Here is a 55,512-nt window from a genome sequence, read left to right as displayed (position 1 = left end):
GCCGGCCGCGTCGACACCGTCCTGCTCGCGATCGCCGACATGCAGGGCAGGTTGCAGGGCAAGAGGCTGTCGGCGCGCTATTTTCTCGACGAGGTGGTGGGGCACGGCTCCGAGGGCTGCAACTACCTGCTGGCCGTGGACGTGGACATGAACACCGTCTCCGGCTACGCGATGTCGTCCTGGGATCGCGGGTACGGCGACTTCGTGATGAAGCCGGACCTCGGGACGCTGCGCCGGGTGCCCTGGCAGGAGGGGACCGCGATGCTGATGGCGGACCTGGTTTGGGAGGGCGGCGGCGACGTGACCGCCTCGCCCCGCCAGATCCTGCGCAGGCAGCTCGCCCGCCTGGCCGAGCGCGGATTGACCGCGTACGTGGGCACCGAGCTGGAGTTCATCCTCTACGAGGACAGCTACGAGGACGCGTGGAAGCGCGGCTATCGCGACATGTCGCCCGCGAACCTCTACAACGTCGACTACTCCCTCCTCGGCACCGCCCGCGTCGAGCCGCTCCTGCGCCGCATCAGGCGCGGCATGGAGGGCGCCGGCATGTACGTCGAGTCCGCCAAGGGCGAGTGCAACCTGGGCCAGCACGAGATCGCCTTCCGCTACGACGAGGCGCTCAAGAGCTGCGACAACCACTCCATCTACAAGAACGGCGCCAAGGAGATCGCTGCCCAGGAAGGCAAGTCGATCACCTTCATGGCCAAGCCCAACCACCGCGAGGGCAACTCCTGTCACATCCACATCTCCCTCCGCAGCCAGGACGGAGATCCGGTGATGGCCGGCGAAGGGCCGCACGGGCTCTCGCCGCTCGGCGCCCGCTTCATCGCCGGACAGCTCGCCTGCCTGCGCGAGCTCACCATGCTGTACGCCCCCAACATCAACTCCTACAAGCGCTACGTCCCCGGCAGCTTCGCCCCCACGGCCGTCAAGTGGGGCGTCGACAACCGCACCTGCTCGCTCCGGCTCGTCGGCCACGGCCACTCGCTGCGCGTGGAGAACCGGGTGCCGGGCGGCGACGTCAACCCTTACCTGGCGGTGGCGGCGCTGGTCGCGGCCGGGCTGCACGGGATCGACAACGAGCTGCCGCTGGAGGAGGCGTACGAGGGCAACGCCTACGCCTCGGGCGCCGAGACGGTGCCGCACACGTTGCGCGACGCCCTCGCCCTGTTCGAGGGGTCGAAGCTGGCGTGTGAGTCGTTCGGCGAGGACGTGGTCGAGCACTACGCCAACAACGCGCGGGTGGAGCTGACCGCCTTCGACGCGGCGGTGACGGACTGGGAGCTGTTCCGTGGTTTCGAGCGGATGTGAAGGGACGCATGAAGATCGTTAATCCGGCGACGGAGGACGTGCTCGCCGAGGTCGAGTTCGCCGACGCGGCCGAGGTCGACCGGGCTGTGGAGCGTGCCAGGAAGGCGTACGCGGGGTGGCGGGACGTGGCGCCGGGCGACCGGGCGCGGCTGCTGCGGCGCTTCGCCGACCTGGTGGGCGAGCACGGCGAGGAGCTGGCGCGGCTGGAGCTGGCCAACGCCGGGCACCCGATCGGGAGCGCCCGCTGGGAGGCCGGCAGCGTACGCGACGTGCTGCACTTCTACGCCGCCGCCCCCGAGCGCAACCACGGCAAGCAGATTCCGGTGCCGGGCGGCGTGGACGTCACGTTCCAGGAGCCGCTGGGCGTCGTGGGCGTCATCGTGCCGTGGAACTTCCCCATGCTGATCATGTCCTGGGGCGTCGCCCCCGCGCTCGCGGCCGGCAACACGGTGATCGTGAAGCCGGCCGAATGGACTCCGCTGACCGCGCTGAGGCTGGCCGAGCTGGCCTTGGCGGCGGGCCTCCCCGAGGGGGTGCTCCAGGTTCTGCCTGGGGCAGGGGAGGTCGCGGGGGCCAGGCTGGTGGAGCACCCGGACGTGGCCAAGATCGTGTTCACCGGCTCGACCGAGGTGGGCAAGGAGATCGCCGCCAAGGCCGCCGCCCACGTGAAGCGGGTGACGCTGGAGCTGGGCGGCAAATCCGCGAATATCGTCTTCGCGGATGCGGACCTCGAAAAGGCGGCGAAAACCGCGCCTTATGCCGTCTTCGACAACGCGGGCCAGGACTGCTGCGCCCGGTCCAGGCTGCTCGTCCAGGCCGACGTGTACGACGCGTTCATGGCGCTGCTCACCCCGGCCGTACAGGGCGTCAAAGTCGGCGACCCGCTCGACGAGAGCACCGAGATGGGGCCGCTGATCAGCGCCGAGCATCTCGACCGGGTTCGCGGCTTCGTCGCGGACGGCACCCCCTACCTGCAGGGATCCTGCCCGCAGGGCAAGGGCTACTGGTTCCCGCCGACCGTGCTGACCCCGGACGTCACCGACCGGGCGTTCACCGAGGAGATCTTCGGGCCCGTCGTGTCGGTCGTGCCGTTCCGGGACGAGGCGGAGGCCGTACGGATCGCCAACGACACCCCCTACGGGCTGAGCGGCTCCATCTGGACCCGCGACGTGGGACGAGCGTTGCGCGTGGCCAGGGCGGTCGAAGCGGGCGCGCTGTCGGTGAACTCGCACTCGTCGGTCCGCTACTGGACCCCGTTCGGCGGCTTCAAGCAGTCCGGCCTCGGCAGGGAGCTCGGCCCGGACGCCCTGGCGGCGTTCACCGAGACCAAGAACGTCTTCATTTCGTGGGAGTGAACCCGACGCAGTGAGCGGAGTGGAGGCCCGACGAAGGAGGGACTCCGCGAAGCGAATGAGGAGCGGTGAACGACCAAATGAGCAGGGAGTGAACCCGGCGCAGTGAGCAAAGCGAATAATGAGCAGGGAGTGAGATCAGTGCAGCGGTTGCAGGATCGGGTGGCCGTCATCACCGGCGCGGGCAGCGGCATCGGGCTGGCCACGGCCCGCAGGTTCGCCGAGGAAGGCGCCAGGGTCGTCTGCGTGGACGTCGACGAGGAGGCGGGCAAGAAGGCCGCGGCCGAGGTCGGCGGCCTTTTCGTCAAGGCCGACGTGACCAGCGAGGACGACGTCGTGCGGATGTACGAGACGGCGCACGCGACGTACGGCAGCGTGGACATCGCCTTCAACAACGCCGGCATCTCGCCGCCCGACGACGACTCGATCCTGGAGACCGGCATCGACGCCTGGCGCCGCGTCCAGGAGGTCAACCTGACCAGCGTCTACCTGTGCTGCAAGCACGCGATCCCGTACATGCGGCGGCAGGGCAAGGGCTCGATCATCAACACCGCCTCGTTCGTGGCCGTCATGGGGTCGGCGACGTCGCAGATCTCCTACACCGCCTCCAAGGGCGGCGTGCTGGCGATGTCCCGCGAGCTCGGCGTGCAGTTCGCCAGGGAGGGCATCCGGGTCAACGCCCTGTGCCCCGGGCCGGTGAACACGCCGCTGCTGCAGGAGCTGTTCGCCAAGGACCCGGAGCGGGCGCAGCGGCGGCTGGTGCACGTTCCCGTGGGGCGCTTCGCCGAGGCCACGGAGATCGCGGCCGCGGTGGCGTTCCTGGCCAGCGACGACGCGTCGTTCATCACGGCCAGCGAGTTCCTGGTGGACGGCGGCATTTCCGGCGCCTACGTGACGCCGCTCTAGGAGGGGTCGTGCGTCCTGTCATCGGCATCACGTCCTACGTCGAGCCCGCGAAGTTCACGGTGTGGACCGACATGACCGTCGCGCTCCTGCCGTACATGTACGTGGAGCAGGTCGTACGCGCCGGCGGGCAGCCCGTCGTCCTGCCGCCGGCCGGCGATCCCGCGCAGGTCGTGAGCCGCCTGGACGGGCTGATCCTGGCCGGGGGCGGCGACATCGACCCGGCCAGGTACGGCACGACACCGGAGGAAAAGACCAGCTATATCCGCAAATTTCGGGACGAGGCGGAGTTCGCCGTGATCAGCGCCGCCCTCGACGCCGAGCTGCCGTTCCTGGGCATCTGCCGCGGCCTCCAGGTGCTGAACGTCACCCTCGGCGGCACCCTCCACCAGCACCTCCCCGACGTGGTCGGGCACACGGGCCACTCCCCCGCGCCCGGCCGTTTCGGCCCGCTGCCCATCACCCCCGCCCCCGGCACCCGGCTGGCCAAGGCCCTGGGCACGGAGCCGGTGACCGTCCCGCACTACCACCATCAGGCCATCGACCGCCTCGCCCCCGGCCTCACCGTCACCGCCACGGCCGAGGACGGCACGATCGAAGCGGTCGAGCTGGACTCGGGCCCGTTCACGGTCGCCGTGCAGTGGCATCCGGAGGCGGCCGACGACTGCGCGACCTTCGAGGCGCTGGTGGCGGCCTGCTGACCGGCTCAGTGCCGGTGCTCCTCAGCGCAGCCCCGTGAAGAACGCGCGGACGTCGGCGACGAACGCCTCCGGCTGTTCCAGGGCGGCGAACGTGCCGCCCTGGTCGTGCTCCACCCAGCCGACGATGTTGTTGTCGCGCTCGGCGAAGCGCCGGATCGGCCGCAGGATGTCCTTGGGGAAAACCGAGATCGACGTGGGCACCGTGGCCGGCTTGAGCTCCCACTCGACGCTGGTGTCCTGGTCGGTGTCCGGCGTCTCGACGAACGACCGGGCGGCCGAGCCGGCGGTGTTGGTCAGCCAGTAGAGCATGACCGTGGTCAGCAGCCGGTCGGTGTCGATGCCGGCGTCGCTCCACTCGTGGTAGACGCCGGCGAACCAGGCCAGCAGCGCGACCGGCGAATCGGCCATGCCGTAGGCGAAGGTCTGCGGCCGGGCCGACTGGATGAGCTTGTAGCCGTACTGCTCGGTCAGGTAGCGCTCGCGGAAGGCCAGGCGTTCCTGCTCCACCTCGCTCAGGTCGTCGAACTCGCCGGGCGCGCCGATGGGGAAGCAGATGATGCCGTTGCCGTGCATGCCGGCGACGCGTTCCGGAGCCAGCACGCCGACCTCTCGCGAGATCCAGGTGCCCCAGTCACCGCCCTGAACGCCGAAACGCTCGTAGCCGAGCCGGGTCATGAGCTCCAGCCAGGCTCTGGCGATGCGGGTGGAGCCCCATCCGATCTCATGGGTGGGACCGGACAGCCCATAGCCGGGCAGGGACGGGATGACCAGGTGGAAGTCCCGGCTGAGCGGCTCGATCACGTCGAGGTACTCCACGGGGGAGCGGGGCCAGCCGTGGGTGATCAGCAGGGGCAGGGCATCGGGGTTCGCGGACCGGATGTGGAGGAAGTGGACCCGCTGCCCGTCGATCTCGGTGACGAACTGGTCATGCCGGTTCAGCTCGGCCTGGGCGCCGGCCCAGTCATAGCCGGTACGCCAGTACGCGACCAGCTCCTTGAGGTGGCCGAGCGGAACGCCATATCCCCAGCCCAGACCGGGGACCTCGTCCGGCCAGCGCACCCGGTCGAGCCGCGCGTGCAGATCGTCCAGATCGGCTTGGGCGGTTTCGAGGCGGAAAGGCCGGATGTCGTGCAAGGTCACATGATCTCCTTCGAGCGTATCGTACGTCGTACCGTACAGCATACGGTTCGTGCCACGCAAGCCGGCCACTCGACATGCTGGTGAAAAGCCGCGGATGCCTTCTCGGGCACCCGCGGCCGTTACGCGACCGGCTTCAGCACGTCGTCGAAGAAGACGACGTCCTTGCCGTACTTCTCCTCGACCCTGCGGCGCAGGTCATCGCTCGTCAGCCAGGAGGTCACCTCCACCCGGTTCCGCGTCACGCTGGAAGACGCCGTGATGAGGCCGCCGCTGCCCATCTCGCCCTCCACCTGCCGCTGGATCTCGTGCAGCTCGGCCTGGCTGCGCTGCGCGCCGCTCACGCACAACGCGCCGCCCCACACCCCCCGGATCCACTTCTCACGACCCGCCAGGTCGCCGGTGAACTTGAGATTCAGGACCAGGCGCTTCGGATCGTTGCCCTGCTTCTCCGTCTCCCTGGGAGTCAGGAGCGGGTCCAGGTAGCTCTGGTCGAGCCACGCTCCCGCGAACTCCTCGGCCGTCCCGGCCAGCGACATCGCCTTCTCCAGGGTCTCCTGCGTCGCCCTGGCCGGATCGACGGGCCGCCAGCCGCCCGCGGGCTTGGGGCACGGGCTCGCGAACCCGCCCTCCCCCGCCGGATCCTCCCTGGCCCGCACCGGCTCTCCCGGCGGCTCCGTCAGGGTCAGCCGGGCGCCGTCCCAGGTGCCGACCACCCGGTACGAGCCCCACTTCACGCCGGCCAGCGACTCATGCTTCACCTTGCTCCAGTCCCAGCCCATGACGTCGGGACCACCGCACTGGGGCGGGTTCGACTCCGCGACCATCGTGCATAACTGGGGCCCGTGCCCGCCGCCTTCGAGCACCGTCAGACTGGCCTCGTAGCGAGGCGGTGGCGCGGGAGCCGCGGCCTCCTGGGCGCCGCAGGACGTGACTGTCAGGGCGGCCGCGAGGCCCAGAGCCGCCGTTCGCCGATTCATACCTCTATCGACGTCACCGTCCCCCGGACGGTTCAGGACAGACCGGTACGCGACAACACCCCCGTCACGGCACTAGGCTGACGGACATCACCGACGAAACCGTGCGGGAGAGCACCCTGACAGCCGGTCAGGGTCCCTGAAGGAGCAAGCCCTCCCCGCGAACCTCTCAAGGCAAAGGACCGCACGGACGAGGTGTCCTCTGGAAAGCAGGCCTGCTGGGGCCTCGCCGAAGGTGAAAGTCCGGTAAAACCCGGGCGAAGCTCTCAGGCATCAATGACAGAGGGGGAGGATGCTGGCATCCGATCCTGTCCTGAGGTGCGCAAAATGTCCCGACCGACACCGCTACGAGACGTTCACGAGAGCCTCGGCGCCACGCTCACCGACTTCGCGGGGTGGCTCATGCCCCTCCGGTACGGAAGCGAGTCCGCGGAGCACAACGCCGTTCGCGAGGCGGCCGGGCTGTTCGACCTCTCCCACATGGGCGAGATCTTCGTAACAGGGCCGCAGGCCGGGCAGGCGCTGGACTACGCGCTGGTCGGCCACCTGTCGGCGGTGGCGCCCGGGCGGGCCAGATACACCATGATCGTCAATGAGCGGGGCGGGGTGCTCGACGACCTCATCGTGTACCGGCTCGGCGACGAGGAATTCATGGTCGTGGCAAACGCCTCAAACTACGAAAAAGTCGCGAATGAGCTGACGATTCGCGCGAAGGCGTACGACGCGGTGGTCGAAGACCGCTCCGACCAGTACGCCCTGATCGCCGTACAGGGGCCCCGTTCCCAGGAGATCCTCGCCACGCTCACCGACGCCGACCTCGGCGGGCTCAAGTACTACGCGGGCCTGCCCGGCCTGGTGGACGGGCGGGAGGCGCTCATCGCCCGTACCGGCTACACCGGCGAGGACGGGTTCGAGCTCTTCGTCGCCAACCAGGACGCGGTGCCCCTCTGGCACGCGCTCATGGCCGCGGGCGAGCCGTACGGACTCAAGCCCGCGGGCCTGTCCAGCCGGGACACGCTCAGGCTGGAGGCGGGTATGCCGCTGTACGGCAACGAGCTCACCGCCGAGCTCACCCCGTTCGACGCGGGGCTCGGCAAAGTGGTGAAATTCGACAAGCCCGGCGACTTCGTCGGCAGGTCGGCGCTCGAGGCGGTCAAGGACGATCCGCCCCGGCGCCGCCTCGTCGGCCTGGTCGCACGGGGCCGCCGGGTGCCGCGACATGGTTACCCGGTCACCAAAGACGGCGTCGTCGTCGGCGAGGTCACCAGCGGTGCGCCTTCCCAGACTCTGGGCAAGCCCATCGCGATGGCCTACGTGGACACCGGGGCCGAAAAAAGCCTGGCCGTGGACATCCGGGGCAGCCAAGAACCTATGGACCTGGTCGAGCTGCCCTTTTACAGGAGGAAGAAGTGAGCAACATCCCTGACGACCTGAGCTACACCAAGGAGCACGAGTGGGTGGCCGGGGTCGACGACGGGCTGACCGTGACCGTCGGCATCACGGCCTATGCCGCCGACGCGCTTGGTGATGTCGTCTATGTGCAGCTCCCCGATGTCGGTTCGGTCGTCGAGGCCGGCGACTCGGTCGGGGAAGTGGAGTCGACCAAGTCCGTGAGCGAGATCTACACGCCGGTCGGCGGCGAGATCGTCGAGGTGAACCAGGCCGTCGCGGACGACCCGTCGCTCGCCAACAGCGACCCGTACGGCGAGGGCTGGATGTTCCGCGTCCGTATGGAGGGCGACCCGGAGGACCTGCTGTCCGCCGAGGAGTACACGGCGCTCACCTCGGGTGAGTCCTGATCTAATTTCGCCGGGGCCCTCACCGGGGCCCCGGCCCTGCCTGAAGGGCGCACATCAATGGCGATCAGCGTCTTCGACCTCTTCAAAATAGGCATCGGCCCCTCCAGCTCCCACACCGGCGGCCCGATGGCGGCCGCGCACAAGTTCGCCCGCGGCCTGCACGACGACGGCCTCCTGCCGCGCGTCGCCCGCGTCGAGGCGATCCTGTACGGTTCCCTGGGCCTGACTGGCAAGGGCCACGGCAGCGACAAGGCCGTCCTGCTGGGCCTTTCGGGCGAGAAGCCCGAGCTGGTGGACGTCGACACGATCGAGGACCGCCTGGCCGCCATGCGCGCCTCGGGCACGGTCAAGCTGTACGGCACGCGCGAGATCCCCTTCGTCGTGGGCGAGGACCTCGTCTTCGAACGCAAGATCTCGCTCCCCGAGCACCCGAACGGCATGCGCTTCACCGCGTACACCTCGGACGGCGAGAAGCTCAGAGAGAAGGTCTACTTCTCGGTCGGCGGCGGCTTCGTGGTGGACGAGCAGGCCACCGGTGCCGACCGCATCAAGCCGGACGACACCGTGCTCCCCTACCCCTTCACCACCGGGGAGGAGCTGCTCAAGCACTGCTCCAACACGGGCCTGTCGATCTCCGCCCTCATGCTGGAGAACGAGAAGGCCTTCGGGCGCACCGAGGAGGAGATCCGCGCGGGCATCCTCAACCTGTGGCGCGTCATGTCGGAGTGCGTGCGCCGCGGCATCGCCAAGGAAGGCGTACTGCCCGGTGGCCTCAAGGTCAAGCGCCGCGCCAACCAGCTCCACCGCCGCCTGCAGTCGGAGCCGGCGGAGAAGGACCCGCTGCAGGCCATGGACTGGGTGGCGCTGTTCGCGCTGGCGGTCAACGAGGAGAACGCCGCCGGCGGCCGCATCGTCACCGCCCCCACCAACGGCGCCGCCGGGATCATCCCGGCCGTTCTGACCTACTACACCCGCTTCGTCCCGCACGCCGACGACGAGGGCGTGGTCCGCTTCTTCCTGACCGCCGCCGCGATCGGCGTGCTGTTCAAGGAGAACGCCTCCATCTCGGGCGCCGAGGTCGGCTGCCAGGGCGAGGTCGGCTCGGCCTGCTCGATGGCCGCCGCCGGGCTCACGGAGGTCCTCGGCGGCACGCCGGAGCAGGTGGAGAACGCCGCCGAGATCGGCATCGAACACAATCTGGGCCTGACCTGCGATCCGATCGGCGGACTGGTCCAGATCCCGTGCATCGAGCGCAACGCCGTCGCCTCCAACAAGGCCATCACCGCGGCGCGGATCGCGCTGCGCGGCGACGGCCGCCACTACGTGGCCCTGGACAAGGCCATCAAGACCATGCGGGACACCGGCCGCGACATGCTCGACAAGTACAAGGAGACGTCGCGGGGCGGGCTGGCCGTCAACGTGATCGAGTGCTGAGAGTCGCGCTTGGGCCTGTTTGTGCAGGTACGGCGGGTAGAGCCGGCGGCGAATCTGCCTGAATTCGCGTCCCGGCCCGGGCGGCGCCTCTACGATCGGTCGCGAGCATGACAGGAGGCAGGCCGTGTTCCGCGAGCACAAGCCGAGTGTCCGGTGGGTCCTTCCAGAGGGTCGGTACAACCCCGTGGTCGGGGAGGGTGTGCGGTGGCTCGACTATGAGCGGGCCGCCGAAGTCGATGCCGCGCCCGTGAAGGACGCCGATTCTCCGGGGGGCTCGACCACCTTAGAGCAGACGGCGGCGATGGAGCCCGCGAGCGGGCAGGAGCCCGATGCGGCCGCGACCGGCGACGGGGTGCCGGACGAGGACTGCGCGGCCCTGCCCGACGATCCTTGGTCCGGCGTCCTCGACGGGCCGGCCGAGCCGGCCCCGGAGTGCGACTGGTTCGATGGGCCGCACCGGCCGCCCAGGCTCGCCGACTGCCGGCCGTACGGAGTGCCGGGCGGGCTCGCGCAGCCGGACCCGCAGGTGGAGCGGGACCTGGCCGCGGCACTGCCGCCGGGCGCCCGCTTCCCCGACCCGCGCGGCACCTGGGTACGGCTGATCAACGGCGGCGGTCCCGCCGACGACCCGTTCAGAACCTCCAACGCCGCCGACTGCGCGCTGGCCGTGCTGTCCACCTGGCACGGCGAGCCCGCGACAGCCGCACCCAGGCTGCCCGAGTACGACAGGGTCGGCCGGCCGCTGCTCACCGGCGAGCGGGGCAGCAGGGCGCGGATCGAGCGATGGGCCGGGCATCGCCTCCAGTACACCGGCCAAGGGCGGCACGCGTACCCGATGATCGCGCGGCGGCTGCTCAACGCCGGGCACGGGGCCGCCGCCGTCATCGTGGTGCGCTGGCCGGGCGGCGGCACCCACGCGTGGAACGCCGTCAACGCCGACGGCGAGGTGATCTGGATCGACGCGCAGCGGGGGCACATGTCCGTCGAGCCCCCGTACACGACGGTGACCGGGGTGTTCTGCATGATTCTCGACAGGAAAGGGCAGCCGCGATGAACCTGGGTCAGGCTCGGGCGCTGGCCGAGGAATACTTCAACGGGGTACGGCCGCCGGACGAGGCGTTGCCGGTGGGACTCTACGGCTTCCATGACGGATATGTCGCGTGGATCCCGGAGCTCGACCCCGACGACCCCGCCAGGTTGCCGGACACGGTCGGCGGCGGCTGCATCGTGATCGGCCGGGCCACGGGTGAGGTGGTGGCCCGGCCGCTTCTCGACCCCGAGACGGTCGCCGAGCTCTGGCCCGGCCGTACGCCCCGCTGAGGGCCGGCCCTCCGCGGGAGAGGGCCGGGCGCCGCCCCCATGAGACGCCCGACCCTCCGGATCGCGGGCTGCCAGGAGACGACGTGCCGGGCCGCCCGCGCGTGAAGGATAGGGTCCCCCTATCCTCCTTTTCCGGTTTTATTCGTCTAAGCGCTCTTCGCCCGGATCAGCCCGTCGCAAGGGAGCCGACGATCGAGGTCCGCGCGGCCCTGCGCGCCGGGAGCACGGCGGCCAGCACGCCCGCCAGCCCCGACAACACCACGAACAGCGCGATCTGCGGCACCGGCACCGAGAAGACGGCCCCGTCCAGCATCGCCATCACCGCGGCCCACCCGAACACGCCGCCGAGCCCGGCCCCGACCAGCGCCCCGATCAGCCCCAGCACCAGCGCCTCGATCGAGAGCATCCGGCGCAGCTGCGGCCGGGTCAGCCCCAGCGCCCGCAGCAGCGCCGACTCCCTCGTCCGCTCGTGCACCGACAGCGACAGCGTGTTCGCGATGCCCAGCAGCGAGATCAGGATCGCCAGCCCCAGCAGCCCGGTGACGATCATGAGCAGCATGTCCAGCGTCTCGTCGAACTGCCCGCGCACCTCGGTCGAGCTGGACAGCTGGACCATCGGATAGGCCGCGATGGCCGCCTCCACCACCGGGCGTGCCCGGTCGGCCGGCACGCCGTCCCGGATGTTGATCATCACCCTGGAGTCCGGCAGGCGCGGGAAGTACGTCTCGAACGGTTGCTCGGCGACGGTGAGCGGGGGCAGCCAGGAGTTCGTGCCGGACAGGACGGCGACCACCCGCAGCGCCACGGTCCCGGCCGCGCCCGTCTTCGCCCGCACGGTGTCGCCGACCTTGACGCCCAGTTCCCTGGCCGCGTAGTCGAGCAGCGCCACCTGACCTGCGGCGAGCCCTGACATCGACCCGGAGAGCACCTCGGAAGCGATCTTCCCGTTGAAGGTGCCGATGTCGTAGTTCCGGTCCGCCACCTTCGTCCGGATCTCCCGAGTCAGCAGCACCGCGGCCAGCTCCGGCTTTCCGCGCAGTTCCGCGGCGACCGACCGCGGGATGCCGGCCTCGTTTCCCTGGGCGGCCAGCATGTAGTCGACGGGGAACTGCTCATCGAGCTTGGCCTGAACGGTCGCCCTGGTGGAGGCGCTGAGCACCGAGATCAGCACCATCAGCGTCACCCCGATGGTGAGCGCCACCGTCGTGGTCGCGGCCCGCCCGGGGTTGCGCACGGAGTTGTCCAGGGCCAGGCGCCCGGGCACGCCGAACAGCCGGGCCGGGATCCAGCCGACGACCGCGCTCAGCGGCCTGACCAGCACCGGCCCGAGGATCAGCACGGCCAGGAAGGTCAGCGCGCCGCCGGCCATCACGACGAACAGCGTGGCCGGCTCGCCGGGCGTCATCCCCCACACGCCGAAGCCGGTCGTGCCCAGTCCGGCCAGCGTGAACAGCGCCGCCGAGCTCCAGCGCAACACCCCGGCACGGAACGTCTGCTCCTCCGCCTGCGTGCGCAGCGCCGCGACCGGCGGGACCCGGGTGGCCGACCGCGCCGGCAGCAGCGCAGCGCACACGGTGACCACCAGGCCCACGGCCAGACCGATCGCGATCGTGGCCGGCTCCAGCGCGACGGCCGTGCCGGTGGGCAGCGGGGCGTCGAACGCGCCGAGCACCGCCAGCGCGAGCGCGGCCAGGCCGTACCCGATGACCAGGCCGAGCGCGGAGGCGAGCAGGCCGACGGCGACCGACTCCACCACGATCGAGCCGAACACCTGCCCCCGTGTGGCGCCGATGCAGCGCAGCAGCGCCATCTCCCTGGTGCGCTGCGCGACGAGGATGTTGAAGGTGTTGTAGATGACCAGCGCGGCCACCATCATCGCCACGACGCCGAACATCAGCAGGCCCACGGTCAGCGTCTTCATCTCGACCCCGGCCGCTCTGGCCAGGTCCGCGGCCAGTTCGTCGCCGGTCTTGACCACGGCCGCGCCGCCGGCGGCCGCCGCCACGGCCTGCTTCAGCCCGGGAGCGGCGCCCGCGACGTCGATCTCCAGATAGCCCTTCGCGCCGGTCATCCGCTGCGCGGTGGCCGTGGTGAAGCCGAGCGCGCCGGTGAAGGAGAGCTCCTGGTCCACGCCGGGGTCGAGGAGCCCGACGAGCTTGAACCGGTGCGCGGCCTGCCGGCGGTCGAGCACGGTGATCGTGTCGCCGATCTGGAAGCCCTGGGCCTTGGCGGTGTTCTCGTCGAGGACGGCGGCCTCGTCGTCGGTGCCCGGACCGCTGCCGGCCACGATCGTGGTGCGGTCCAGCGGGCCGCGGACGATCGAGACGGCCGTGGTGGGCTGACTGCCGACGACCTTGCCGTTCTTGCCGAGCAGTGGCGCGGGTCCGCGGATCAGGCCCTGGGCCTCGGTCACGCCGGGGATGGCGCGTACGCGTTCGAGGACCTTCTCGGACAGGACGCCGTCGGGCTTCGCGGGCAGTACGGCCACGTCCACCTTGTCCGCGTCGGCCGTGACCCGCTGGGAGAACCCCGCCTGGATGGTGTCGTTCAGCACGAACGTGCCCGCGATGAACCCCACCCCCAGCATGATCGCCAGCGAGGTGAGCAGCAGCCGCAGCTTGTGCGCGCGCAGCCCGGCCAGTGCCGTCTTCAGCACCTCACGCCTCCAGCTTCACGAGCGTGTCCAGCACGGACTGCGGCGTCGGCGCGGCGAGCTCGGTGACCAGCTCGCCGTCGCGCAGGAACACCACGCGGTCGGCGTACGAGGCCGCGACCGGGTCGTGCGTGACCATGACGATGGTCTGGCCCAGATCGCGCACGGAGGTGCGCAGGAAGGACAGGATCTCGGCGCCGCTCCGCGAGTCCAGGTTCCCGGTCGGCTCGTCGGCGAAGATCACCTGGGGCTTGCTGATCAGCGCCCTTGCCACGGCCACGCGCTGCTGCTGGCCGCCGGACAGCTCGCTCGGGCGGTGCGCGAGCCGGTTCTTCAGCCCGACGGTCTCGATGACCCGGTCGAACAGCGGCTGGTCCGCCCGGCGGGCGGAGATCTCCAGCGGCAGGCGGATGTTCTGCTCGGCGGTCAGCGTGGGCAGCAGGTTGAACGCCTGGAAGACGAAGCCGATCCGCTCGCGGCGCAGCAGCGTGAGCTGCCTGTCGTTCAGCCCGGTCAGGTCCACGTCGCCGATGCGCACGGCCCCCGAGGTCGCGGTGTCGAGGCCGGCCAGGCAGTGCATCAGCGTGGACTTGCCGGAGCCCGACGGGCCCATGATGGCGGTGAACGCGCCGGTCGCGAAGGCCACGTTCACTTCGCGCAGGGCCTGCACGACGGCGTCGCCCTGGCCGTACACCTTGGTCAGATTCGTGGCCACCACGGCGGGCGGGGCCTGGGTGAGCGTCACATTCACTCCTTGTCGCGGATCTGGACAACGCGATCAACGCTAGGAGTGGAAATTTCCCGATCTATGGGTCCTGAGGAGGGACTTCAGGTCGGACCACAGACGACCCCGGTCAGACTTTCGGCCGATGGGACGGCACGACCAGCCCGACCTCGTACGCGTAGACCACCACCTGAGCCCGGTCCCGCAGCCCCAGCTTGGCCAGCACCCGCCCCAGATGAGTCTTCACCGTGGCCTCGGCGACCTCCAGGCCGTTCGCGATCTCCATGTTGGACAGGCCGCGGGCCACCATGAGCAGGACCTCCCGCTCGCGCGGCGTCAGGTCGGCCGCCGCCGTCGGCTCCCGCGACGGCAGCTGCGCGGCGAACTTGTCGAGCATCCGCCGCAACGTGCTGGGCGAGACCACGGCGTCGCCCGCGTGCACGTGCCTGATCGCGCTGAGCAGGTCGTCCGGCGGCACGTCCTTCAGCAGGAACCCGGCCGCGCCCGCCTTGACCGCCGCGAACGCGTACTCGTCCAGGTCGAACGTGGTCAGGATCAGCACCTTCGGGCCGTCGATCCGGCTGGTGGCCTCGACGCCGTCCATGTTCGGCATACGCACGTCCATGAGCACGACGTCCACCTCGGTGGTCTTCAGCAGCTCCAGGGCCGCGACCCCGTCGCCGGCCTCCGCCACCACCTGGATGTCCGGCTGGGCGCCGAGCACCATCCTGAAACCGGCACGCAACAGCTCCTGATCGTCGACCAGCATCACGCGTATCACCAGGCCACCTCCTCTACGCCGCCTTGACCATGGGCAACCTGGCCAGCACCTCGAAGCCGCCGCCGGGACGCGGGCCGGCCCAGATGGCGCCGCCGTACATGCCGGCCCGCTCGCGCATGCCGATCAGCCCGTGACCGTCGGGGCTCTTCGGCGCCGCCGCGCCCCTGCCGTCGTCGGTCACGCGCAGGACCAGCTCGGGGCCGCCGTACTCGATCTCCACGAGCGCCTGGACGCCGGGGCCGCCGTGCTTGAGGGCGTTGGTGAGAGCCTCCTGGACGATGCGGTAGACCGCGAGCTGCTGGCCTTCGGGCAGCTCGCCCGGCACCCCGCCGACCCGCAGCCGCGCGGGCACGCCCGAGCCGCGCACCAGCTCCTCCAGCTGGCCGAGCCCCGGCTGCGGGGTGTAGTCGGTGCCGCCGGTCTCGTTCTCCCGTAGCACGCCCACCAGCCTGCGCATCTCGGCGAGCGCGGCCCGGCCGGTCTTGGAGATGTTCTTGACGGCCAGCCGGGCCTGCTCGGGGTCGCTGTCCAGGGCGTAGCCCGCGCCGTCGGCCTGCACCACCATCACGCTGACGTTGTGGGCCACGACGTCGTGCAGCTCTCTGGCGATCCTGGCGCGCTCGGCCGCGGCCGCCATCCTGGCCTGCTGGTCCCGCTCGCGTTCCGCGCGCTCGGCGCGCTCCTCCAGGCCCTCCAGGTAGCGGCGGCGGGTGTTGGCGTACAGGCCCGTCAGCCAGATCGTCACCACGAAGATCGAGCCGCTGACGAACATGCCCAACGTGGGCGTGTCCCAGTTGACCAGAGCCAGGAACGCCCCCAGCTCCGCCACCAGGCCCGCGGCCAGCGCCCAGCCGAACGAGCACCGATAGGCCACCGCCCAGAGCGCGACCAGCACCGCCAGGTTGGCCGGCAGCGGGTTGATGTCCGCCAGCCACTGCCCGAAGCTGATCAGCGAGACGACCGAGAACGCGGCCAGCGGCCGGTCCCGCCACAGCAGCGGCGCGAGCAGCACCGCCGACAGGCCCAGGTAACCGGCCACGCTGAGATACGGGCCGCCGCCCGGTGGGGTGTAGCTCGCGTAGGGCACCGTCGTGAGCGCGCACAGCGCGGCGAGTGGAGCGACCCGCAGGGCGCTGGCCAGCTTCTCGTGGCGGCGCGACCACGCCCGTACACTCCCGAACACATCATCACGATATGTAAGGCAGATCCGGGGTTGGTCCGCCTCTAGGCGGAAGTACGTGTACGACCAAGGTCGCACATGCCGAGGGCCTTACACGGGGCTTACGGTGCGTTGGGCATCCTTTTACTTGGGAGCGCCCGTTTTGCGGGCGAGTAAAGGGAGATCGTGATGGCGGATCATGATCGCGACGCTGGGTCGCGCGGTGAAGAGGAAGCACCGCGCGACCCGGACCCGGGCGCGACGGCGGACACGGACGTTCACCCGAGCGGACCTGGCCTGAAATACGGCGAGATCCCGCCAGGCCCCGGAACTCAGGCGACCCAGGAGCACGCGTCGGCCGCGCACACCATGCCCGGCCCCTCCGGGTGGCCCTCGTCCCCGCCACCGCCGCGCTCCGACTCCTTCAGGGACTTCATCCGGCAGAAGCCGGCCCAGATCGCCGGCGCCGGCCTGATCGGCCTCGTCCTCGGCGCCATGCTCGGCGGCACCGCCGTGGCGGTGGTCAGCAACCTCGCCGACAGGCACGACGGATACGACATCCGGATGGCTCACGACTGGGGAGCGAGACGCGGTTTCGTGATCCCTGAACGCGCCTATCCCCTCTGCGGCATGGGCCCGGACAACGTCCCCTGCGTGGCGCCGCCCGGGAAAGCCGTGGTGCCCGATCCCACCCAGACATTCGTCGTTCCTCCCCCGAGGCCCACCAGCACTGGTTAGCGGGAGGTAAGGAACCGGGCTTTTCCCGGAAATGATGAGCGCTGGGCTCGGTTTGAATGGCTCGGGCGGCCGCGGTGGGCGAAAATGGCCACGCTCACCGGAATCCCGCGTAGCGTTCGACGATCGCCGGGAAAACCTGCGGCCGTTGTGCCCGGACCGTCACTCGCAAACGGCGACATTCGCCGGGTGAAACAGGCACCGGCCCGGTGCGTAGATGTGCGGGCGGGGGGATTCGAACCCCCACGGTGTCTCCACCAACAAGACCTAAACCTGCCGCGTATGCCATTTCGCCACGCCCGCGCTGGTCCCCGCGAATGCGGGCCTGAAACAGTTTAGCGCTCCGCGCGGGCACGGGAAGCAGTGTGCGGACGCGATGCCCGCGCGGACGGCGCGGGCCCTCGCGCGAGAGGGCCCGCGGGCAAGGTCAGGCCAGCCCCAGCTTCTTCTTGAGCGCGGCCACGTGCCCCGTGGCTTTCACGTTGTAGAGCGCCTGCTCGACCTTGCCGTCACCGTCGATGACGAACGTCGAGCGGATGACGCCCACAACTTCCTTGCCATACAGCTTCTTGGTGCCGTACGCGCTGTATGCCTGATGGACGGCCAGGTCCGGGTCCGACAGCAGAGGGAAGGTCAGGGAGTCGCGTTCGACGAACTTGGCAAGCTTTTCCGGTTTGTCCTTCGACACGCCGAGAACGACGAATCCTTCGGCCGTCAACTGGCTGAGGTTGTCGCGGAAGTCGCAGGCCTGCTTGGTGCAGCCGGGCGTCATCGCGGCAGGGTAGAAATAGAGGATCACGCGTTTGCCGCGGCAGGCGTCGAGCGAGACGGTGCCGCCGTCGGCGGTGGGCAGCGTGAAATCGGGCGCGGCGTCGCCCGGGGCGAGTCGGATTTCTGTCACTGGGCCCTCCTGGGTTCGTCCCGCAAACCTACCGGCCCGGCCGCCGTGCCGTACGGGGTGAGGAACTGACAGACTGATCACGACGACTGCGGACGGGCACGCGAAGCGGGCACGGCCACGCGTACGGTCGAGAGGAGAGCCATGGCTGAGACCGATCCCGACGAGCTGGAGCGGCGGATCGCGCAAACGCGCGCGGAGTTGGCGGAGACGGTCGACGCCATTGCCGACCGGGTGAGCCCCAAGCGAGTCACCGAGCGCACGGTGGCCGACGTCAAGAGCAAGGCCGGCAACTTCGTGGCGTCCGTGGGGGATGCCCTGGGGGTCACGCAGAAGCCGGTCGAATACGGCGAGGAGTCGGACCGGCTGTGGGAGGAAGAGCAGCCCAACCTGGCGCCGATGCTGATGGGGATCGGCGCGGTGCTGGTCGTAGGGGCGGCCATCGTCCTCTGGCGGCGCCGCCGCAACCGCGGCTGACCTCTCAGAGGAAGGTCCGGCCCTCGCCTCTGTACGTGGGGGCCGACTCCACGACGGCGTCGCCGTCGATGAGGTGCAGGGTGTCGAAGCGCTCGCACATCTCGCCCGCCTTGGCGTGCCTGAACCACACCCTGTCCCCGATGCGCAGGTCCTGGGCCGCCTGGCCGAGCAGCGGCGTCTGGACCTCGCCCGCGCCCTCTTCAGGCGCGTAGCGCAGGCCGGCGGGCAGGTACGGCTGGGGCAGGCGGCTCGGCCCGGCGGGCCCCGAGGCCAGATACCCGCCGCCGAGCACCGTCGCCGTGTCCGGATTCGGCCGGCGCACCACCGGCAGCGCGAACAGCGCCGCCGGGTGGCCGGTGAAGCTCCGGTAGAAGTCGAACAGCCGGGGATGGAAGAGGCCGGATCCGGCCGCCACCTCCGTGACGGCCTTCTCACGCACGGTCCGCTCGATGCAGCCGGTGCCGCCGCCGTTGACGAATTCGAGGTCGGCGATCTGGCGTACGGCGTTCACGATGCGGCCGCGCCGGACGATGAGCTCCCGCGCGGACCGCTCCTGCACGAGGCGCAGGACGCGGGTGTAGGCGGCGTTCGCAGGCGGGGCGTCGCCGACCCCGGCGATCTGGGCCTCGTACGCCATCAGCCCGGTCAGCCGCAGGCCGGGCCGCTTGGCGATCGCGGCGGCCAGGTCGGCGGCCTGGTCGGGCTCACGGATGGGCGAGCGGAGGGCGCCCGCCCGAAATTTCCCACCGAAGGCGACATACCCGGCGTCCAGGTCGACGCAGACCCGGATCTCCGCCCGAGGATGCGTCGCGGCCACGGCCGACTCGATGAAGTCCAGGTGAGCCGCCGAGTCGACGGTCACCGTGATGCGCCTGGCCGCGTGCGCGTCCCCGGCCAGGGCGGCCAGCGCCTGCCGGTCGGCCGTCGGGTAGGCCACGAGGATGTCGGTGAAGCCGTGCCCGGCCAGCCACAGCGCCTCGGGCAGCGTGAAGGCCATGAGCCCGCGGAAGCCGTCCATGGCCAGGACGCGTTCGAGGACCGCGCGGCTGCGTACCGACTTGGTGGCCACCCGGATCGGCTTGCCCGCCGCCCGCCGTACGAGGTCGGCCGCGTTGGCCCGCATGGCCGCCAGGTCGAGGATCGCGAACGGCGGCTCCAGCGCCGCTGTGGCGTGGTCATACCGCAGCCGGTCATCCATACCAGCAGCGTAACGGCATATAGGGCAAAAGAACATGAGCCCAGTTCACATTAGTCGGAGTCCCCGTAATGTTCGGGCAAATCGGCGGCGAGGGCGCGGTTCACGCGGTGCGCGGCCCATGTACGTCTGTCGTTGTGATGACCACGCTTCAGCAGCTGCTGCCCGGTGCCACCGTCACGGCTCAGCACGCTGGGCTGCGCAGAGCGAGGAGGGTCCTCAGGCCGGCGCGTACCCTCCCGGGAGCCGTCGTCGCGCTCGCACTCGCGGCCGGGCTGGGGGCGACCACCGCCGAGGTGGTGTCGGCACTGCTCGGGCATCCGCTCGGCTGGGTCCCCGTGAACGAGCTGGTCGAGCTGGCGGGCAAGAGCACCTGGCCGGAGCTGTCCACCGCCGCCCTGGTCACGGCCGGCGCAGGCGCGCTGTCGCTGCTGCTGGCGATCGTGCCAGGCCGCTGCAGGCTGGTCCCGGTGGAGACGTCCGATCCGCTGATCGTCATCGGCATCACCCGCGTGGGGCTCCGCCGCACGCTCCGCTCGGCCGCCCAGCAGGTGGCAGGCGTGGACAAGGCCCAGGTGCGCCTGCGCAGGCGCACCATCGAGGTCACCGTCGTGACGGGCGCGGAGAGCACGGGCTTGATGCTCAGGCAGGTCGGCACCGCAGTGGGCGACCGGCTCGCGGGCGTGGGCACGCTCGGCACGGGCGAGGTCGTGGTACGCCTGCGCAGGAAGGGTCTGTGATGCGTCAGTACGCCGGCAACCGCATCGGCCTGGCCGTCGTCGGGATCACGCTGCTGGGCCTGGGCGGGTACGCCTGGCTGCGCGGCCAGGACCGCTTCTTCGACCTGCCGCCGCACGCCAAGGTCCTCCCGGCCCAGGCGACGCGCGCTCTCGGCGCCGAGCCCTGGCCGCTGTGGATGCTGTCCCTGGTCCTGCTCCTGCTGTGCCTGACCTGCCTTCGATGGCTGCTGCTCAGCCTGGGCTGGGGCCGTCGCGGCGCCCGCAACGGCACCGGCACCGCCATGCTGTTCGTCGGCCTCAAGGGCGTCGAGGGGCTGAGCAGGGCATGCGTACGGGTGGGCGAGGACGGCCTGCGCATCGGCGTGACCTGCCCGGCGGCGACCGACATGGGGACTGTGGTGAGCAAGCTGGACCAGGACATCGTGGGCAAGATCCGCCGCGAGGTCCGCGACGACGAGACGCCCACCATGGTGCGCCTGCACGTGCGGCGATAGCTCAACTGTTCTGGGGCACCGGCCCCCTCATGCCACCTGCACCGTGATCGTGTGCCAGCCGGTCGCCCCATCGGGCGCGGGCTCCGCTTCCTGCTCGGTCTGGGTACGCCCGGCGGCGTCGGTGGCACGCACCTGGATCGTGTGCTGCCCAGGGGTGGCGTCCCAGTCGATCGACCACTGCCGCCAGGTGTCCGGCCCGGGTACCTCCGCCAGCCGCGCCTGGCGCCACTGCCCGCGATCGACCCGCACCTCCACCGCGTCGATCCCGGTGTGCTGCGCCCACGCCACTCCGGCGATCGTGGCACGCCCGGCCTTCAGCGAATCCCCCGCCTTGGGCACGTCGATGCGCGACTGGGTCTTGATGGGGCCCTCGGCCGACCAGCCGCGCGGCGTCCAGTACGCCTGGTCCCGGTCGAACCTGGTGACCTTGATGTCCACCACCCACTTGGTGGCCGACACGTACCCGTACAGACCTGGCACCACCTGGCGCACCGGGAAGCCGTGGTCCACGGGGAGCGCCTCGCCGTTCATCGCCACCGCGAACAGCGCCTCGCGCCCGTCCATGACGACGTCGGCCGGGGTGCCGCAGGTGAATCCGTCGGCGGAGGTGGACAGCAGCATGTCGGCGTCCGCCTGGAGGCCCGCCTTGCGCAGCACCTCGGCCATGCGGACGCCGAGCCAGCGGGCGTTGCCGACGAGCTCGCCGCCGACCACGTTGGACACGCAGGTGAGCGTGACGTCGGCCTCTGTGAGCGGCATGTTGAGCAGGTCGGCGTAGGTCAGCTCTATGGGGCGCTCGACCATTCCGTGGATGCGCAGCGTCCATTCGCGGGGATCGACCCGGGGGACGATGAGCGCGGTGTCGATCCTGTAGAAGTCCTTATTAGGCGTGATGAAGGACGACAGGCCGTTGATGTGGAGGTCCGCTCCTGCGGGGATGGGCTTGGCCGGGATCCTGGGCCGGGGCAGCGCCATGCTCACCCGCGCGACGTCCACCGTCCGCCGCACGCCGGACTGCCACCCGAGCACGGCGGCCGTTCCGGCGACCACCACCCCGCCGGCGACCCCGGTGAGCAACCGCCTCCGGTCGAAGGCCGGCCGATCCGCCTCGGCCGGGATCACCGCCACCCGCCCGGCCGCGCCGTCCCGCCCCGTGACGACGCCCTCATCGGCGTCCGAGCGCCCGCCAGTGTCCTTGTCCCCCACCGCTCCGCGCGTGGCGGAGCGCGCGTCCTGGCCGCCGGAGTCGGCATCGCCTGTCGCCGTCTGCGGGCCGCGTTCGCCGCCGGAGTCGGCATCGCCTGGCGCCGCCTGCGGGCCGCGTTCACCGCCGGAGGCAGCACCGCCCGTCGCCGTCTGCCGGCCGCGTTCGCCGCCGGCCCGCCGTACCAGCCAGGAAAGCGTCCAGGCGCCCGCGATCACGCCCGCGACGGTCGGCAGGGCGTCCAGGAGCCCGGCGTCCGGACGGGTCAGCACCGCGAGCACGCCGATCACCCCGAACGCCGCCAGCCCGGCACGGCCGTAGGCGAGCCGGCGCCTGGCCAGCACCCCGATGAGCGCCGCGACCCCGGCGAGCACCACCAGCACGCCCCCGATCAGGACCGCTTTGTCGCTCGTGCCGAACGTCTCTTTCGCGAACTCCACCACCGGCTTGGGCGACAGGTCGACCGTGGCATCGCCCACGGCGAGGACGGGAAACGCCTCAGGCTCGACGAACCCGGCCACGAGCAGCGCGATCCCTAGGGCCACGCCGCCGGACACCAACCCCGCCAGGGCGCCCGCCCAGGCGGGCGCCATCTCATTGCTTCGCACAATGCGACGGTACGTCGGCCTGCGTCCCCGTGTTCTTACACGGTGGTTACGAGGTCACCAGCTCGCGCACGATCGGCGCCAGGGCGCGGAAGGCCCGCCCCCGGTGGCTGATGGCGTCCTTCTCTTCCGGCGGCATCTCGGCGGTGGTGCGGTCCTCGCCGTCGGGCACGAAGATCGGGTCGTAGCCGAAGCCGTTGGACCCGCGCGGCGTGGTGACGAGGCGGCCCGCAAGCACGCCCTCGGCCACGCGGGACGCCCCGGAGGGCAGCGCGAGCGCGGCGGCGCAGGTGAAGTGGGCGGTCAGCCGGTCGGTGGGCACGTCGGAGACCTGGGCGAGCAGCAGGTCGAGGTTGGCCTGGTCGTCGCCGTGCCGGCCGGACCAGCGGGCGGAGAAGACGCCGGGCATGCCGTTGAGCACGTCGACGCAGAGCCCGGAGTCGTCGGCGACGGCGGGCAGCCCGGAGCCCCGGGCGACGGCGTGCGCCTTGAGCAGGGCGTTTTCCTCGAACGTGACCCCGGTCTCGGCGACCTCGCCGATCGAGGGGAACTCCTCCAGGCCGACGATGTCGAATCCGGCCAGGATGCGGCGCAGCTCAGCGATCTTGCCCGCGTTGCGGGTGGCCAGCACGATCTTCATGTGCCCAGGGCCTCCTGCTGGATCAGCGTGAGCTCCTCACAGCCGGTCACGGCCAGGTCGAGGAGCCGGTCGAGCAGGGCGCGGTCGAACGGGGCCCCCTCGGCGGTGCCCTGCACCTCGACGAAGCTGCCCTCGCCGGTCATCACGACGTTCATGTCGGTCTCCGCGGCGACGTCCTCGGTGTAGCAGAGGTCCAGCATCGGCACGGAGCCGACGACCCCCACGGAGACGGCCGCGACCGAGCCGATCAGCGGGTCGCCGGGGCACATCCGGCGCTCGCGCATCCACGCGACCGCGTCGGCCAGCGCCACATAAGCGCCGGTGATGGCGGCGGTCCTGGTGCCGCCGTCGGCTTGCAGGACGTCACAGTCGAGCAGAATGGAGTTTTCGCCCAACGCTTTGTAATCGACACAGGCGCGGAGCGACCGTCCGATCAACCGGGAAATCTCGTGAGTGCGGCCGCCGATTTTGCCGCGGACCGATTCGCGATCGTTGCGGGTATTGGTCGCGCGCGGCAGCATGGCGTATTCGGCCGTAACCCAGCCCTGGCCGCTGCCTCTTCGCCAGCGCGGCACGCTGTCCTGCACCGATGCCGCGCACAACACCCTGGTCCCGCCGAATTCGACCAGCACGGAACCCTCCGCGTGGGTCAGCCATTGCCGGGTGATGGTAATGGGGCGGAGCTGGTCAGGGTTGCGGCCATCCTGTCGGGACATGCAGATCACCCTATCTCCGCGCCGCGACGCTCTTGACCAAATGTGTCCGACACATGGATCCTTACGCAATGACAACGGGGGTGTTGCGAAACCCTGACTTCCTCCGGTACCTCAGCTCGCACGTCGCCGACGAACTCGGGGCGAATATCTCGCGCGTGGCGCTTCCGCTGGTGGCCGTGCTCGTGCTGCACGCCGGCCCGGCGGAGGTCGGCCTGCTGTCGTCCCTGCAGACGGCGGCGTTTCTGGTGATCGGCCTGCCCGCGGGGGTGTGGGTCGACCGGATGCGCAGGCGGCGCGTGATGATGGCGTCGGACCTGGCCAGGTTCGTGCTGCTCGCGAGCATTCCGGTGGCGGCGGAGTTAGGCGTGCTGTCCATCTGGATGATGTTCGTGGTGGCATTGCTCGCGGGCATGATGCAGGTCTTCAACGACGTGGCGGACCAGACGTACCTGCCGGAGCTGGTCAGCGAGGGGCAGCTCAGCGACGGGAACTCGAAGATGGAGGTCGTGCGCTCCGGAGCGTTCCTGGCGGGGCCGGGGCTGGGCGGCGCGCTGGTGCACCTGCTCGGGGCTTCCCGCACGCTGGCCGCCACCGCGCTGGGCGCCCTGGCCGCGGTGCTCTTCCTGTCCTCCATCAAGGCGCCGGACAAACCGCCGCCGGACACCGAGCACCGGCCTCTCCTGAGAGGGATCGCGGAGGGACTGGCGTACCTGTGGCAGGACCGGATGATGCGCCTGTTCGCGGCGTCGACCGCGCTGGTCAACCTGTGCATCAGCGCGGTGCTCGGCCTGTCGGTGCTGTTCCTGGCCGAGGAGGTCGCGCTTTCGCCGGCCGTCATCGGGGTGCTGCTCATGTCGGGCGGGATCGGCGGCCTGATCGGCGGCCTGACCGGCGGCTGGCTGTCCAGGAAGTACGGCACCGCCAGGATGACCTGGCTGGCCGCCACCCTGGGCGCGCCCTTCGGCCTGCTGCTGCCGATGACGCAGGCCGACTGGCGGGTGGCGTGCTTCGCGATCACCTCGATCATGCTGTCGTGGAGCGCTGCCCTGACGAACGTGGGCCAGATCACCTACCGGCAGACGGTGACACCCGAGCAGTTGCTTGGCCGGGTCAATGCCTCGGTGCGGTTCCTGGTCTGGGGCACCATGCCGGTGGGCGCGCTGCTCGGCGGCCTGCTCGCGCAGCAGATCGGCGTGCGGCAGGCGCTGTGGTTATTCATGGCGGGACGGCTGCTGGCGGTCCTACCACTGCTGTTCTCGCCGCTTCCGCGCATGCGTGACTTCGCGAAGGCGCGGGCCGGCTCGTAGACCGCGAGGTTCAGGCCAGCTCGTAGACCGCGCCGCTGCGTGCCAGCTCGACGGGGCCGTCGTAGCCGCCTCTGGAGGCGTCGTCGAGGACCCTGGCCTGATCGTTCCACGGGACGAGGTGGGTGAGCACGAGCCTGCCGACGTCGGCCTTCGCGGCGTGCTCGGCGGCCTGGCGGCCTGTCAGGTGCAGGTCGCGGGGCAGCCCCGGCTGCTCGACGAAGGACGCCTCGCACAGCAGGAGGTCCGTGCCCGCGGCCAGCCTGACCAGTTCGTCGCACTCGCCGGTGTCGCCGGAGTAGGCCACGGATCTGCCGCCGCTCGCGACGCGGAAGCCGTAGGCCTCGACGGGGTGGTTGACCAGGCCCGCGGTGAGGGTGAACGGGCCGATCTCGTACGTGCCGGGCTCCAGCGGCACGAAGTCGAACGCGGTCTCCAGACACGGCTCGTCCGGCATGCCGTACGCGGCCGACAACCGGGCCGGGGCGGCGGCGGGCGCGTAGACGGGCACGGCAGGATACGGCGCCTGCGGCCCGTACGTCCGCGCCACGTGGTATCCGCACATGTCGAGACAATGGTCGGCGTGCAAATGGGTCAGGCAGATCGCGTCCACGTCGTACAGGCCGATGTGGCGCTGGAGCGCGCCCAGCGACCCGCTGCCGAGATCGAGCACCATCCTGAACCCGTCCGCCTCGATGAGGTAGCAGGACGCTGGGCTGTCGGGGCCCGGGTAGCTGCCTGAGCATCCGACGATGGTCACCTTCATGTGGGCCTCCCGTTAAAGGTAGTACCCCCCACTGGTGCGACTTCGACCGCGTCGATCTCCGGGCCCAGGAAGCGCCGCCCGAGCCGGGCGAAGAGCAGGGAGTCGCCGGTGGCGCGGAAGCGGTGCCGGGGGGTGGCCTCGCTTATCGCCGCCAGATCGCGGTCGTGCAGGATCCGATAGACGTCCTTGGCCGTCTCGTCCGCGCTGGAGACCAGCGTGAGCTCGTCGCCGGCGACATAGGAGATGGCGCCGGTGAGGAGGGGATAGTGGGTGCAGCCGAGGATGAGAGTGTCGCACCCGGCGGCCCTGATGGGGTCCAGATAGTCGCGGACGACCTCGATGAGCTCGTCGCTCATCGTCTCTCCTCGTTCGACGTACTCCACCAGGCGCGGGGCGGCCACGCCGGTGAGCTGCACGTCGGGAGCCGCGGTGAAGGCGTCGTGATAGGCCATCGAGTCGATGGTGGCCCTGGTGGCGATCACGCCGACCTTACCGTTGCGGGTGGCGCGCACCGCGCGCCTGGTGGCGGGCTGGATCACCTCGACGACGGGCACGTCATAGCGCTCGCGGGCGTCGCGCAGCACGGCGGCGCTGGCGCTGTTGCACGCGATCACGAGCATCTTGACGTCGTGCTCGACGAGGTGGTCCATCACCTCCAGGGCGTGGGCACGGACCTCTGCGATGCGTTTCGGCCCGTACGGCTGGCGGGCCGTGTCGGCCACGTAGATGATCGATTCATGGGGCAACTGGTCGATGATCGCGCGGGCGACCGTCAGGCCGCCGACCCCGCTGTCGAAAATCCCAATACTCGTGTCCGGCACGCTTCAGAGAGTAGGCGACCTGCGCGATCAACACTGCGTAAGAATCCTCACAGCTGCGACGTGTGAGCCTGATGCGGTGTTGTCTTGCTCACATCAGCCTCTGCCGACGCGTGCGAGCTGGCGCGACTGGGCGACCAGGCGGCCTGCGGAGTCGCGTACCTCCACCTCCTCGTCGAACCAGCCGTCGGAGATCAGCCGGCCGCTGCCGAGCAGCGTGAGCCAGCCGGGCGCGGGCAGCGCGCGCAGGTGCCAGGTGAGGTCCACGGTCGGCGCCCAGCCGCGCTGACCGGCCGAGAAGACCACGGGCGGCAGCGCGTCCACGGCGAGGGCCAGCACGTACGGGTCCGGGTCCTGGGGCTCGGCCATCCTGAAGTACGCCCGCGACTCGGGCCTGCCGGTGGGGGCGCCGGTGAGCCAGCCGATCGTGGGCGGGTCGAAGAACAGCTCCATCTGGGCGCTCAGGTTCATGCCGGATTCGGGCTTGGGGTCGGGGAGTTTGACGCAGTCCTCAAGGCTCGGCATGTCATACGCCGATTTTTCGGCATAAATGGGCTCGATGTCGTTCAGCGTCGCGGTCGTGATCAGGGTCTCGATGTGCGCCACGCCATCCTGTACGAGCGTGGCCCTGGCGAAAGCGGCCGTCCTGCCCGCCTTGAGCGGCTCGACTTTGACCTGCGCGGGACCGGCCACGGGCGCTTTGAGGAACTGCGCGGTCGTGCTCACCGGGTGCTCGAATGGCGAGGCGTCCACTGCCGCGCGCAAGACCACGGCCATGAGGTAGCCGCCGTTGAGCGGGCCGCCGATCGCGTAGCCGGGGTCGAGACACACGTCGTAGATCCCGTCGTCGATCTTGATCGCCTGCGTGGCCTCGTCGAATTTGGTCATCCACCCTGCCTCAAGTCTGGAATCTTATTCTAGTTAGGCACATACTACGGAGGCCGCGTTCGGCGGTCTGCCGCAGGCAGCGGAGCTCACGCCGGGACGTGGCCATCATCAGCGTGCCTACCTGGGAAAACGCGGTCCAGCTGAGACTGTTTGATCATGGCTAGTGTCACCGAACTCATAGGTCAGTCCGTCTGGGACTCCAACGGGGTGTGGGTCGGTCACGTCGTCGACATCCGTGTGGTCAAACACCCGGGCGAGCTCCAGCAGAGCCACACCGTCTACGGACTCGTCGTCTCCGGCCGCCGCGCCCCGCTGCTGCTCGGGCTCACCCGCGACCGCCAGGGCCGCGCGTCCTGGCTCACCCGGGCGCTGGCGCGGGTGGTCTACGCGGGGTGCACGTTCGTGCCGTGGTCGAGCGTCACGGACTACAGCGGAGGCGAGGTCCACATCGCCGTACTCAGGAAGGAGCTCAGCCGGGTCTGATTTCGACTTCAGCACATTGCAAGCGCCCGACAAGCAACATCAGCTAACTTTCTCTGTGGTCAAAAGTCCACTTTGTGAGTTGAGTGATGTCTGCGAATAATCCCCCATATGGCCAGGATCCCGACCGAACTACGGCGTACAACTGGAACCAGGGGCAGCAGCCGGAGAACCCGTACCAGCCCGGGCAGCCGTACCCTCCGCAGCAGCCCTACCAGCAGTCCTACGGCCAGCCTCCGCAGGCGTCGCAGGGTGCGCATGGCCAGCAGCCGCCGTACAACCCGCAGCCCGGCTACGGGCAGCAGCCCTCCTACGGGGCGCCGTACGGGCAGCAGGGCCAGCCGAACCACCAGCAGCAGGGTCAGGGCGGCTGGCAGCAGGAGCAGTTGCCGCAGGGCGGTTGGCAGCAGCAGCAGGACCAGTACGGACAGCAGCAGTATGGGCAGCAACAGCAGTATGGGCAGCAGGGTTGGCAGCAGCAGGGTCCCGAGGGCTTCGGCCCGGCGCAACCCGCCAAGAAGGGCCGCAAGGGCTGGGTGATCGCGGCCGCCGCCTCGCTCGCGGTGATCCTGCTCGGCGGCGGCGCGGTGTGGGCCGTGGGCGCCATCGGCGGCGGCGGCACGCAGCCGAACGACGTCCTGCCCGCCAACTCGATCGCCTACGCCCGCCTCGACCTGGACCCGGCCGCGAACCAGAAGCTGGCACTGTTCCAGCTGGCCAGGAAGTTCACGGTCACCAAGGACTCCTTCACCGGCGAGGACCCGCGCAAGGCGCTGTTCGACACCATCAACAAGGACGCCGACAGCAAGGTCGACTTCGCCAAGGACGTCGACCCGTGGCTGGGCAGCAGGATCGGCTTCGCCGCCGTCCCCTCCGGCAAGGATGAGCCCGACTTCGCGGTGGCCGTCCAGGTCAAGGACGAGGCGCAGGCCAAGGCCGGCATCGCGAAGCTGATGGACGGCGACAAGTACGGCATCGCCTTCCGCGAGGACTACGCCATCCTCACGCCCACCCAGGCGCTGGCCGACAAGTACGCCCAGGCCGAGGGCAGCCTGGCCGACAACGCCGAGTTCAACGACGACATGGGCGCGGTCGGCGAGCAGGGCGTGCTGTCGTTCTGGGCCGACATGGGCGGCCTCATGGAGCTGGCCAAGAAGGAGATCCCTGCCAGCCAGCAGGCAGCCCTGGACCAGGTCAAGGACGCGAGGTTCGCGGGCGCGCTGCGCTTCGACAGCGCCTACGTCGAGCTCGCCGGCACGGTGCGGGGGGTCAAGGCGATCACGCCGCAGGGCGAGCTGCCCAAGGCCAATCTGGGCACCCTGCCCGCCACCACGGCCGGTGCCGTGTCGATCTCCGGCCTGGGCGATGCCGTCACCAAGCAGTGGGCCCAGATCGACAAGCAGGCCGCGGCGGTCGGGGCCGAGGAGATCAAGCAGCTCATCGAGCAGAGCAAGACCAAGTTCGGCCTGGACCTCCCGGCTGACCTGGCCACGGTGTTCGGCCAGAACTTCACGCTCGCGGTGGACAGCCAGGGCCTGGACAGCAACGCGATCAAGGGCGGCGTGCGGATCGTCACCGACCCGGCCAAGGCGCAGGCGATCCTGGACAAGGTCCAGCAGGCGCTGACCGCCGGCGGCCAGCCCGCTCCCCAGATCGCCAAGGTGGCCGGTGACGGCGTCTTCACGGTGGCGACGACGGACGAGTACGCCAAGAAGCTGGCCGGTGAGGGCACGCTGGGCGACTCGGAGACGTTCCAGACGGCGGTCGCCAACGCCGACGACGCGACGACCGCGCTCTTCGTCGACCTGGACAAGATCGAAAATCTCTACCTCAAGTCCATGCAGGGCGACGAGAAGGCCAACCTGCAGGTGCTGAAGGCCATCGGCGTCAGCGGCACGCAGACCGACACCGAGTCGACGTTCTCGATGCGGGTCCTGTTCAACTAGACACCACGGTGCTCAGCACCGACACGAGAAGGGCGGCCGGTTCACCGAACCGGCCGCCCTTCCGCATGCAAGTCTCAGGCCCAGAGCTGGCCTTCGAGCCGCTCTTCCGCCTCCTCCAGGGTGCCCTCGTAGGCGCCCGTGGACAGGTATTTCCAGCCGCCGTCGGCCACCACGAACACGATGTCGGCCTGCTCCCCCGCCTTGACCGCCTTCGCGGCCACGCCCAGCGCCGCGTGCAGCGCGGCCCCGGTCGAGACGCCGGCGAAGATGCCCTCCGCGGTCAGCAGCTCGCGGGTGCGCCGCAGCGCGTCGGCCGAGCCGACCGAGAAGCGCGTGGTCAGCACGGACTCGTCGTAGAGCTCGGGGATGAACCCCTCGTCCACGTTGCGCAGCCCGTACACCAGCTCGCCGTAGCGCGGCTCGGCGGCGACGATCCGCACGCCGGGCACCCGCTCGCGCAGGAACCGCCCCACCCCCATCAGCGTCCCGGTCGTGCCGAGACCGGCCACGAAATGGGTCACGGTGGGCAGGTCCTCGAGGATCTCGGGGCCCGTGCTCTCGTAGTGGGAGCGCCAGTTGGCCGGGTTGCCGTATTGGTAGAGCATCACCCAGGAGGGATTCTGGGCGGCCAGCTCCTTGGCGACGCGTACGGCCTCGTTGGAGCCGCCGGCCGCGGGCGAGGAGATGATCTGCGCGCCCCACATGCGCAGCAACTGCCGCCGCTCCTCCGAGGTGTTCTCCGGCATGACGCAGATCAGCTTGTAGCCCTTGAGCTTGGCCGACATGGCGAGCGAGATGCCGGTGTTGCCGCTGGTGGGCTCCAGGATCGTGCAGCCGGGCGTGAGGAGTCCGTCCTTCTCGGCCTGCTCGATCATCCAGAGCGCGGGCCTGTCCTTGATCGAACCGGTCGGGTTGCGATCCTCGAGCTTGGCCCACACGCGTACGCCGGCGGACGGCGACAGCCTCGGCAGACCGACGAGAGGCGTGCGGCCGACCGAGTCGATCAGCGATTCGAAACGCATGTCACCCGCCGGCGACGGCAGGGAGGACGGTCACGGTGTCACCGTCGGACACGGGCGTGCCGAGTCCGCCGAGGAAGCGCACGTCCTCGTCGTTGAGATAGACGTTGACGAAGCGGCGCAGGCCGCCCTGGTCGACCAGGCGGTCCTTGAGACCGGGGTGGCGGGACTCCAGATTGGTGATCAACTCGTCGAGGGTGGCGCCCTCGGCGCTCACGGCCTTCGCGCCGTCGGTGTAGTTACGCAGGATGGTCGGAATGCGAACCTCGATGGCCATCGCGGTCAGTCTCCTCAGGTCAGGTCGTCGTCCCATCGGCAGCAACGCCGACGGCTGAATGCGGATTCCTGGACACCGAAAGAAGCCTGCTCATCAGACTGCCGCCCGGCCGTCGTGCCTTTCACGACTTCAGGCGCGCACGCCGCTCCCCGTGGTGGACCGCTGAACGCGGCCCGCCGCAGCGGCCAGTCCGCTGAGCAGATGCCTCATCAGCGACGACAGTCGTAGACGACGACAGCCGGAGTGTGCGCGAAGAGGAAGCTCTGCACCGGCCGGACCTTCATGGGAGAAACCTTACCTCTTCCTCGGTAATCACTCCGTCGAGGATCCGGTAGGAGCGGAACTCCGCCTTGTCCTCGTCCCTGGTGGAGACCAGGACGTAGTGCGCGTTGGGCTCGGAGGCGTACGACACGTCGGTGCGCGACGGGTATGCCTCGGTCGCGGTGTGGGAGTGGTAGATCACGACGGGTTCCTCGTCGCGGTCGTCCATCTCCCGCCAGACGCGCAGCTGCTCCATCGAGTCGAAGCGGTAGAAGGTGGGCGAACGCTCGGCGTTCTCCATCGGGATGAATCGCTCGGGAACGCCGTTCTTGCCCGCGATCACGCCGCATGCCTCATCGGGGTGGTCCGCGCGGGCATGGGCGACGATCTTGTCAGCGAGTTCCTGCGAGATCGAGAGCATGCCCGGAAATTACCAGAGGGCCCGGACCAGGCTGTCCTGGAGGTAGGTCAGCCAGTCATAGGTGACGTAGGCCGGGTATCTGGGGTCGTCCTCGGACATCATGGCGATCTCATCGTGAACCTCTTCGGTCACCTCGAGCTTGGTGCCGAGCGTGAGGCGTATGTCGTTGAGCGCGCGCAGCCACGCCTGCGCCTGCTCGGGCGTGAGCTCGGCGCGCCCGGACCTGGCCGTGTCGAGCACGGTCTGGGCGTCGGCGCGCTTGCCGTCGCGCAACGTGGCCTCGGTGTAGCGGCGGAACTCCGTGGCCTCCTGCTCGTCCTCGTACGCCGACGGGAACAGCCGCGCCAGCACCGGATCGGACGGCGCCTCGCCGCCCCCGATGCCGAGCGCCCGCTCCAGCGGATCGTCGCTGGTCTCCCCCGGCGACACCAGGCCGAGCATCATCGAGACGAGCGAGCGCAGCAGCGAGATCTCCGCGGCCTCGAACCGCGTGACGACCCCGCCCTTCTTGCCCGGCGAGAATCCCGAACTCACCCGCACCTCTTCACGTGCTTCACTTGACCGAATCCGGCTGGAGCGTCGCCCACAGGCCGTAGGAGTGGAGAATCTGCACATCGCGTTCCATCTCTTCGCGCGTGCCGCTGGACACGACGGCCTTGCCCTTGTGGTGCACGTCCATCATGAGTTTTTCGGCCTTCTCCTTGGTATAGCCGAAGACCGTTTGGAAGACGTAGGTCACGTAGGACATGAGGTTGACCGGGTCGTTCCAGACGATGGTTACCCATGGCAGATCGGGCCGGACGTCCGATGACGGACGCTCGACGGCGAATGGAGCGGTGGTACCCACATCCCCGAGTCTGCCCTATCTGGGCCGTAGTCTTCGAGTCGTGACAATGACCATGAGCACTGCGTTGCTTACAGATCACTATGAGCTGACGATGCTGCAGGCGGCCCTGCAAAGTGGTGCGGCACATCGGCGCGCGGTCTTCGAGGTGTTCGCCAGGCACCTGCCAGGCGGGCGGCGTTATGGGGTTGTCGCCGGGACTGGACGTGTCCTGGACGAGCTCGAACGCTTCCGTTTCGGTGACAATGAACTCACCTATCTGCGTGAGCACGGAGTCGTGGACGAGCCCACCCTGGCGTTTCTCGCCGATTACCGGTTTTCCGGGAACATCTGCGGCTACCTGGAGGGCGACCTCTACTTCCCCGCCTCCCCCATCATGATCGTGGAGGGCACCTTCGCCGAGGCCGTGGTCCTGGAGACGCTGATCCTGTCGATACTCAACCACGACTGCGCGATCGCCTCCGCCGCCTCCCGCATGACCAACGCCGCGGGCAAGCGCCCGCTCATCGAGATGGGCTCGCGCCGCACGCACGAGGGCGCGGCGGTGGCCTCCGCGCGGGCCGCGTACCTCGCCGGATTCGCCTCCACCTCCAACCTGATGGCCGGGCACATGTACGGCATCCCCACGGCCGGTACGGCGGCGCACGCGTTCACGCTGCTGCACGACTCGGAGCGGGCGGCGTTCGAGGCCCAGATCGCCTCCCTCGGCCCCGAGACGACGCTGCTGGTGGACACCTACGACGTGCCGGCCGCCGTGCGCACCGCGGTGGAGCTGGCCGGGCCGAAGCTGGGCGCGGTCCGCATCGACTCCGGCGACCTGTCCGCCGCGGCGCAGGAGGTGCGCGAGCAACTCGACGCGCTCGGCGCCTTCAACACCCGCATCCTGGTCACCTCGGACCTGGACGAGTACGCCATCGCCGCGCTGGCCGCCGCCCCCGTGGACGGCTACGGCGTGGGCACCTCGCTGGTGACCGGGTCGGGAGTGCCCACGGCGGCGCTGGTGTACAAGATGGTGGCCAGGGAGACGGCCACCGGGAAGCTGGAGGCCGTGGCCAAGCGCTCGGTGGGCAAACCGTCGCGCGGCGGCCGCAAGGAGGCGTACCGGCTGCTGGACGACGCCGGCCACGTCGAGGCCGAGCTGATCACCACCGGCGGCCCGGTCCCCGAGGGCGGCATCCCCCTCCTGTACGAGCTCGTACGCGACGGCGCGGCCGTCGGCAGGGAACCCCTGTCCGCCGCCCGCGAGCGCCATGCCAGGGCCCTGGCCACACTCCCCCAGGAGGCCCTCCAGCTGGGTAGAGGGTATGCGGCGGTGCCAACGGAGTTCGTCTGACGTAGGGTGCAGCTCATGGGCACCGCGTTAATCATCGTCGATGTGCAGAACGACTTCTGCGAGGGTGGCAGCCTGCCCGTGGCGGGCGGGTCCGCGGTGGCCGCGGCGATCACCCGCCACGTGGCCGAGCACGGCTATGACCATGTGGTGGCGACCCGCGACTACCACATCTCGCCCGGCAGCCACTTCTCCGAGACGCCCGACTACGCCACCAGCTGGCCGCCGCACTGCGTGGCGGGCACGCCGGGGGCGGACTTCCATCCGTCGTTCGACGTGTCGAAGGTGGAGGAGGTCTTCAGCAAGGGCGCGTACACGGCGGCGTACAGCGGATTCGAGGGCACGTCCGGCGACGATGTGACGCTCGCCGAGTGGCTCAGCCAGCGCGGGGTGCGCGAGGTGGACGTGGTCGGTATCGCCACCGACTACTGCGTGCGGGCCACGGCGCTGGACGCGGTCAAGAACGGGCTGGCGGTGCGGGTCCTGCTGGACCTGACGGCCGGGGTGGCCAGCGCCACGATGGAGGCGGCGCTGGCGGAGATGAAGGAGGCCGGCGCCACCTTCATGGGCGCACCCGCGGTCGGTTGATCGTTCCCGGCACCGCCTACGATTTGGCCACCGCCAGCCGGACCGCGTCGTCGAACCTGGCGAAGACCTCGAACGCGTGCCGCAGCCCGGTGATCGACAGCACCCTGGCCATGACCCCCTGCACCCCTCCGAGCAGCAGCCGGGTGCCCCTGGCCTCGCACCGCTGCAGGACGCTGACCAGCTCGTTCATCCCCATCGAGTCGCAGAACGCCACCCCGGCGAGGTCCAGGATCAGGAAGGGACGCGGGGGCAGGTCCCAGATGTGCTGCATGTGCTCTCTCAGCACCGGCAGCGCATTGACGTCGAGTTCGCCTTCGAGCCTGAGGATGATGGCGTTTCTAGAGAGGCCAGAAGTAACGCTGAGCGTCGCCTTTCCGTTGGCCCCAGCTGACATGGGCGGAGTCCTTCTGTGCATCTCGAGACAACCAAGAGTGTTGTTGCCGCTTCTGCCGAGCTTCTAACGGAAGGCCACGCCTCTGTGACCAAATGCGCATAGGTCGCGGCGGGTGGAAGGACCGCCTGCGCGCAGCGCTGAGGGCAACGCGCCGCGCGCGATGGCACTAGCGGCGCTGGGTGGCCCAGCGGCGGATCATTTCGATCCGCTCCTGGATCTGCTCCGCCGTGGCCTGGGCGATCGGCGGGCCGCCGCACGCGCGCCGCAGCTCGGAGTGGATGACCCCGTGCGGCTGCCCCGTGCGGTGGTTCCAGGCGCCCACAAGGCCGTTGAGCTCCCGCCTCAGCTCCGCGATCTGCTCGTGCGGCGCCAGCGTCTCCCGTGGCTGGTCGGCGACCGCCTGCTGTTTGCGCTTGGCGGCCTGCTGGTCGGACTGCCGCTTGCGGAGGAGGGTGGCCACCTGGTCGGGCTCCAGCAGCCCGGGCAGGCCGATGAAGTCCTCCTCCTCGGCCGAGCCGATCTCGGCTCCCGTGCCGAACTCGCCGCCGTCGAACAGCACCCGGTCGAACGTGGCCGAGGTCTCCATCGTCTCGAACGGGAGCTCGTCGCCGACCACGTCGGGACTGTCCTTCTGACGCTGGGCCTGCTCCAGGAGCGCGTCATCGAGGCCGTCCTCGGGAGGCCGCTTGTTGAGCACGTGGTCGCGCTCCACCTCCATCTCGTTGGCCAGGCCCATGAGCGTGGGGACCGAGGGGAGGAAGACCGAGGCCATCTCGCCGCGCTTGCGGGCCCGGACGAAGCGGCCCACGGCCTGGGCGAAGAAGAGCGGGGTCGAGGTCGAGGTGGCGTAGACGCCCACGCACAGCCGCGGGATGTCGACGCCTTCGGAGACCATGCGCACGGCGACCAGCCAGCGGTCCTCCGAAGCGGCGAACTGCTTGATCTTCTTCGACGCGCCGGGGTCGTCGGAGAGGACCACCGTGGCGCCCTCACCGGTGATGTTGCGCAGGTGCCGGGCGTAGGCGCGGGCGGTCTCGTGGTCGGTGGCGATGACCAGGCCGCCCGCGTCCGGGACGCCCCGGCGCACCTCGGTGAGGCGGCGGTCGGCGGCCTGCATGACCTGGCGGATCCAGTCGCCCTTGGGGTCGAGCGCGGCCCGCCACGCCTGCGAGAGCTGGTCCTTGGTGAGCGGGGTGCCGAGCGTGGCGGCGATCTCGTCTCCGGCGCGCGTGCGCCACTTCATCTCTCCTGAGTACGCCAGGAAGATGACCGGCCGCACGACCCCGTCGTCGAGCGCGGGGCCGTAGCCGTAGGAGTAGTCGGCGACGCTGCGTTTCAAGCCCTCCGTGTCCTCCTCGTAGGCGACGAAGGGGATCGGGTTGTCGTCGGACCTGAACGGCGTCCCGGTGAGCTGGAGCCTGCGGGCGGCGGGCTCGAACGCCTCGCGCACGCCGTCGCCCCACGACTTGGCGTCGCCCGCGTGGTGGATCTCGTCGAAGATGATCAGCGTCTTGCGCGCCTCGGTCCGCGCCCGGTGCAGGGCGGGGTGCATGGCGACCTGCGCGTACGTCACCGCGACCCCGGTGTAGTCGCGCGACGTCGTGCCCTGGCTGTTCTTGAACTCCGGGTCGATGCCGATGCCGACCCGCCCGGCGGCGTCGGCCCACTGGCGCTTGAGGTGCTCGGTGGGCGTCACGACGGTGATCGCCCTGATCACCCCCCGGGCGAGCAGCTCGCTGGCGATGCGCAGGGCGTAGGTCGTCTTGCCCGCGCCCGGCGTCGCCACGGTGAGGAAGTCACGTGGCTCGTGCCTGAAGTAGAGGTCGAACGCCTCCTGCTGCCAGGCGCGCAACTTGGGCGCCGTGCCCCATGCGGCTCGGTCTGGATAGGAAGGCGAAAGGTGGGACGCGGCGAAGGTGCTCACCGCATCACCTCTGGGGTTCGTGTGCTTCGCTCTCTCACAGTGACCCAAGAGTAGACGGGGACACCGACAAGACGTGCCGTGAGCCGTGGATTCTGGCCAAGGTCTTCCCCCCGTGCTATGCGGCTTATCGGAGACTCGTCATGACGGCGTCGAGAGCCTGTCTGCGTGCGGTTTCCTCGGGTTGGAGCAGCCCGACGAGCAGGACGGCCCGGTCGCCGCGAGTGAGCAGCATCACTCTGAGGAACGCGGGCCGGTTGACCACATCCCGATATTCCGCCCTCAGTGCCCGCGTGTGGCCCCCGGGGATCTGCTTGTCCTCGACCACGCGCACGCGATCCCCTTTGAGCAGGAGCCTGGAGTACAGCTCCGCCGCCTCGGCCGCGGCCTTCCCGGCGTTCTTCACCGGCCCGGGAACCGGCCTGGCCATCACGAGACCCCCGCTCCCGTCTCTGACGACCGACGTGAACCCCGTCACCGGCGCCACCGCCCCCACGCGCCACCCTTGCGGCAACGTCGCCGTCACCCCGGCCAGCGAGTCGCTCAGCCGCCCCGTCTCCACCGGCGGCGCGGTGATCCTCGACATCACCGCGGCCGCTCCCGCGATCAGCCCCGCCCCGGCTAACAGAGCCGCCAGCACGACCGCCGACCGCCGCCACAGCTGCCCTCCCACGCGCCGGCCCGTCCCCGGGTCCACCGGGGACCCGTAGAGGCGGGCGGACGGCGGGAGCGACCGCCAGGGCGGCTGAGAGTCCTCCTCGGGCTCCAGACCGCGCTCGTGGCCAGATTCCCAGTCCGGCTCCGGCTCGGGCTCAGGGCGCCGCTCCAGGCCCCGGTACGGCTCCCGGTTGCGTCCGGCGGTCCTGCGGATCCGCGGGTTCCAGGGCTCCTCGATGTCCTCGACCTCGTCCGGATCCTCGGGCCCCAGATCCAGCGGGTGTGGCTTGCGAGGGCTCGACCGCCCCCAGCCCGGCTCCTCGTCACGGCTCGCCGGAGGCGGGCCCCACGCGGGCTCCGTGTCCTCTGGAGGAGTACGGCGATGCCGGGCGCCGGACTGCGGCGGCCAGACGCGGTGATCACCCTCCATGACACCTCCTCGTCCCGCTGTCCTATCACTCCTGGCGGCGAGGATCCGGCGAACCGTGATCGCTGTGACGGAAGGTGCGGAATTCAGCGGATGCGTCCGGCGAGCACGGCACCGCTCAGGCCGACGGCCGCCATGAGGAGCGAGATGACGACGAACCCGGTGGCGATCTCCGCGGAGGAGTGCCCGATCAGGTTGATCAGCGCCCCGCCGATGCCGATCGCCAGCGCGGACCCCAGCATGTCCGTCACCGACAGCGCCGCCGAGTTCGCCCCCTGCTCGTTCACCGGCGACTGCTTGAGCGCCGTGACGCTGATGGTGGCCATGCCGAGCCCCATCCCGAAGCCGGCCACGATCCACGCGGGCACCGCGATCCACCCGCTCACTCCGGGAATGACGGACGGCAGGCACAAGAGGATCGCCACGGTGACGCCCGACGCCCCGAGCCGGACTCTCTTGTACGGCTCCGCGGTCCGCCGGCTCTGCAGGAACGACCCGGCAGACCACCCGAGTGCCCCGGTCGTGAGCGCGATCCCCGCCTCCTTCACGGTGAAGGACTTCACCTCCTGCAGGGCCAGCGGGATGAAGGAGTTCACCCCGAAGAAGGCGGCCGAGAAGAATCCGCGCATGAGCACGGTCGTGGGCAGCCCCCGTCCGAACCGCAAAGCCTTGGGAGGCAGCAGCCGGTAAAGGCCGTAGAGCAGGAGGCCCAGCCCGACCACCGTCCCGACGGCGCCCATCACCGGCGACACGTGCAGCCGGTCCACGCCGTACAGCAGCAATCCGGCCCCGGCGGCCGTGGCGGCGGCGGCCAGCGTCATCGCGAGCGGGCGGGATCGGGGGCCGTCCGAGGGCTCCTCGTCGGCGGCAGGCCGGCGCAGCGCGGGGACGAGCATCACCAGCGCGGGCACGACCAGGGGGATGATCCCGAAGAAGACGTACCGCCAGCCCCACTGGTCCGCCACGAACCCGGCGATGGACGGCCCCACCATGGAGGGCACGACCCAGGCGGCGGAGACCGCCGCGAAGACCTTGGGCCGCATCTCCGCCGGGTAGACCCGCGCGATCATCACGAGCAGGGCCACGATCGCGGTGCCCGCGCCCAGCCCCTGCACTGCCCGCGCCACCAGGAACAGCACCGCCGACTGCGCCGCCCCGGCGAGCCCCATGCCGGCGACGAACAGCACCACCCCGGCCAGGAACGGCAGCGGGTACCCGCGCCGGTCCGACCAGAGCCCGGCCACCACGTTGGCGAACAGGCTGGCGATGAGGAAGGCGGAGAAGCTGACCCCGTAGAGGTTCAGGGCGTCCAGTTCGTGGGCGATGCCGGGCATGACGACACCGACGGACATGCCCTCGAAGGCGACCAGGGTGATGACGAGCAGGATGCCGATGCTGGCGGTGCGGTAGGCGGGGCCGAGAATCCGAGGAGGTATGTGCGGAGCGTCGAGTGCCTTCGGTGCTGTCACCCACACATCGTAATTTGTCGCACGATCTAGGCCTTCGGGGTGTGACGGTAGACCGCCCACATCTCGTGCATGCGCGTCGCCTGCCCGCGCGTGAACTCCGACATGCACCGGTCGTGGGCGTAGTCCATGAAATTGCGTACGGGGTCCTGCCCGGCCTGCGCGCAGGTGTCCTTCGCCGCGGAGCACGCCTCGGTCGGCCTGGCCTCGGCCGGGGTGTCGTCGATGCCGTCGCCGGGCGCCTCGCAGCCGTTCTCGAACGTGTGGAACAGGCCCAGCCAGTGGCCGATCTCGTGCACTCCGGTGAAGCCCCGGTTGTAGTCGCTCATCGCGCCGCCGGGCAGGCTGCGCCAGTCGATCACGACGCCGTCCATGGCGGGCGACTCGGCGTACCAGTAGGGGTAGCTGGAGAAGCCCAGCATCATCTCGCCGAGCTGGACGATGTAGAGATTGAGCGTGCCGGCCCCGCCCTGGTGCAGGGCGGTCTTCATCGCCTGCTCGTGGCCGACCGGGTCGGCGAACCAGGAGCCGTTGTCCTTGACCGAGATGCCGTCCAGCCTGAAGCGCACGCCGGTGTCGACGCCGCCGAAGGCGCCGCCGTACGCGGAGTTGAGCACGTCGATCTGGGCCTTGATCGCTTGGTCGGTGACCTTGCGCGAGCCTGCGGTGAGTACGTGCACGCGGGTCGGCACGGTGATCGTGCTGGGCGGGGTCACCCCGCCCAGCCGCCTGCCGAGCTCGGCCATGACCTTGGCCACGTCCTGCGGCCGCGGCGAGCGCGGCCGGGGCGAGAGGGGACCGGGAGCGCGCGCAGCGGAAGTGGCGCAGGCGTCGGCACGGGCGGCGTCGAGCCGGAGCGGCGGGGCGATCCCCGCCGCGAGCAGGCATGACAAAGAGACGGCGGTCACGCGCCGGGCCATCCGGTCCCCCCATGACGGTATGAGCTGGTCTGGCTACAGACCGTAGCTCTACCTGGGGGGATTACCCCTCAGCAACACTCACTGCTTGTTGTCGCCCTTGTCGCCGCCGCCCGGGGGCAGGCCCTCGTAGATCTCCTTGCACTCCGGGCACACCGGGTATTTCTTGGGGTCACGACTGGGCACCCACACCTTGCCGCACAGCGCGCGGATGGGGGTGCCCGTCACCATGCTCTCGGTGATCTTGTGCTTGTCCGCGTAGTGCGCGAACCGCTCGTGATCGCCGTCGCCGTGCGATGTACGCGGCGTGGTTTCTTGCTCAGGGAGGATCTTCGTGCTCACCCCATCGAGTTTATGCCCGTCGGCGCACGTTTCCCCACACGCCGGTACGGCCCGCGCCGCGTGGCGCGGGCCGTACCGAAGCGATCAGCCCATGTGAACCGGCGCGCCCTCGGCCTTGCGGCCGGCCCGCACGAACATCGTCAGGGCCGCGGTCAGCACCGCGACGCCGGTGCTCACCAGGAAGGCGAGGTGCATGCCGTCCATGAAGGAGTTGTGCACGGCGTCGACGATCGGCTGCGGCAGGCCGGCCGGCGCCGCGCCGAACGCCGCCGCCTTCTCCAGCCCCGCCAGCTGTGCGGGCGGGATCGCCTGGGCCGCGGGCCCGAGGTAGCCGGGCAGCGTGCTGGAGATCTCGGCGGCCATCACGGCGCCCAGGATCGCGGTGCCGAGCGCGCCGCCGACCTGCATGGCCGACTGCTGCAGGCCACCCGCGACGCCGCTCAGCTCCACCGGCGCGTTACCCACGATGATCTCCGTGGCCCCCACGAACACCGGCGAGAGGCCGAAGGCCAGCAACAGGAACGGGATGCCGCTCTCGATGAAGGAGGCGTCGATGCTGAGCTGGGACATGAGGAACATCGAGACGGCGGTGATCAGCAGGCCCGCCCCCATCGTGATCTTCGGCCCGAACCTGCCGATGGCCATGCCCGCCAGCGGCGAGGCGAAGATCATGCCGGCGCTCATCGGCAGCATGCGCAGGCCGGCCTCCAGCGGGGACAGCCCGTGCACGCCCTGGAAGAAGAAGCCCAGGAAGAACATCGCGCCGAACATCGCGAACGCGACCATCATCATCAGCACGGTGCCGATGGAGATGGAGGCGTTCTTGAACAGCGACAGCGGCACCAGAGGCTGTCGCGCCTTGCTCTGCCAGAAGATGAAGGCGCCGATGAGCACCGCGAACGCGGCCACGAAGGTCAGGGTCGTGCTGTCGCCCCAGCCCCACTCGGGCGCCTTGATGATCGTCCAGACGAGCGAGAACATCGCGCCGGACAGAAGCACCACGCCGAGCCAGTCGATCCGGGCGAACGTCTGCGAGCGGTTGTCCTTGATCAGGAAGAAGCCCATGACGAGGGCGATGACGCCGACGGGCGCGTTGATGAAGAAGACCGTCTCCCAGCTCGCGTTCTGGACGAGCAGGCCGCCTACGATCGGCCCTGCGGCGCTGGACAGGCCGATGATCGCACCCCAGGCCCCCATCGCCTGGTTGAGCTTCTCACCGGGGAACGCGCTGCGCAGCAGCGCCAGCGCGGCCGGCTGGAGCAGCGCGCCGAACAGGCCCTGCAGCACGCGCAGGCCGATCAGCGCGCCGATCGGCGTGACGCCGGGAATGACATCGGCCAGCTCGGCGCTGAGTCCGATGCCCACCGAGGAGAGCGCGAACCCGGCCACACCGATGAGAAAGACGCGCTTGTGCCCGAACAGGTCACCCAGCTTGCCCGCGGTGATCAGGAAGACCGCCAGAGCCAGGAGGTAGCCGCTGGTCACCCACTGCAGGTCGGACAGCGACGCCTTGAGGTCAGCCTGGATCGACGGGTTGGCGATGCCCACGACCGTGCCGTCGAGCATCACCATGATGACGCCCAGGCTGACCGCCAGCAGCACCAGCCACGGGTTGCCCCCCGCCCTCTTCTCCGCAGAGCCAGATGATGACGGCTCCATCACCGCCTTCGGATGAGCCATGAAGTCCCCCTCAATACACACGCCCCCACGCCGGAGGCACAGATCTCGTAAGCCTCCGGTAATTTATGGCAGACACTGACAGATGACAAATGACTTTTATTCGGCAGGGCATGACTTATGGCACACTGTGACAGAAAGGTTTCGAGGAGGTGACCGTGGTGGGACTGCGGGAACGCAAGAAGGAGAAGACGCGCGTGGCGATCCTCGACGCGGCGCTCGACCTTTTTATCGAACAAGGATACGAGTCGACCACCGTGGAGCAGATCGCGGGGGCCGCCGAGATCTCCCCGCGCACCTTCTTCCGCTACTTCACCAGCAAGGATCACCTGGTCCTGTGGTTCCACGACCATGGCGAGGAGATCATGCTGGAGACCCTGACGTCCCGCCCGCCGGACGAGCCCCCGTTCACCACGCTCATGCACGCGCTGCGTGCCGTTCTGAGCGATATGGAGGATTCAACGCCCGAGGAGTCCGTGCGGTTCCTCAAGCTGCGCCGGATCCTGGATGAGAATCCGCACCTGATCGGCCAGTCGGTGGCCAGAGGCGCGCAGACCGAGGAACGTCTCGCCGAGATGGTCGCCGCCCGCAGGGAGGCCGACGCCGGCACCGACCCGCTCTCGCACCTGATCGTCGCGTTCGCCCTGTCGACGCTGCGGGTCGGCTTCGAGTGCCCGGGCCACGACGGGACCCTGCCGGAGATCACGAGCCGCATGGCCGAGACCATCGAGCTGGCCGAGCAGTCCTTCCAGCCGGGGTGGGACCTGCGGCTGCCGGCTCGCTAGTTCATCGTCGGGTCGTCCGGGCACGTGGCCACGAAGGCCAGCTCGCCGCGCTGGCGCCGCAGCACGCGCCGCCAGAGCGAGCCGGGGTCCGCGTGGAAGGTGTCGCCGGCCTCGGAGTCGACGACGTACCAGGCGCCCTCGGCGATCTCGCTCTCCAGCTGTCCCGACGTCCAGCCCGCATACCCCGCGAAGATGCGCATCTGCGCGATCTCGCCCTGCAGGATCTCGGGCGGCGCGTCCAGATCGACCGTGCCCAGGCTGGACACGGCAGGGGTGCCCGCGTGCAGCCTGCGCCAGCCGAGCGGCTCCTCGCCGCTCGGGACCGCCGCCAGCGCCAGCGCGCTGTCGGTCTGCACCGGCCCGCCCTCGAAGAGCACCGAGGGCCCGGTCACCAAGGGATCCCACACGGGCAGCACCTGAGTCACCGAGATGTCACTCGGCCTGTTGAGGACCACGCCCAGGGTTCCGCCGTCGTGGTCGTGTTCGAGGATCAGCACGACGCTACGCCGGAAGTTGGGGTCGTCGAGAAGCGGCGTCGCCACCAACAAACCGCCGACGTAGATCGCTTCCGCCATACATCCATCATGGGGTACCGCCGGGGGTCCGCGCTCCCCCACGGGACGCATGTTACTCCCTGCGGCATTACCGGCACTTTACGCATCGGGGGTCGCCACTTGCCTTGCGCGGGCCCCGCCCGCCGGGCCTGATGGCCAAGCCGTGCCACGGCGGGAGGGTTCGTCGCGATGGGTGCCATCCTGTGGTGGCACAGCTCGATCCGGCCGAGCTCGCCTCTATGATCCGGATACGACGAAGGCCCCGGCCCGGGCGGCGGCCAGCGTGCGCCGCACGGACTGCTCGGCGGCCTCCGGCGTCACCGGCTCCCGCGTGACCACCAGACGGTAGTAGAGCGGCGCAGAGACCGCCCTGATCACCTCCATGCCGTCGGTCCCCGCGGGCAGCTCGCCCCGCCCGACCGCCAGCTCCACGACGCCCGCCCATTCCTCGATGCGCCGCAGGAAGAAGGCCCGCAGGGCGGTCGCGGCCTGCTCGTCGCAGGTGGCTGCGGCGATCATGGCCTGGAACGTGGCCCCGAGGCGCCCGTCGTTGACCGCCCGGCACACGGCCTGGGCGTTGACCCGCAGGTCGTCCTCGACCGAGCCGGTGTCGGCGTGCGGCGAGGACTGGTCGGCCAGCTCGGTCATGAGGTCGGTGACCAGGCCCGCCGGGCTCCCCCAGCGCCGGTAGACCGTGGTCTTGCCGACCCCCGCTCTGGCCGCGACCTGATCCATGGTCAGGCCGTGGAAGCCGTGCTCGACCAGCTCGTCCTGCGTGGCCTCTAACACGGCGGCGCGCACCCGCGCAGTACGGCCCCCAGGCCGTACGGTTCCCGCCAAGCGGGAAAATTGTCCCATTAAGTCTCCTCGTCAATGCGCCCCATACCCGCTAATGGGTCACCAATCCCATTACAGGTGGGCGTGATCGCGCTGTCGGGCGGCGCGGACTTGTTCCTGGGCTGTCGCCACTGACCGCGTGTTCGTAAGAAAGGCCGCTCCGGGCTCGGGCGCGGTGCTGAGGGAAGCGTTGCCGCCGAGCGCAATTCTAGGGCGGAACGGTCCATGGAGACGCCTAATTACCAGCGTTCGGCAATACCGAACGACACTGCGCTAGGGTTCCGGTTGTGGGAGAGACGATTCAATCGGTGGAGCGGGCCGCCGCGATTTTGCGGCTGCTCGCCTCCGGTCCCCGCCAGCTCGGGGTGGCCGAGCTGGCCAGGGCACTGGGCCTGCCGAAGGGGACGCTGCACGGCATCCTGCGCACGCTGGTCCGCGTCGGATTCGTCGAGCAGGACCAGACCACGGGGAAATACCGGCTCGGCGCCACGCTGCTCCATCTGGGCAGCAGCTACCTCGACGTCAACGAGCTGCGCACCCGCGCCATCAACTGGGCCGACGCGCTGGCCGGCCGCAGCAGGGAGAGCGCCTGGATCGGCACCCTGCACGAGGGCCACGTCCTGGTGATCCACCACGTGTTCCGGCCCGACGACAGCATGCAGACCCTCCAGGTGGGCACATACCTGCCGACGCACGCCAGCGCACTGGGCAAGGTCCTGCTCGCCTACGACCCGTACGGCGAGACCCTGGCGCCGCTGCAGCCGCACACCAAGAAGACGATCGTCGATCAGGGGGATCTGGAGGCCGAGCTGGAGCTGGTCAGGTCCCGCGGCTGGGCGGCCGAGATGGAGGAGCTGACCGAGGGCGAGGTGGCCATCGCCGCGCCCATCAAGGACTCGCGCGGCATCGTGGTGGGCGCCATCGGCATCCGCGGCGCCGTCGAGCGGCTGGCCCCGGACGGGGTCCTGCACATGGAGTTCGTCTCCTACGTACGCGACGCCGCCCGCGCGATCACGCGCGATCTGGCCCGCTGACGAAAAGAGTTGAACACTTCCCCGGCAACCGAATAGCATTTGCCACATCGTTCGACATTGTCGAACCCTGACCTTGCGAGGAACACCAGTGCCTCGACAGCACTACGTCGCAGCCATCGACCAGGGCACCACGTCCAGCCGATGCATCGTCTTCGACCAGGCCGGCCACATCATCTCCGTAGCCCAGCGCGAGCACCGCCAGATCTTCCCCAAGCCGGGCTGGGTCGAGCACGACGCGGAGGAGATCTGGCAGGCCGTTCAGGGCGTCCTCGACGAGGCGATCGGCGGCGTAGAGGACGGCCGGGTCGCCGCGCTCGGCATCACCAACCAGCGCGAGACCACCGTGCTGTGGGACCGGACGACAGGCCGGCCGGTCTGTCCCGCCGTAGTCTGGCAGGACACCCGCACCGACGCGCTGACCCGCGCGCTGGCCGAGCACGAAGGCCTGTTCAGGGAGAAGGCCGGGCTGCCGCTGACCACCTACTTCTCCGGGCCGAAGATCCGCTGGCTGCTCGACGCATACGGGCTGCGGGAGCGGGCCGAACGCGGCGAGGTGCTGTTCGGCACGATGGACAGCTGGCTGCTGTGGAACCTCACCGGCCGCCACATCACCGACGTGACCAACGCCAGCCGCACGATGCTGATGAACATCCACACGCTGGCCTGGGACGACGACCTGCTCGCCGCGCTGGGCGTGCCGCGCGCGATGCTGCCGGAGATCCGGCCGTCCGCCGAGGTCTACGGGCACACCGCGCAGGGCGTCCCGGTCGCCTCGGCGCTCGGGGACCAGCAGGCGGCGCTGTTCGGGCAGACCTGCTTCACGCCCGGCGAGACCAAGAGCACCTACGGCTCCGGCAGCTTCCTGCTGATGAACACCGGCCACGAGCCGGTCGTCTCCAAGCACGGCCTGCTGACCACGGTCGGCTACCAGATCGGCGAAGGACCGGCCACCTACGCACTGGAGGGCGCGATCGCGGTCACCGGCTCCCTGGTGCAGTGGCTGCGTGACAACCTGGGCCTGATCTCCAGCGCTGCCGAGATCGAGACGCTGGCCAAGACGGTCGACGACAACGGCGGCTGCTACTTCGTGCCGGCGTTCTCCGGACTGTTCGCACCGCACTGGCGCTCCGACGCGCGGGGCGTGATCGCGGGGCTGACCGGGTTCGTCAACAAGGGCCACATCGCCCGGGCCGTGCTGGAGGCCACCGCGTGGCAGACGCGCGAGGTGGTGGACGCCATGAACGCCGATTCGGGTCTGGACCTGACCACGCTGCGCGCCGACGGCGGCATGACCGCCGACAACCTGCTCATGCAGACGCTCGCGGACGTGCTGGCGGTGCCGGTGATCCGGCCGATGGTGGCCGAGACCACCGCGCTGGGCACCGCCTACGCCGCGGGGCTGGCCACCGGCTACTGGCCGGACCTCGACAGCCTGCGCGCCAACTGGCACAAGGCCGCCGAATGGCGCCCCACGACCGACGAGGCCGCACGCGAGCGGGAATACCGCAACTGGAAAAAGGCCGTGGCCCGCACCCTCGATTGGGTGGAGCAGTAGGAGTGGCGATGACGACCGCGATCGGGACGTACCGGGCGGAGATCCGGGAGGAACTGTCCAGCGCCATCTACGACCTGCTGGTGATCGGCGGCGGCATCCTGGGCACGTCGGTGACCTGGATGGCCGCGCAGGCCGGGCTGCGGGTGGCGATGGTGGACGCGGGCGACTTCGCCGGCGCCACCTCCAGCGCCTCGTCCAAGCTCGTCCACGGCGGCCTGCGCTACCTGCAGACCGGCAACGTCAAGCTGGTCGCGGAGAACCACCGCGAGCGCCGCGCCCTGGCCGCCGACATCGCGCCCCACCTGGTCAAGCCGCTGACGTTCCTGGTGCCGATCTACAAGGGCGGCCCGCACGGCGCGGCCAAGCTGGGTGCCGGGGTGTTCCTGTATTCGGCGCTTTCGGTGTTCGGCGACGGCATGGGCAAGGTGATCACGCCGCACCAGGCGCTCTCCAAGGTGCCCGCGCTGCGCACCGAGGGCCTGCGGGGCGCCGCCGTCTACGGCGACCACCAGATGAACGACAGCCGCGTCGCCGTCATGACCGTACGGGCCGCGGTGGACGCGGGCGCGATCGTGCTCAACCACGCCGAGGTCGTCGGCCTGCGCACCACAGGCGGCACCGTGACCGGAGCCGAACTGCGCGACCGGCTGGACGGGACCGAGTTCGGCGTGTCGGCCCGCCTCGTGCTCAACGCCACCGGGCCGTGGGTGGACCACCTGCGGCGGATGGAGGATCCGGGCGCGGCGCCGAGCATCCGGCTGTCCAAGGGTGCGCATCTGGTCCTGCGCCGCCACGAACCGTGGAAGGCGGCGCTGACCACGCCGATCGACAAATACCGCGTGTCGTTCGCCATCCCGTGGGAGGACCACCTGCTGCTCGGCACGACGGACGAGGCGTACGAAGGCGATCCGGCCGACGTTCGGCCCACCGAAGCCGACATCGCACAGATTCTCGACGAGGCCGGGCACTCCGTACGCGACTCGCAGCTCGTACGCGAGGACATCACCTACGCCTTCGCCGGACTGCGCGTGCTGCCCGGCGGCCCGGGGCAGGTGGCGGCGGCCAAGCGGGAGACCGTGCTGACCAGGGGCAAGGGCGGCATGCTGTCGGTGGCGGGCGGCAAGTGGACGACCTACCGGCACATCGGCAAGCACGTCCTCGACAGGCTCGCCCACCTGCCGGGCCGGCCCTTGGGCGACGACCTGGCCGACATCCTGCCCGCCGTGCCGCTGCCCGGTCTGGCCAGCCCGGAAGCGGTGGCCCTGCGGCTGTGGACCGACCGGGAGTACAGCGCCCGCATGGACCCTCTGGTGGCCAGGCACCTGGCCACGCACTACGGGTCGATCGCGTTCGACCTGGCCAGGCTCATCCGTGAGGACCCCGCGCTCGGCGAGCGCATCCACCCCGGCGGCCCCGACATCTGGGCGCAGGCCGTCTACGCCCGCGACCGGGAGTGGGCGGTCACGGTGGACGACGTCGTGCGCCGCCGCACGACGCTCACGGTACGCGGCCTCGACACGCCCGAGGTGCGCGCCCGGATCGCGGCGCTGCTCGGCTGAGTCACAGGAGGCCCCGGCCGGCTGGAAGAACGAGAACAGGACGGAAAGGTGGCCGCTCCGCTGGGCAGGGGGTGGGCATGCGAACTCCCATGAACGAAGCCCTGCTCAGACACTTCCGCGACCTGCGCGACGGCGCCCACGGCCCGGCCACCTCACGGGCGGACAAGGAACGCCTGTTCTGCACGGCGGCCGAGCTGCTCGACCCGGTGGCGCGCACGGTGCTGGACGAGCTCAACGCCGACCTGTTGCTCGGCACGGGAGAGGTGGTGGCCAGCGGGATCACCAGGTCGAAGGAGGGCGGGCTCAACGCCATGTGGTCACTGACGTGGCCGGAACAGCGCGCGAGCGGCGTCCAGCCGATCGCGATCGTCGCCCACTACGGCAGCGGCTTCCACCACCCGCACCTGCGGGGCAACACCGTCGGCGACTGGCCGATGAACATCTTCGATGCCGCGGACGCCCGAGCACAGCTCGACCTGCTGCGCGCGATCGCGGGCGGCGACGCCCACAACCTGGTCTTCCAGGAAAGCTACCGCCTCATGCCCGCCCTCACCCAGCACGCCGACGCGACGCCATAACGACCAGGCGTCGCGTCACCCGCGGACAGCCCGCCAGGGCACCACCGTCACGGCCACAATGCGCCGTAACGGCGGCCGGCCCCGTGAACCGGAGAAGCGTCCCCCTGGACGGGGCCCAGCCACGTGCGGCGGTTGGGTGCCGCCGGCACCGCCGTAAAAATATATTTATGCTTCGGTGAAGCCTCGTGCGCGACCGCCGGCGGACTCGCGGACGGCCGCGGCGACGGCGCCCGCCACGTCCGGGTGGAACACGCTCGGGACGATGTAGTTGGGGCCCAGCTCCTCCGGCGTGACGACGGCGGCCAGAGCGCCCGCCGCGGCCAGCAGCATCTCCTGCGTCACCCCGGCGGCCTGCGCGTCCAGCAGCCCGCGGAACACCCCGGGGAAGGCCAGCACGTTGTTGATCTGGTTGGGGTAGTCGGACCGCCCGGTGGCCACCACGGCCGCGTGCTCGCGCGCGTCGTCCGGCGACACCTCGGGCTCCGGGTTGGCCAGCGCGAACACCACCGCGTCGTCGGCCATCGTCGCGATGTCGTCACCGGTGAGAATGCCCGGCGCGGAGACCCCCACGAAGACGTCGGCGCCCTTGACCGCGCCCCGCAGATCCCCCGCGTAGCCGTCGGCGTTGGTGTGCTCGGCGATCCAGCGCAGCGACTCGTCGAGGTCGTCGCGCCCCTTGTGCACGGCACCCAGGTAGTCGCACACGATCACGTTGCGCGCCCCCGAGGCGAGCAGCAGCCGCAGGACGGCGTTGCCGGCGGCGCCCGCGCCTGCCATGGTGATCCTGACGTTCTCGATGGCCTTGTCGACCACCCGCAGGGCGTTGGTCAGCGCCGCCAGCACGCAGATCGCGGTCCCGTGCTGGTCGTCGTGGAAGACGGGGATGTCGAGCAGCTCGCGCAGCCGCCGCTCCACCTCGAAGCAGCGCGGCGCGCCGATGTCCTCCAGGTTGATGCCGCCGAACCCGGGCGCGATCACCTGCACGGTGCGGACGATCTCGTCCACGTCCTGCGTGTCCAGGCAGATCGGCCAGGCGTCGATGCCGGCGAACCGTTTGAACAGCGCCGCCTTGCCCTCCATGACCGGCAGCGCCGCCTCCGGGCCGATGTTGCCGAGCCCCAGCACGGCCGAGCCATCGGTGACGACGGCCACCGTGTTGCGCTTGATGGTCAGGCGCCGGGCGTCCTCCTTGTTGCGTGCGATCGCCATCGACACGCGCGCCACACCCGGGGTGTAGGCCATGGACAGCTCGTCGCGGTTGCGCAGCGGCACCTTCGAGCTCATCTCGATCTTGCCGCCGAGGTGCATGAGGAACGTGCGGTCGGACACCTTGTGGATGACCACGCCCTCGACGGCCTCGAGCTGGTCGACGATGGTCTGGGCATGGTCGGTGTCCCTGGCGGCGCAGGTCACGTCGATGCGGAGCTTCTCGTGGCCGGCGTTGGTGACGTCGAGGGCGGTCACCACGCCGCCGGCCGACTCTACGGCTGCGGTGAGCTGACTGACGGCCTTGCCGCCTGCGGGCACCTCGAGCCGAACGGTGATGGAATAGGACACACTCGGGACGGTCGCCACGTCAAAGCTCCTTCGGGACTGACCAAGAATGCATCCATGTTAGGGGGCGTCCGGTCAAGCCGGTGCCTCGGCAGGTCAGTCGAGCGCCTCGGCAGCGGTGACGATCAGGTCAACGCACGTCGGTACGGGAATCGTGGTGCTGTCGACGGCCAGATGATACTGGTACGGATCCGCGGGATCGGCCCGGTAGAAGTGGCGCCAGTAGGCCTCCCTGGCGCGGTCGTTGTCCTCGATGATCCGCCGCGCCTCGCGCTCGGTCAGCTCCCCGAACGTGGCCGTCTGCCGGATCCTGCGCTTGACCGGGGCGTCGAGCCTGACGTGCAGCGCGCCTGGATGGTCGGCCAGCACGACCGCGCCCGCCCGCCCCAGGAAAACGCCGCCCTGGGTGCGCGCCGTCTCCTTGAGCATGCGTTCGGTACGGCGGACGAACTCCTCGGGCGGGAGCGGCATCGCGCCGGGGACGTACATGTCCACGCCCCCGAACGTCACGGTCGGCAACCGCATCGCGCCGGACAGCAGCCGGCCGAGGCCGTGCTCGGCCCGGTCGTCATGCGCGAGCGCCTCCTCCAGCGTGCAGCCCAGCTCCTGGGCGACGGCACTGGGGATGGCGCGGTCGACAAAGGGCACGCCGAGAAGTCCGGCCACGGCGGGGCCGATCTGGCTGCCGGCCGTGCCATATGTCGCCGAAATCGTGACGACCCGCATAACCCCAGGCTAGAACAGAGCGCTTGCCAAAGCTCTACGTGCTTTCACCAAAGATGGATCGTCTACCGGCAACGTGTCGAACAAACCGAGCAGGTGGCGCCTGGCCTTGTCGCGCTCGTCGCCGGAGGTGCGCTTGACCACGGCGATGACGCGGTTGAACGCCTCGTCGACCGCGCCGGACAGCATCTCCAGGTCGGCGGCGAGCAGGTGGGCGTCGATGTCGGCCGGGTCCTGCAGGCGTCGCTGCACGTCGGCGGGGTCGGCGCTTTCCGCGCGCTTGATCAGGCTGACGCCCGCCAGGCCCATCTTGGCGTCCTCGTCGCCGGGCACGCGGGCCAGCAGCCGCTCGTAGGCCTCCGCCGCCGCGTCGAGGTCGCCGCGGTCGATGGCCTGCTCGGCGGCCACCATGTCGGGGTCGGCGGGCGGGCCTGCGGGCTGCTCCTGCTCGCCGGGCTCCGCGGGGGGCCGGGCGTCGGGATTGGCCTGGTAGAACTGCTCGACGGCGCCCATCAGCTCGTCGAGCCAGCGGCGCACCTCCTGCTCGGGCAGCACCTGCTGGAAGCCGGTGACGGCCTGCCCCTGGAAGATGGCCAGCACGGTCGGGACGGCCTGCACACGCAGCGCCTGGGCGATCTGCGGGCTGGCGTCGACGTTGACCTTGGCCAGGATGGCCCGGCCGGCCAGGTCGCCGACCACCTTCTCCAGCACCGGGCTCAGCTGGGCGCTGCCCGGCGCCCTCGGTGACCAGAGGTCGAGGATGACCGGCACCCGCATCGAGCGGTCGATGACGTCGGTCGTGAACGTCTCCTCGGTCACGTCGACGACCGAGGCCGACGCAGCCGATTGGGGACCCGCCGTCTCCCGCCGGGCTTGCGCCTCCAGAGCCTGCTTGCGCGCGCCCAGGTCTATCGCTCCATAGAGCGACCCGGGCCTAGAGAAGTCCGCCATGCCCTTCATCTTGCCGCATGCCCGGGCCGGCGAAGTCACCCGCCGCCACTCGGAGTGTGCGAAGCAGGTCGAACATCTGCTGGAGTTCGTCCTCGGCGTACATGCCCAGGCCGAACTCCGCGGCCATCAGGTCGCCCGTGGCGCGCCGTACGACGTCCCGCCCGGCGGGCGTGATCTCGGCGAGCACGCCGCGCCCGTCGCGCGGATTGGGCAGCCGGCTGACGAATCCGGACTTCTCCAGCCTGTCCACCGTGTTCGTGACGCTGGTGGGGTGGACCATGAGCCGTTCGCCGATCTTCGACAGTGGAAGCGAGCCGTTTTTACTGAAGGTCAGCAGGACCAGCGCCTCGTATCTGGCGAAGGTCAAGTCGTAGGGCTTCAGAAGAGAGTCAAGCTGCGACAGCAGGATCTGATGCGCTCTCATGATCGAGGTCACGGCTGCCATGGCGGCGGAGGGCCCGAAGTGGGCACGCCAGCTCTCCGCCGCGCGGTCGATGGGGTCGAACGGCAGGTTGAGAGGCTTCGGCTGGGACACAAGCGCTACGGTAGCGCGCCGCTCGTCCCGCTTCGTCTGGTCACTGGGAGCGACAGGCTTTCCCGCTTGACCAAGAATACGGACATCAATCATCACGCTCAGTTATGGTTCTCGTACGCATGGTGACGCGGAAGCCAAGTCCATCAGCCTGTGGGGACCGGCCGGACTGATCGTTTCCGCCTTGCCGAGGGGCACGGGGGGTGCTTGATGAACTTCAACGGGAAAAAGGGTGCGTGAGCACGCGGGCGTTTCACGGGAGGAGCTGAAGCAGAGCGCGGCCGTCACGGTTGCCGTGCTCCTGGCTGTCGGCCTGGTCGCAGCGTGGAACGTCCTGATACCTGGTGTGGACGCGTGGGAGAACATCGTGGCCGCGGTCATCGGCTCGCTCCGCTTGACCGGGCCCGTGGCCGCGGCCTTCGCCGCGTGGGTGGCGTTGCGCAAGCGCAGGGCGTTGCGGGGCCGCTCGCTCACGACGTGGCGGGCGCTCAAGGCGCCGCTGGCGATCGTGGTGGTGGTGCTGGGGTCGTTCGGGGCGACGGTGCTGGTGCTGGCGATCAAGACGGTGCTGACCGAGCAGTCGGGACGGCTGAGCCTGTCGGGGCTGGGCATGGGCATGGCGGGGCTGGCGCTCTACTCGGTGATCGGGTGGGTGGCCGGCTGGGTCCTGCCGCGGGCCTGCACGCCGCCGCTGGCCGGGCTGGCCTGCTACGGGGCGTTCTCGTTGCTGGCCGACGACCGGGGCTGGGCGGACAAGCTGGCACCGGGCACCGGGGAGCCGTACGACCTGTTCCAGGGGTTGAGCGGGGCGGCGTTCTTCGATCAGACGATCTGGCTGCTCGGCCTCACGGCGGCGCTGCTGCTCGGCTGGGCGGCGCTGGTGACCAGGCAGGCCCTGGTGCTGGCGTGCGCGCTGCTGGCGGTGCTGGCCGCGGCGATGGGCGTGTCTCGGGTGCTGACCCAGACCAAGCCGGCCGCGGCCGAGGACATCGCCTACAGCTGCCAGGAGTGGCCGATCACGGTGTGCGTGCATCCCGGGATGCGGGCCGGGCTGACCGAGCTGGGGGCGGCATTCACGCAGATCGCCTCGCGGCTGGCCGGGACGCCGGCGGCGTTCACGCGGGTGGAGCAGCGGCCGCTGGAGGACGAGCTGAGGCCGTCGAGCGGGCTGGCGCCGATCCACGTGCCGGATCTTTCCGCCGGGTTCGCGGAAGAGGCGGCGTACGAGTACATCGAGTCGCTGGCCCCCAAGTGCCCTGGGACGGTGACCGCCGGCTACCGGGAGATCGTGATGGCCTGGCTGCGCGGCGAGCCGCTGCCCGGCGGGCCGCTGCCGGAGCACCAGTACGCGGCGTCGTGGTTCTCGTGGCTGAGCGAGCACCAGCGGAGGGAGTGGCTGCGGATGTTCTTCAGCGACTTCCAGAACTGCGGGCTGTCCAGCACGCACTTCGGCGGCGGGCCGGCGCGGGCGATGGCCCCGCCGCCGGCGCAGCCGGCGATGGAGACCAGCCACGCGTACCCGGTCTATCCGGACCCGGCCGGCACGTCGACGGTGACCACGACGTCGGCCATGCCGGGCTCCGGCTCGGGTCCCGCGGCGGGGTGGTCACCGCAGGCCGGTTCCCCTCCTGGATGGGAGGTGCGGGCGGCCCAGCCGGGGTGGACCCGCGAACCGGGCCCTCCGAACGGCGGCCCAGCGCGTGCATCAGGCCCGGCGAACGGCGGCCCGCCACCCCACGCGGCGGCGAACGAGTCTCCGGCCTATCGGACGCCGGGCGCGTCGTCGACCGGCCGCGCACGAGGGGCCTCATCGCCTGACCGGGGACCGGCCGGCCGAGGGCCGGCCGCACCTTCGCGCGGCCACGGACAGGGCGCGCCCGCGCCCGCCCATGAACTGGGCGCGCCATCTCCGGGCCACGGACAGGGCGCACCCTCGCCCGGCCGCGGAAGGGGCGCGTCGGCGATCGGCCATGGCCGCGGCGCGTCGCCGGGCGGGGCCGAGGCCGGATGGGCACCGGGATTGTCCGGGGCCGGATGGGGACCGGCGGTGGTGGCGGAATCGGAGATGTCACCAAAGGGCTGGCACTGATGATCGGCGAGCGGGTAGGCATGGTCGCATGACGACATCCCGTACGACGCCGCCCGAGACCAC

General features: G+C 70.2%; 57 protein-coding genes, 1 tRNA gene and 2 riboswitches (2 of these 60 only partly in view). Of the genes, 25 read left to right on the top strand and 33 right to left on the bottom strand.

Annotated features, from left to right (window positions below; genetic code table 11):
* From ACTMTI_RS10910 to ACTMTI_RS10895, 4 genes are all read left to right on the top strand, one after another.
* Positions 1-1,311, top strand: partial view of a glutamine synthetase family protein gene (locus ACTMTI_RS10910; protein ID WP_441120068.1) — the 3' portion only. It extends 48 nt beyond the left edge of the window; the window shows 1,311 of its 1,359 coding nt (coding positions 49-1,359); its start codon lies beyond the left edge, outside the window; it ends in the stop codon at positions 1,309-1,311.
* Between the two features lie 8 nt (positions 1,312-1,319).
* Positions 1,320-2,666 (top strand): aldehyde dehydrogenase family protein, encoded by a 1,347-nt coding sequence (locus ACTMTI_RS10905; RefSeq protein WP_441120067.1) that lies wholly within the window; start codon positions 1,320-1,322, stop codon positions 2,664-2,666.
* Positions 2,667-2,804: 138 nt separating this feature from the next.
* The gene (locus tag ACTMTI_RS10900) at positions 2,805-3,569 is read left to right on the top strand and encodes a 3-oxoacyl-ACP reductase (protein ID WP_441120282.1); all 765 of its coding nucleotides are present in this window, start codon (positions 2,805-2,807) and stop codon (positions 3,567-3,569) included.
* A gap of 8 nt (positions 3,570-3,577) precedes the next feature.
* Positions 3,578-4,267, top strand: a complete 690-nt coding sequence (locus ACTMTI_RS10895; RefSeq protein ID WP_441120065.1) for a gamma-glutamyl-gamma-aminobutyrate hydrolase family protein — start codon at positions 3,578-3,580, stop codon at positions 4,265-4,267.
* A 21-nt stretch (positions 4,268-4,288) separates the two neighbouring features.
* Here ACTMTI_RS10895 and ACTMTI_RS10890 read toward each other — a convergent pair whose 3' ends face one another.
* Together ACTMTI_RS10890 and ACTMTI_RS10885 are read right to left on the bottom strand one after the other, a co-directional pair.
* Positions 4,289-5,407: an epoxide hydrolase family protein gene (locus ACTMTI_RS10890; RefSeq protein ID WP_441120064.1), complete on the bottom strand. Its 1,119-nt coding sequence runs from the start codon at positions 5,405-5,407 to the stop codon at positions 4,289-4,291.
* 119 nt (positions 5,408-5,526) lie between these two features.
* Positions 5,527-6,384 carry a hypothetical protein gene (locus ACTMTI_RS10885; protein ID WP_441120062.1) on the bottom strand — a complete coding sequence of 286 codons (858 nt, stop codon included), beginning with the start codon at positions 6,382-6,384 and terminating at the stop codon, positions 5,527-5,529.
* Between the two features lie 94 nt (positions 6,385-6,478).
* Positions 6,479-6,576: riboswitch (glycine riboswitch) on the top strand.
* Positions 6,577-6,674, top strand: a riboswitch (glycine riboswitch).
* A 34-nt stretch (positions 6,675-6,708) separates the two neighbouring features.
* Between ACTMTI_RS10885 and gcvT the strand changes: the two genes are divergently transcribed.
* From gcvT to ACTMTI_RS10860, 5 genes are all read left to right on the top strand, one after another.
* On the top strand, positions 6,709-7,794 hold the full coding sequence (gcvT, locus tag ACTMTI_RS10880) for a glycine cleavage system aminomethyltransferase GcvT (protein ID WP_441120061.1): 1,086 nt from the start codon (positions 6,709-6,711) through the stop codon (positions 7,792-7,794).
* Entirely contained in the window at positions 7,791-8,180 is a 390-nt protein-coding gene (gene gcvH, locus ACTMTI_RS10875) for a glycine cleavage system protein GcvH (RefSeq protein ID WP_441120060.1), read from the top strand. Before gcvT ends, gcvH begins: the two co-directional genes overlap by 4 nt.
* A 57-nt stretch (positions 8,181-8,237) precedes the next feature.
* On the top strand, positions 8,238-9,614 hold the full coding sequence (locus ACTMTI_RS10870; protein ID WP_441120059.1) for an L-serine ammonia-lyase: 1,377 nt from the start codon (positions 8,238-8,240) through the stop codon (positions 9,612-9,614).
* Between the two features lie 124 nt (positions 9,615-9,738).
* Positions 9,739-10,668, top strand: a complete 930-nt coding sequence (locus ACTMTI_RS10865) for a toxin glutamine deamidase domain-containing protein (RefSeq protein WP_441120058.1) — start codon at positions 9,739-9,741, stop codon at positions 10,666-10,668.
* Complete coding sequence (locus ACTMTI_RS10860; RefSeq protein ID WP_441120057.1) at positions 10,665-10,934, top strand: hypothetical protein; 270 nt, start codon at positions 10,665-10,667, stop codon at positions 10,932-10,934. Before ACTMTI_RS10865 ends, ACTMTI_RS10860 begins: the two co-directional genes overlap by 4 nt.
* A 166-nt stretch (positions 10,935-11,100) precedes the next feature.
* Here ACTMTI_RS10860 and ACTMTI_RS10855 read toward each other — a convergent pair whose 3' ends face one another.
* The 4 genes from ACTMTI_RS10855 to ACTMTI_RS10840 all read right to left on the bottom strand — a co-directional run bounded on the left by ACTMTI_RS10855 (position 11,101) and on the right by ACTMTI_RS10840 (position 16,275).
* Complete coding sequence (locus tag ACTMTI_RS10855; protein ID WP_441120056.1) at positions 11,101-13,590, bottom strand: ABC transporter permease; 2,490 nt, start codon at positions 13,588-13,590, stop codon at positions 11,101-11,103.
* A gap of 1 nt (position 13,591) precedes the next feature.
* Positions 13,592-14,332, bottom strand: a complete 741-nt coding sequence (locus ACTMTI_RS10850) for an ABC transporter ATP-binding protein (RefSeq protein WP_441120055.1) — start codon at positions 14,330-14,332, stop codon at positions 13,592-13,594.
* Positions 14,333-14,441: 109 nt separating this feature from the next.
* A complete protein-coding gene (locus ACTMTI_RS10845) occupies positions 14,442-15,092 on the bottom strand; it encodes a response regulator transcription factor (protein ID WP_441120053.1) in 651 nt (216 codons plus the stop codon).
* A 13-nt stretch (positions 15,093-15,105) separates the two neighbouring features.
* On the bottom strand, positions 15,106-16,275 hold the full coding sequence (locus ACTMTI_RS10840; protein ID WP_441120052.1) for a sensor histidine kinase: 1,170 nt from the start codon (positions 16,273-16,275) through the stop codon (positions 15,106-15,108).
* A 165-nt stretch (positions 16,276-16,440) separates the two neighbouring features.
* On the opposite strand from ACTMTI_RS10840, the gene ACTMTI_RS10835 reads away from it, so the two are divergent.
* Positions 16,441-16,989: a hypothetical protein gene (locus ACTMTI_RS10835; protein WP_441120050.1), complete on the top strand. Its 549-nt coding sequence runs from the start codon at positions 16,441-16,443 to the stop codon at positions 16,987-16,989.
* A gap of 217 nt (positions 16,990-17,206) precedes the next feature.
* Here the strand turns inward: ACTMTI_RS10835 and ACTMTI_RS10830 are convergent.
* Positions 17,207-17,289 (bottom strand) — tRNA-Leu (locus tag ACTMTI_RS10830).
* 124 nt (positions 17,290-17,413) lie between these two features.
* Positions 17,414-17,887 (bottom strand): thioredoxin-dependent thiol peroxidase, encoded by a 474-nt coding sequence (bcp, locus tag ACTMTI_RS10825; RefSeq protein WP_441120049.1) that lies wholly within the window; start codon positions 17,885-17,887, stop codon positions 17,414-17,416.
* Between the two features lie 141 nt (positions 17,888-18,028).
* On the opposite strand from bcp, the gene ACTMTI_RS10820 reads away from it, so the two are divergent.
* On the top strand, positions 18,029-18,361 hold the full coding sequence (locus ACTMTI_RS10820) for a DUF3618 domain-containing protein (protein WP_441120047.1): 333 nt from the start codon (positions 18,029-18,031) through the stop codon (positions 18,359-18,361).
* Between the two features lie 4 nt (positions 18,362-18,365).
* Here ACTMTI_RS10820 and ACTMTI_RS10815 read toward each other — a convergent pair whose 3' ends face one another.
* Complete coding sequence (locus ACTMTI_RS10815) at positions 18,366-19,559, bottom strand: amino acid deaminase/aldolase (protein ID WP_441120046.1); 1,194 nt, start codon at positions 19,557-19,559, stop codon at positions 18,366-18,368.
* 137 nt (positions 19,560-19,696) lie between these two features.
* Here ACTMTI_RS10815 and ACTMTI_RS10810 point away from each other — a divergent pair, with 137 nt between their 5' ends.
* Together ACTMTI_RS10810 and ACTMTI_RS10805 are read left to right on the top strand one after the other, a co-directional pair.
* Positions 19,697-20,296 (top strand): DUF6286 domain-containing protein, encoded by a 600-nt coding sequence (locus tag ACTMTI_RS10810; protein WP_441120044.1) that lies wholly within the window; start codon positions 19,697-19,699, stop codon positions 20,294-20,296.
* A complete protein-coding gene (locus ACTMTI_RS10805) occupies positions 20,296-20,790 on the top strand; it encodes a hypothetical protein (protein ID WP_441120043.1) in 495 nt (164 codons plus the stop codon). The genes ACTMTI_RS10810 and ACTMTI_RS10805 overlap by 1 nt, the downstream gene beginning before the upstream one ends.
* A gap of 27 nt (positions 20,791-20,817) precedes the next feature.
* Here ACTMTI_RS10805 and ACTMTI_RS10800 read toward each other — a convergent pair whose 3' ends face one another.
* The 3 genes from ACTMTI_RS10800 to rph are packed head-to-tail and all read right to left on the bottom strand — an operon-like array spanning position 20,818 to position 23,955.
* Positions 20,818-22,602, bottom strand: a complete 1,785-nt coding sequence (locus tag ACTMTI_RS10800; RefSeq protein WP_441120041.1) for a molybdopterin-dependent oxidoreductase — start codon at positions 22,600-22,602, stop codon at positions 20,818-20,820.
* Between the two features lie 46 nt (positions 22,603-22,648).
* Positions 22,649-23,239, bottom strand: coding sequence for an RdgB/HAM1 family non-canonical purine NTP pyrophosphatase (gene rdgB / locus ACTMTI_RS10795; protein ID WP_441120039.1), 591 nt, complete (start codon positions 23,237-23,239; stop codon positions 22,649-22,651).
* The gene (gene rph / locus ACTMTI_RS10790; RefSeq protein WP_441120281.1) at positions 23,236-23,955 is read right to left on the bottom strand and encodes a ribonuclease PH; all 720 of its coding nucleotides are present in this window, start codon (positions 23,953-23,955) and stop codon (positions 23,236-23,238) included. The genes rdgB and rph overlap by 4 nt, the downstream gene beginning before the upstream one ends.
* A 53-nt stretch (positions 23,956-24,008) precedes the next feature.
* On the opposite strand from rph, the gene ACTMTI_RS10785 reads away from it, so the two are divergent.
* A complete protein-coding gene (locus ACTMTI_RS10785; protein WP_441120037.1) occupies positions 24,009-25,262 on the top strand; it encodes an MFS transporter in 1,254 nt (417 codons plus the stop codon).
* A gap of 10 nt (positions 25,263-25,272) precedes the next feature.
* Here ACTMTI_RS10785 and ACTMTI_RS10780 read toward each other — a convergent pair whose 3' ends face one another.
* From ACTMTI_RS10780 to ACTMTI_RS10770, 3 genes are all read right to left on the bottom strand, one after another.
* On the bottom strand, positions 25,273-26,025 hold the full coding sequence (locus ACTMTI_RS10780; protein WP_441120036.1) for an MBL fold metallo-hydrolase: 753 nt from the start codon (positions 26,023-26,025) through the stop codon (positions 25,273-25,275).
* Entirely contained in the window at positions 26,022-26,846 is an 825-nt protein-coding gene (gene murI, locus ACTMTI_RS10775; protein WP_441120034.1) for a glutamate racemase, read from the bottom strand. Before murI ends, ACTMTI_RS10780 begins: the two co-directional genes overlap by 4 nt.
* 93 nt (positions 26,847-26,939) lie before the next feature.
* The gene (locus ACTMTI_RS10770; RefSeq protein WP_441120032.1) at positions 26,940-27,731 is read right to left on the bottom strand and encodes a thioesterase family protein; all 792 of its coding nucleotides are present in this window, start codon (positions 27,729-27,731) and stop codon (positions 26,940-26,942) included.
* 156 nt (positions 27,732-27,887) lie between these two features.
* Between ACTMTI_RS10770 and ACTMTI_RS10765 the strand changes: the two genes are divergently transcribed.
* Positions 27,888-28,214, top strand: coding sequence for a hypothetical protein (locus tag ACTMTI_RS10765; protein WP_441120031.1), 327 nt, complete (start codon positions 27,888-27,890; stop codon positions 28,212-28,214).
* Positions 28,215-28,300: 86 nt separating this feature from the next.
* Positions 28,301-30,157 carry a DUF3352 domain-containing protein gene (locus ACTMTI_RS10760; RefSeq protein WP_441120029.1) on the top strand — a complete coding sequence of 619 codons (1,857 nt, stop codon included), beginning with the start codon at positions 28,301-28,303 and terminating at the stop codon, positions 30,155-30,157.
* Between the two features lie 74 nt (positions 30,158-30,231).
* Here the strand turns inward: ACTMTI_RS10760 and ACTMTI_RS10755 are convergent, their stop codons facing one another.
* From ACTMTI_RS10755 to clpS, 5 genes are all read right to left on the bottom strand, one after another.
* Complete coding sequence (locus tag ACTMTI_RS10755; protein ID WP_441120028.1) at positions 30,232-31,179, bottom strand: PLP-dependent cysteine synthase family protein; 948 nt, start codon at positions 31,177-31,179, stop codon at positions 30,232-30,234.
* 1 nt (position 31,180) lies between these two features.
* A complete protein-coding gene (locus ACTMTI_RS10750; RefSeq protein WP_441120026.1) occupies positions 31,181-31,453 on the bottom strand; it encodes a MoaD/ThiS family protein in 273 nt (90 codons plus the stop codon).
* Positions 31,454-31,733: 280 nt separating this feature from the next.
* Positions 31,734-32,135 (bottom strand): Mov34/MPN/PAD-1 family protein, encoded by a 402-nt coding sequence (locus tag ACTMTI_RS10745; RefSeq protein ID WP_441120024.1) that lies wholly within the window; start codon positions 32,133-32,135, stop codon positions 31,734-31,736.
* Positions 32,136-32,144: 9 nt separating this feature from the next.
* On the bottom strand, positions 32,145-32,669 hold the full coding sequence (locus ACTMTI_RS10740) for a DUF2017 domain-containing protein (RefSeq protein WP_441120022.1): 525 nt from the start codon (positions 32,667-32,669) through the stop codon (positions 32,145-32,147).
* Between the two features lie 19 nt (positions 32,670-32,688).
* Complete coding sequence (clpS, locus tag ACTMTI_RS10735) at positions 32,689-32,982, bottom strand: ATP-dependent Clp protease adapter ClpS (RefSeq protein WP_441120020.1); 294 nt, start codon at positions 32,980-32,982, stop codon at positions 32,689-32,691.
* A 46-nt stretch (positions 32,983-33,028) separates the two neighbouring features.
* Between clpS and ACTMTI_RS10730 the strand changes: the two genes are divergently transcribed.
* On the top strand, positions 33,029-34,312 hold the full coding sequence (locus tag ACTMTI_RS10730; RefSeq protein ID WP_441120018.1) for a nicotinate phosphoribosyltransferase: 1,284 nt from the start codon (positions 33,029-33,031) through the stop codon (positions 34,310-34,312).
* A gap of 15 nt (positions 34,313-34,327) precedes the next feature.
* Positions 34,328-34,897 (top strand): nicotinamidase, encoded by a 570-nt coding sequence (locus tag ACTMTI_RS10725; RefSeq protein ID WP_441120016.1) that lies wholly within the window; start codon positions 34,328-34,330, stop codon positions 34,895-34,897.
* A 16-nt stretch (positions 34,898-34,913) separates the two neighbouring features.
* On the opposite strand, the gene ACTMTI_RS10720 is transcribed toward ACTMTI_RS10725, so the two are convergent.
* The 7 genes from ACTMTI_RS10720 to ACTMTI_RS10690 form a co-directional block, all read right to left on the bottom strand.
* Positions 34,914-35,291 (bottom strand): STAS domain-containing protein, encoded by a 378-nt coding sequence (locus ACTMTI_RS10720; protein ID WP_441120015.1) that lies wholly within the window; start codon positions 35,289-35,291, stop codon positions 34,914-34,916.
* A gap of 166 nt (positions 35,292-35,457) precedes the next feature.
* Positions 35,458-37,215 (bottom strand): DEAD/DEAH box helicase, encoded by a 1,758-nt coding sequence (locus ACTMTI_RS10715; RefSeq protein ID WP_441120013.1) that lies wholly within the window; start codon positions 37,213-37,215, stop codon positions 35,458-35,460.
* Positions 37,216-37,339: 124 nt separating this feature from the next.
* Positions 37,340-38,299: a hypothetical protein gene (locus tag ACTMTI_RS10710; RefSeq protein ID WP_441120012.1), complete on the bottom strand. Its 960-nt coding sequence runs from the start codon at positions 38,297-38,299 to the stop codon at positions 37,340-37,342.
* Positions 38,300-38,382: 83 nt separating this feature from the next.
* Positions 38,383-39,765 carry an MFS transporter gene (locus tag ACTMTI_RS10705; protein WP_441120011.1) on the bottom strand — a complete coding sequence of 461 codons (1,383 nt, stop codon included), beginning with the start codon at positions 39,763-39,765 and terminating at the stop codon, positions 38,383-38,385.
* Positions 39,766-39,791: 26 nt separating this feature from the next.
* On the bottom strand, positions 39,792-40,682 hold the full coding sequence (locus ACTMTI_RS10700; RefSeq protein WP_441120009.1) for a zinc metalloprotease: 891 nt from the start codon (positions 40,680-40,682) through the stop codon (positions 39,792-39,794).
* Positions 40,683-40,760: 78 nt separating this feature from the next.
* Positions 40,761-41,021, bottom strand: coding sequence for a DUF3039 domain-containing protein (locus ACTMTI_RS10695; protein WP_441120007.1), 261 nt, complete (start codon positions 41,019-41,021; stop codon positions 40,761-40,763).
* Between the two features lie 84 nt (positions 41,022-41,105).
* On the bottom strand, positions 41,106-42,701 hold the full coding sequence (locus ACTMTI_RS10690) for an MFS transporter (protein ID WP_441120005.1): 1,596 nt from the start codon (positions 42,699-42,701) through the stop codon (positions 41,106-41,108).
* 155 nt (positions 42,702-42,856) lie between these two features.
* Here ACTMTI_RS10690 and ACTMTI_RS10685 point away from each other — a divergent pair, with 155 nt between their 5' ends.
* Positions 42,857-43,483 carry a TetR family transcriptional regulator gene (locus ACTMTI_RS10685; RefSeq protein WP_441120004.1) on the top strand — a complete coding sequence of 209 codons (627 nt, stop codon included), beginning with the start codon at positions 42,857-42,859 and terminating at the stop codon, positions 43,481-43,483.
* Here the strand turns inward: ACTMTI_RS10685 and ACTMTI_RS10680 are convergent.
* The gene (locus ACTMTI_RS10680) at positions 43,480-44,058 is read right to left on the bottom strand and encodes a YqgE/AlgH family protein (RefSeq protein ID WP_441120002.1); all 579 of its coding nucleotides are present in this window, start codon (positions 44,056-44,058) and stop codon (positions 43,480-43,482) included. The genes ACTMTI_RS10685 and ACTMTI_RS10680 overlap by 4 nt on opposite strands.
* A gap of 216 nt (positions 44,059-44,274) precedes the next feature.
* Entirely contained in the window at positions 44,275-44,895 is a 621-nt protein-coding gene (locus tag ACTMTI_RS10675; RefSeq protein ID WP_441120001.1) for a TetR/AcrR family transcriptional regulator, read from the bottom strand.
* A gap of 266 nt (positions 44,896-45,161) precedes the next feature.
* Between ACTMTI_RS10675 and ACTMTI_RS10670 the strand changes: the two genes are divergently transcribed.
* From ACTMTI_RS10670 to ACTMTI_RS10655, 4 genes are all read left to right on the top strand, one after another.
* Positions 45,162-45,908: an IclR family transcriptional regulator gene (locus ACTMTI_RS10670; protein ID WP_441120000.1), complete on the top strand. Its 747-nt coding sequence runs from the start codon at positions 45,162-45,164 to the stop codon at positions 45,906-45,908.
* An 88-nt stretch (positions 45,909-45,996) separates the two neighbouring features.
* Positions 45,997-47,463 (top strand): glycerol kinase GlpK, encoded by a 1,467-nt coding sequence (gene glpK / locus ACTMTI_RS10665; protein WP_441119998.1) that lies wholly within the window; start codon positions 45,997-45,999, stop codon positions 47,461-47,463.
* Positions 47,464-47,471: 8 nt separating this feature from the next.
* Positions 47,472-49,022 carry an FAD-dependent oxidoreductase gene (locus ACTMTI_RS10660; RefSeq protein ID WP_441119997.1) on the top strand — a complete coding sequence of 517 codons (1,551 nt, stop codon included), beginning with the start codon at positions 47,472-47,474 and terminating at the stop codon, positions 49,020-49,022.
* A gap of 77 nt (positions 49,023-49,099) precedes the next feature.
* A complete protein-coding gene (locus ACTMTI_RS10655; protein ID WP_441119996.1) occupies positions 49,100-49,600 on the top strand; it encodes a hypothetical protein in 501 nt (166 codons plus the stop codon).
* 165 nt (positions 49,601-49,765) lie between these two features.
* Here ACTMTI_RS10655 and ACTMTI_RS10650 read toward each other — a convergent pair whose 3' ends face one another.
* The 4 genes from ACTMTI_RS10650 to ACTMTI_RS10635 all read right to left on the bottom strand — a co-directional run bounded on the left by ACTMTI_RS10650 (position 49,766) and on the right by ACTMTI_RS10635 (position 53,363).
* Positions 49,766-51,175, bottom strand: a complete 1,410-nt coding sequence (locus ACTMTI_RS10650) for an NAD-dependent malic enzyme (protein WP_441119995.1) — start codon at positions 51,173-51,175, stop codon at positions 49,766-49,768.
* A 75-nt stretch (positions 51,176-51,250) separates the two neighbouring features.
* Positions 51,251-51,880 carry an AAA family ATPase gene (locus ACTMTI_RS10645; protein WP_441119993.1) on the bottom strand — a complete coding sequence of 210 codons (630 nt, stop codon included), beginning with the start codon at positions 51,878-51,880 and terminating at the stop codon, positions 51,251-51,253.
* A gap of 9 nt (positions 51,881-51,889) precedes the next feature.
* Positions 51,890-52,828, bottom strand: coding sequence for a tetratricopeptide repeat protein (locus tag ACTMTI_RS10640; protein ID WP_441119992.1), 939 nt, complete (start codon positions 52,826-52,828; stop codon positions 51,890-51,892).
* On the bottom strand, positions 52,812-53,363 hold the full coding sequence (locus ACTMTI_RS10635) for a MarR family winged helix-turn-helix transcriptional regulator (protein WP_441119991.1): 552 nt from the start codon (positions 53,361-53,363) through the stop codon (positions 52,812-52,814). The genes ACTMTI_RS10640 and ACTMTI_RS10635 overlap by 17 nt, the downstream gene beginning before the upstream one ends.
* Before the next feature lie 229 nt (positions 53,364-53,592).
* Here ACTMTI_RS10635 and ACTMTI_RS10630 point away from each other — a divergent pair, with 229 nt between their 5' ends.
* Together ACTMTI_RS10630 and ACTMTI_RS10625 are read left to right on the top strand one after the other, a co-directional pair.
* A complete protein-coding gene (locus tag ACTMTI_RS10630) occupies positions 53,593-55,449 on the top strand; it encodes a hypothetical protein (protein WP_441119989.1) in 1,857 nt (618 codons plus the stop codon).
* Between the two features lie 28 nt (positions 55,450-55,477).
* Positions 55,478-55,512, top strand: partial view of a DUF4230 domain-containing protein gene (locus tag ACTMTI_RS10625; RefSeq protein WP_441119987.1) — the 5' portion only. 637 nt of this gene lie beyond the right edge of the window; only the first 35 of its 672 coding nucleotides appear in the window; the start codon lies at positions 55,478-55,480; its stop codon lies off the right edge, out of view.

It is taken from the genome of Nonomuraea sp. H19 (assembly GCF_052068215.1).
Classification (GTDB): Bacteria; Actinomycetota; Actinomycetes; order Streptosporangiales; family Streptosporangiaceae; genus Nonomuraea.
Note: the sequence above shows the minus strand (reverse complement) of the source record. Positions and strands in the feature narration are given on the sequence as shown.

Coding starts and splice junctions, on each gene's coding strand:
- ACTMTI_RS10905 (WP_441120067.1), top strand. CDS start 1,320: ATGAAGATCGTTAATCCGGCGACGGAGGACGTGCTCGCCGAGGTCGAG.
- ACTMTI_RS10885 (WP_441120062.1), bottom strand. CDS start 6,384: ATGAATCGGCGAACGGCGGCTCTGGGCCTCGCGGCCGCCCTGACAGTC.
- gcvT (WP_441120061.1), top strand. CDS start 6,709: ATGTCCCGACCGACACCGCTACGAGACGTTCACGAGAGCCTCGGCGCC.
- ACTMTI_RS10870 (WP_441120059.1), top strand. CDS start 8,238: ATGGCGATCAGCGTCTTCGACCTCTTCAAAATAGGCATCGGCCCCTCC.
- ACTMTI_RS10860 (WP_441120057.1), top strand. CDS start 10,665: ATGAACCTGGGTCAGGCTCGGGCGCTGGCCGAGGAATACTTCAACGGG.
- ACTMTI_RS10835 (WP_441120050.1), top strand. CDS start 16,441: ATGGCGGATCATGATCGCGACGCTGGGTCGCGCGGTGAAGAGGAAGCA.
- ACTMTI_RS10820 (WP_441120047.1), top strand. CDS start 18,029: ATGGCTGAGACCGATCCCGACGAGCTGGAGCGGCGGATCGCGCAAACG.
- ACTMTI_RS10815 (WP_441120046.1), bottom strand. CDS start 19,559: ATGGATGACCGGCTGCGGTATGACCACGCCACAGCGGCGCTGGAGCCG.
- ACTMTI_RS10810 (WP_441120044.1), top strand. CDS start 19,697: ATGACCACGCTTCAGCAGCTGCTGCCCGGTGCCACCGTCACGGCTCAG.
- ACTMTI_RS10805 (WP_441120043.1), top strand. CDS start 20,296: ATGCGTCAGTACGCCGGCAACCGCATCGGCCTGGCCGTCGTCGGGATC.
- rdgB (WP_441120039.1), bottom strand. CDS start 23,239: ATGAAGATCGTGCTGGCCACCCGCAACGCGGGCAAGATCGCTGAGCTG.
- rph (WP_441120281.1), bottom strand. CDS start 23,955: ATGTCCCGACAGGATGGCCGCAACCCTGACCAGCTCCGCCCCATTACC.
- ACTMTI_RS10785 (WP_441120037.1), top strand. CDS start 24,009: ATGGATCCTTACGCAATGACAACGGGGGTGTTGCGAAACCCTGACTTC.
- ACTMTI_RS10780 (WP_441120036.1), bottom strand. CDS start 26,025: ATGAAGGTGACCATCGTCGGATGCTCAGGCAGCTACCCGGGCCCCGAC.
- ACTMTI_RS10770 (WP_441120032.1), bottom strand. CDS start 27,731: ATGACCAAATTCGACGAGGCCACGCAGGCGATCAAGATCGACGACGGG.
- ACTMTI_RS10765 (WP_441120031.1), top strand. CDS start 27,888: ATGGCTAGTGTCACCGAACTCATAGGTCAGTCCGTCTGGGACTCCAAC.
- ACTMTI_RS10760 (WP_441120029.1), top strand. CDS start 28,301: ATGTCTGCGAATAATCCCCCATATGGCCAGGATCCCGACCGAACTACG.
- ACTMTI_RS10755 (WP_441120028.1), bottom strand. CDS start 31,179: ATGCGTTTCGAATCGCTGATCGACTCGGTCGGCCGCACGCCTCTCGTC.
- ACTMTI_RS10750 (WP_441120026.1), bottom strand. CDS start 31,453: ATGGCCATCGAGGTTCGCATTCCGACCATCCTGCGTAACTACACCGAC.
- ACTMTI_RS10745 (WP_441120024.1), bottom strand. CDS start 32,135: ATGCTCTCGATCTCGCAGGAACTCGCTGACAAGATCGTCGCCCATGCC.
- ACTMTI_RS10730 (WP_441120018.1), top strand. CDS start 33,029: ATGACCATGAGCACTGCGTTGCTTACAGATCACTATGAGCTGACGATG.
- ACTMTI_RS10725 (WP_441120016.1), top strand. CDS start 34,328: ATGGGCACCGCGTTAATCATCGTCGATGTGCAGAACGACTTCTGCGAG.
- ACTMTI_RS10720 (WP_441120015.1), bottom strand. CDS start 35,291: ATGTCAGCTGGGGCCAACGGAAAGGCGACGCTCAGCGTTACTTCTGGC.
- ACTMTI_RS10710 (WP_441120012.1), bottom strand. CDS start 38,299: ATGGAGGGTGATCACCGCGTCTGGCCGCCGCAGTCCGGCGCCCGGCAT.
- ACTMTI_RS10700 (WP_441120009.1), bottom strand. CDS start 40,682: ATGGCCCGGCGCGTGACCGCCGTCTCTTTGTCATGCCTGCTCGCGGCG.
- ACTMTI_RS10690 (WP_441120005.1), bottom strand. CDS start 42,701: ATGGCTCATCCGAAGGCGGTGATGGAGCCGTCATCATCTGGCTCTGCG.
- ACTMTI_RS10680 (WP_441120002.1), bottom strand. CDS start 44,058: ATGGCGGAAGCGATCTACGTCGGCGGTTTGTTGGTGGCGACGCCGCTT.
- ACTMTI_RS10675 (WP_441120001.1), bottom strand. CDS start 44,895: ATGGGACAATTTTCCCGCTTGGCGGGAACCGTACGGCCTGGGGGCCGT.
- ACTMTI_RS10660 (WP_441119997.1), top strand. CDS start 47,472: ATGACGACCGCGATCGGGACGTACCGGGCGGAGATCCGGGAGGAACTG.
- ACTMTI_RS10655 (WP_441119996.1), top strand. CDS start 49,100: ATGCGAACTCCCATGAACGAAGCCCTGCTCAGACACTTCCGCGACCTG.
- ACTMTI_RS10645 (WP_441119993.1), bottom strand. CDS start 51,880: ATGCGGGTCGTCACGATTTCGGCGACATATGGCACGGCCGGCAGCCAG.
- ACTMTI_RS10640 (WP_441119992.1), bottom strand. CDS start 52,828: ATGGCGGACTTCTCTAGGCCCGGGTCGCTCTATGGAGCGATAGACCTG.